This window comes from Streptomyces sp. D2-8 (assembly GCF_023184515.1).
Taxonomy (GTDB): domain Bacteria; phylum Actinomycetota; class Actinomycetes; order Streptomycetales; family Streptomycetaceae; genus Streptomyces.
The window spans coordinates 908,812-964,717 of sequence record NZ_JAAHBP010000003.1 but is presented as its reverse complement, the minus strand read 5'-3'; the positions used below and the strand labels follow the sequence as shown (position 1 = coordinate 964,717).

Below are 55,906 nucleotides of genomic sequence, written 5' to 3'. Positions count from 1 at the left end.
CCGTCCGATACCAACCGGCTCCTCATCGAGTGGCTCGCCGGTCTCCCGGTCCAGGGGGTCGGCAGCCAGCGGCCGAGGTAGGTGCGCAGGCCCGTGAGGTCGGTGCCGCGCGCCAGGTGACCCACGTCAGGAGGGGGTAGCCCGGTCCGGCGACGCGGCGCTGGAGTCCGGCCGGGGTGTCGGGCAGGCGGTCTCCCGCGCGGGGGCGTCCGCGGCGCGTCCTGGACGCCGTGTTCATGCAGGGGTGCCGTCATGGCACCACCGTGGACGCGCCTGCTGCGCGCATGTCGCCGCCGTGCGACGTGCCGGGGCCCTCCGCGACACCTGCGTGGCGGAGGGCTCCCGTTCGGTGGTGCCGGTTCAGACCTCCAGGTCGGCTTCGATGCGGCGCAGCTGGTGGCGGGCCATCGCGAGGTTGGCCCGGCTCCCGTCGAGCACCAGGTAGAGGAAGAGTCCGCTGCCTCCGCGCCCCTTCAGGAGGCGGATGAGGTGGTACTGGGTGTTCAGGGTGATCAGGATGTCCTCGATCTCTTCCTTCAGCCCCAGGTGCTCCATGGTGCGCAGCTTGGACCGGACGACGTCGGTGTTGCCCGCGGCGGCGACTTCCAGGTTGAAGTCCTTGCCGCCGCCGAGGGTGCCGAGGGCCATGCCGCTGGTGTAGTCGACGAGTGCGGCGGCCGTCGCTCCGTCGATGGAGCTCAGGCATTCCTTCAGCGCGGTCTCCGTGTTGGCCATGCGCTCGGTTCCTTTCCTTCGGTCTTCTACTTCGGTGGGTCGGGAGGTTCGGGTGGCTCAGATGCCGGTCTGCGGGCGCGGCTGGTGCGTGGGCCGCTGCGGGGTGCGTACCGGGAGGGTGCCGATGGGGCGGTCCGTGGCCGGGGGCACCGTGGCGAGGTGCTCTTCGGGCGCCGGCCGGTCGGCGTGGCGGCCGGTGCCCGGGCCCACGCGTGTGGCCACCAGGTCGGCGATCCGGGCGCCGCTGCGCCGGCCTTCGAGGTGGAGGCGGCCGACGTTGACGCGGTCCTCGGCGAGGAGGGTGAGTACGGCGGTCGTTCCGGCGGCGTAGGTCGCGACGTAGCCTCCGGAGCCCCGCACCAGCAGTTCGCGGAAGTCGCCGCGGGCGGCGGCGTCGGTCATGCGGTAGGCGACGCCCAGGGCGGCCGCGGTGAGCGCCGCGAGACCCTCCGGCTCGGTGTCCGGCACGTCGTGGGCGAGGACGAGTCCGTCGACGGTGGCCGCGAGGGAGCCCGTCAGCCGGGGTATGCGGGTGCGGAGCCGACGCAGTTCGTTCAGGACGTCGGTCTCGACGGCCATGAGCAGTCTCCTTTCGGCACGCTGTCTTCGCGCGCGGATCACAGTGCCTCCAAGGCGTGCAGGAGCCGTCGCAGCAGTGCGGTGTCGGGCTCGTCCGGTGGAGCGGGACGAGGGGTGGGGCCCGGCTCGGCGGACACGGTGGCGGGGGCGGACGCTGGGGCTGGGGCTGGGGCTGGGGAGGGGACGGAGGCCAGGGGGGCTACAGGAGCCACCAGCCCGGCAGCGGCGAGGCGGCGGAGTTCGACGAGGGTGTGGAAGGTGCGGCAGGCGAGGGCCGTGGCGATCTGGGCGGCGGTGCGGACTCCGTCGACCTGGGCGAGGGTCCGCCCGCGGCGGGCCGGCAGGTCGGCGGCGTCCGGTCCGGACACCCGGGCGAGAGGCGCGCGGTCGACGGCGGGCTCGGGCCATATGCGGTGCAGCAGTTCGCGGCGGCGTCTGGACTCGCGCAGGACGGTGTCCACCGGTACGGGACGGACCGCGCCGAGCCAGTGTGCGGCTCCCGAGCGGAACCGGAGCGCAGGTCCGTCGTGGGCGAGGACGAAGTACGCCGCGTCGAAGAGGGCGCCCAGATGGCACAGTTCCAGCGCGCCGGCGGCGAGGTGTCCGCTGTCCACCAGCTGCCGGCCGACACGGCAGCGGCGGCCGGCCTGGTCGATCGCCTCCCACCAGCCGTCCGGGGCGAGCGCACCGCTGTGGGTGAGCAGGTCGCCGAGGTCGGGCGTGACGGCGGATTCGACGTGGACGACATGTCCCGCCGCGAGGTAGACGATCCCCGACTCGGTGGACAGGGCGCCGGTCGCGCCCTGCTCGGCAAGGGTGCCGAGCAGGGCAGAGGCGGGTTCGTCCGTGAGAAGGGTCCGGGTCGATGTGGTCATCCGAGCACCAGCCGGTCCGCCATCTCGGCCAGCCGGATGCGGGCCAGGGCCAGGTTCCCTTCGCTGCGGTCGAGCCATAAGTGCACGAACACGGTGCTGTCGAAGGTCGTGGTGACGAACCTGAGCAGGTGGTACGAGTCGGCGTTCGTGATGATCAGGTCCTGTACGGGAGGTTCCTTTCCGGACGGCCCGCCGGGGCCGCCGCCGGGCGACCCACCCGTGTCGTCACCGGACGGTCCGCCCGGGTCGCCGCCGGTCAGCGCCAGGGCGCCGCTCTCGGTGGCGAGGCGGGCGAGTTCGGCGGTTTCCGCAGCCGTCGCCTCCACATCACCGCCGGGTGCGTCACCCACCGCACCCAGAGCAAGACCACTGATCCAATCGACCACCGACGCCCCTCGAGCACCTGGCAGCCGCATGGCCTCCAGCAGACTCTCGTCGATTCCGGGCACGCCGAACCCCCTCCCCTGCACGGCCGTTCCCGCGAACGTGAGCACGAGACTACGGAATGTGCTTGGCGCAGGTGAACGCTTTGGCATTTTCCAAAGGAATGTGCAGCGGACCGAGCAGGGGAGCGAAGGGATCGAGCCAAAGCGAACAAACCCGCACTACCTGATGGGGGGAACCGGCCCTCGCCCTGCTTGCCCGGCTCCCGGGCAGGACGACCAGCACCGCGACCACGGCGAGCCATAGGAGGGATCTTGTCCTCGTCTTCGTGAACTCCTCGTCTGAAGCCGCGGTTGCTCACGCGCGGGTCCACTTCTGGTTGCCCTGGCCGTTGCAGGTCCACAGGACCAGCGGGGTTCCGTTGGTGGTGCCGGTCCGGTCGACGTCGAGGCAGAGCCCGGCGTGGACGTTGCGGATCGACCCGTCGGAACCGACGGTCCACTTCTGGTTGGCCTGGCCGTGGCAGGGCCAGGTGATGACCCGGGTGCCGTTGGCGGTGCCCTGGTTGTAGGCGTCGAGGCACTTGTCGCCGAAGACGCGGACCTCGCCGCCGGCCCACGTGGTCCACAGCTGGTTGGCGGCCGTGTGGCAGTCCCAGATCAGTACGGTGGCCCCGGCCGCGGTGGAGGCGTTGTCCACGTCCAGGCAGCGGCCGGACGCGTTGCCGCGCAGACGCGAGGTGGTGGCGGCCAGCGGACTGCCACCGCTCACCTTGTACACGGCGACACCGTGCGCGGGGACGCTCGCCGAGATCTGCCCGGACGTGCTCGCCGTTCCGCCGGTCCACAGGTCCGTGAGAGTGAACGACCCGCCGGACAGGCCGACTTGCGCCGCCGTGGTGGTGACCGTCGCCGTGCCGCCTCCCCGGTTGAAGAGGCCCACCGCGACCGAGCCGTCGGACAGGGGCTTGGCGAACACCTCGGTGCTGCCGTCGTCGCGCACCCGGCGCCCGCCCGCGCCCAGCGGGTCCTGGTTCACCGCCAGCAGACGCGGGTTGCGCAGGATCGCGCTCACGTCGGCGGACATGGTGCGGATGTCGTTGCCGGCCATGAGCGGGGCACTCATCAGCGACCACAGGGCGAAGTGCGAGCGGGACTCGGTCAGTGACAGACCGGGACGGCCGACGACCAGCATGTCGGGGTCGTTCCAGTGGCCCGGACCCGACTGCGCCGCCAGCGGCGCGGTGACGTCCAGGACGTTGCCGACGCCCATCGGATAGCTGTTGGTGTTGCCGTTCTGCCAGATGTCGAGCAGGTCCTCGGTCGTCCGCCACAGGTCGGCGACCTCGCCCCAGTTGTACGTGGCACCCGTGATGGCGTGCAGGCTGTTGGGGTTGATGCTGTAGACGATGGGCCGCCCGGTGGCGCGCAGCGCGTCGCGCATGAGCGTGAACCGCGCGACCTGCTCGTCACGGGTGCCACTGGAGGAGCACCAGTCGTACTTGAGGTAGTCGACGCCCCACGAGGCGAACGTGGCGGCGTCCTGGGCCTCGTGCCCCCTGCTGCCCGTGGATCCCGGGTAGCCGCCGGTGGCCTGCGCGCAGGTGCGCTCGCCCGGCACCTGGTAGATGCCGAACTTCAGGCCCTTGCTGTGGATGTAGTCCCCGAGGGCCTTCATCCCGCTCGGGAACTTGGTCGGATGGGCCCGCAGGTTGCCCGCCGCGTCACGTTGCGGGTCGAACCAGCAGTCGTCGACCACCACGTACCGGTAGCCGGCGTCCCGCATGCCCGAGGACACCATCGCGTCGGCGGCCTGACGAACCTGAGCCTCGGTGATCCCGCACCCGAAGCTGTTCCAGCTGTTCCACCCCAAGGGTGGGGTGAGCGCCGGGCTGCCAGGCGCGGCCGAGGCGGTGGAGTGAGCGGAGGTCGTCACGAACGTGGTGACCGTCAACACGGCCGCCGCGAGGAGGTGGAGCAGTCGTCTTCCTGATCGCGTGGGCACCAGGGCTCCTTTCCCGGAAGGGCGCCATGAGCGGGGCACGGATGGCGCCGTGAATATCAGGTTCATGACATATTGGACGTTCGAAATTTCGAGCGCCATTCGGAAAGTCTGGGCCTCACGGATACTAGGGAGGCGACCGAGCATGTCAACACCATCCGCGCTCCGGACCCCGTCCCGCATCCCGGCGACGCGGGAACGGACCGGCCGATCCACGCAATCCGGACAACCGGCCGCGACGGCCGCCCGCCGAACACTTCCGAATGTTTCGTCATGTGAAGCGAATCATGCGGGCGAATGACGGCGCCCTCCTGGCAGTCCCAAGGAGTCCCTGACAGCCGTCAGTGAGCACGACGTGTGCACCGGTGGACTCGACCGGGGGCGAGACGCTCGCGCACAGCGCTAGCGTTGGGTCCCGTGATCGTATGGCTCAACGGAACACACGGCGCGGGCAAGACGACGACCAGTGCACTCGTGCAACGGCTGATCCCGGATTCACGGGTGTTCGACGCCGAGAAGGTCGGCGAGACGCTCATGGACATCAGGCCGGGGCTGCCCTGGACGGGCAACTTCCAGCACTGGCCGCCGTGGCGGCCGCTCGTGGTCGAGACCGCGCGCCGCGTACTCGACTACACCGGCGGCACCCTGGTGATGCCCATGACCGTCCTGGTCGAGGAGTACTGGCGCGAGATCAGCACGGGCCTGGCCGAACATACCGTTCCGGTGCGGCACTTCGTTCTCCATGCTGACCAGGACACGCTCCGCGAGCGTATCGAGGAGGACGCCGTTCTTGGCCCTTCCTCGTTCCGCCTCGAGTATCTTGAGCCCTACGCCGAGGCGGCTCGCACGTGGCTGCACCGCGAGGCCGAGGTCGTCGACACCACCCGCCTCACCCCAGCCCAGGTCGCTCAGCGGATCGCGGAGGCCGTGAGGAGTTGAGGGCCTCTGGACCCCGACGGCCTCCTGGTACAGGCCGGAGCGGTGAACCCGTCCGGCCCGCGGGCGACTTCATCGAGGCCACCCAGGACTGCGGCGCCTTCGTTCAGAGGGCCTGTTCCGCCCAGATGACCTTGCCGTTGGTCGTCTGCCGGGCGCCCCAGCCCTGGCACATCTGGGCCACGAGGAGCAGGCCGCGACCGCCCTCGTCGTAGGTGCGGGCCCGCCGCATGTGCGGGGCGGTGGTACTGCCGTCCGACACCTCGCAGATGAGGGATCGGTCGTAGATCAGTCTCAGCTCGATGGGTGGTTCGGCATGCCGGATGGCGTTGGTGATGAGCTCGCTGACCACCAGCTCGGTGACGAACACGCACTCGTCGAGGCCCCACTCGGCCAGTTGCCGACACGCGTTCTTGCGTGCCGCGGCGACCGCGGCCGTGTCGGGCGGTACCTCCCAGGAAGCCACGTGGAAGGTGTCCAGGGCGCGGGTGCGGGCCACGAGCAGGGCCACGTCGTCGGCCGGCCGTTCCGGAAGCATGGTGCGCAGCACCGCGTCGCAGGTGCTCTCGAGTGAGGCGTCGGACCGCCGCAGCAGCTGAAGCAGGGTGTCCATGCCTTCGTCGATGTCACGGGACGCGGCCTCGATGAGACCGTCGGTGTACAGGGCGAGAACGCTGCCTTCGGGCAGCTCCAGTTCGATGGCCTCGAAGGGCAGACCGCCCAGCCCCAGGGGAAGTCCCGCGGGGACGTCGAGGAAGCGCACCCCGCCGTCCGGGGTGAGCAGCGCCGGGACGGGATGCCCCGCGCGCGCCAGGGAGCAGCGGCGGGAGACCGGGTCGTAGACGGCGTACAGGCAGGTGGCCCCGATGTCGCCGGTGCTGTCGGCGCCCGCGGCCAGGTGGCTGACCAGGTCGTCCAGGTGGGTGAGCAGCTCATCGGGAGGGAGGTCGACGTCCGCCAGGGTCCGGACGGCGGTCCGCAGCCGTCCCATGGTGGCCGAGGCCTGGATGCCGTGGCCGACGACATCGCCGACCACCAGTGCGACGCGGGCGCCGGACAGCGGGATGACATCGAACCAGTCGCCGCCCACGCCGGCCTCTGCGCTGGCGGGCAGGTAGCGGGAGGCGACATCGAGGGCGGACTGCTCGGGCAGTCGTTGCGGCAGGAGACTGCTCTGCAGGGTGAGGGAGGTGGCGCGCTCCCGGGTGAACCGGCGGGCGTTGTCGATGCAGAGGGCGGCCCTGTCGGTGAGTTCCTGGCCGAGCAGCAGGTCGTCCTGTTCGAAGGGTTCCGGGTTCCGGTGGCGGGAGAAGGTGGCCACGCCCAGGGTGATGCCACGGGCCCGCATGGGCACGGCCAGCACCGAGTGGAATCCGAACCGCCGCATGCGTGCACCCCGCTCGGGGGTCTGGCGCAGCACGTCTTTCATCACCTCGGCGGTGACGTTCTGGATCAGCGGTCGGCCGGCCGTCAGGCATTCGGCCGCCGCCGACTTGTCCGGGTAGACGGCCACGGTCCCGTTAGGGACCACGGCCTCGGGACAGCCTTCGAGAACCGACTGGTGGGCGACGCGGCGCAGCCGTACGGGGCCGCGCGGGGAGCCCGTGGGCGGGTCGGCATCGCCGTCGATGGACGGCAGCAGGTCGACGGTGACGAAGTCGGCGAGCTGAGGGACGGCCACGTCGGCGAGTTCCTGCGCGGTGCGGACCAGATCGAGTGTGCTGCCGACGCGCAGGCTCGCCTCGTTCAGCAGGGCAAGCCGCTGCCGGGCCAGGTGCTGCTCGGTCATGTCGTGCGCGGAGAGCAGCACACCCTGCGTCCGGCCGTCGCCCGCCCATACCGGGGCGAGGGACACGGTCCACATGGTCGGGCGTTCATGGCCGGCGAGCTGCAGCGAGAGCTGGAGGTCCTGCCGCGCACCGGTTTCCAGCGCACGTCGCATGGCCTGCTCGGTGCGGTCGGCCTGCTCGTGGGGCACGATCTCCGAGACCCGCAGTCCGCGCATCGCCTCCTCGGGCAGCCCGATCACCCGTTCCATGTCCGCGTTGGCCCTGACCAGTCGCAAACCGGTGTCGTACAGCGCCGTCGTGCAGGTGGACTGGGTGAAGCTCCTCCTGAGGAACGCGTCGTCGTCGGGACTCACCCCGAGAGGGCTGACCGCCGTGAGCAGCAGCCACTCGCCGCGGCCGCCGTCGTCCCGGCGGAGGTGAGCCAGGAGGTTCACGGTCAGGGGGTGCCCCTCGCGGTGCAGCAGCGTCGCCGGTCCGCTCCACCTGGGGAGGGTGAGCAGAGAGCTCAGATATTCCGGCGGAGGCCCGTCGGCGAGCAGCGCGGCCCCGGACCGGCCGACCACCTCCGAGGCCCGGTAACCGAGCAGCCTGCGGGCTCCTTCGCTCCATCCCGTGACGATGCCGCGCTCGTCCACGACCGCCTTCGCGGTGGCGGCCTCGTCCACGAGGCCTTCCGGCGGTGCACCGCCGCCCTCGCCCGGGACGGACGCAGTTCTCGCCATGGAGCCTCAACCCGCCTCACCCGCTCGGCATACTTACTGCTTCGTTCAGATATGCCCCAAGAATGACAGATACCCCCTTCCCGGGTTGAATGGCCAGGAACGCTGATAGCCGCGTGGGAGGGATCCACCGGCCAGGGGCGGAGGTCGTGACCATGCCTGTTGACGGGGAGCGGACCTGGCCGGACGCGGCCGAGTGGACCGGGAAGATCTACAGCGAGGGCTGGCGGACGGCTGAGGGCGGCACCCGTCAGGTGATCGAGCCGGCCACCGGCGAGCCCCTGGCGGAGGTGGGCGTGGCCTCTCCGGCAGATGTCGCACGGGCGGGTGCCCGGGCCGCCCGGGCAGCGTCGGACTGGGCGGCGGCCACCGCGTCCGACCGGGTCGACGTCCTGATGGGTGCCGGCCGGGCCCTGCGCGAGCACATCGGGGCGGTCCGTGAATGGATCGTCCGGGAGTCGGGGGGCGTCCCGGCCAAGGGTGACTACGAGATCGCGGCCGGCCTCGCTCAACTGGAGCACGCGATCGGGCTCGCGTCGCGGCCCCCGGGCGAGGTTCTCGCACCGCAGGTGCCCGGCGGCACGAGCCTGGCGTGGCGGGTGCCGCTGGGGGTCGTAGGGGTCATCACCCCGTGGAACGCGCCGCTGCTGTTCGCGATGCGGGCACTGGCGCCTGCCCTGGGCCTCGGTAACGCCGCGCTGCTCAAGCCCGATCCCCTGACCCCGGTGTCCGGCGGAGTCCTCGTCGCGCAGCTGTTCCGGGAGGGCGGGCTGCCCGAGGGCGTGCTGCACGTCCTTCCCGGCGACGCGGCGACCGGGCGTGCGGTCGCCGCCGACCGGCATGTCGCGATGGTCTCGTTCACCGGCTCCACCGAGGTGGGGCGGGAGGTGGCCCGGATCGCCGGAGAAGGGCTCAAACGGGTGTCGCTGGAGCTCGGCGGCAAGAACTCGATCATCGTGCTGGAGGACGCGGACGTGGAGGCGGCCGCCGTGGCAGGGGCCATGAGTTCGTTCGGCTACCAGGGCCAGGCCTGTGTCGCGGCCGGCCGCCATGTGGTCCACGCGGACGTCGTGGAGGCGTACACCGAGGCGCTCGTCCGGCAGGCGAAGGCGCTGCCGATCGGTGATCCCCGCGACGAGGGCGTGGTACTCGGTCCTGTCATCAGCGAGCGGCAGGCGGCCCGGATCGAGCGGATCGTGGACGAGAGCGTGGCCTTCGGAGCACGCGTGCTGGCCGGAGGCAGCCGCGAGGGGCTCTTCTATCCGCCCACCGTGCTGGACCGCGTCGACCGGTCCATGCCGGTTTTCCACGAGGAGATCTTCGGTCCTGTCGCTCCGGTCATCCCGTTCCGTGGCGAGGACGAGGCCGTGGAGATCGCCAACGACACGGCGTACGGTCTGGCCGCCGCCGTCCACTCCGGGTCAGCGCCTCGCGCGATCGCCCTCGCGCAGCGGCTGCGTACGGGCATGATCCATATCAACGACGTGTCCGCCAAGGACGCCGCGAACGCGCCCTTCGGCGGCATGGGCGTCTCGGGCAACGCCTCCCGCATCGGCGGCACCGCCAGCCTGGAGCAGTTCACACAGTGGCGCTGGATGACGGCGCCGGGGCCGTTGTGACCCTCCCGGGCGGGGCAGCGGCTGCCTGGCGTTCCACAGCGGACGGGCTGCCCTCGGATGCGAGAGGGGTCGGCCGGCGTGAGTTCCCGGTGGGGTGGTTCTCCGGGAGGCTGCTACGCGAGCCAGAGGGCGCCCCGCCGATGGCGCGCCGGCGGTATGTCCACCGTGTCCGCGGCATCGAGTGCGAGTGCGCCGGCGGTGGTGTTCACGAGTCTCAGGAGAGTCCCTGTCCGGGTTCGCAGCCGCTGCCGCGCCCGGCGTTCCTCCGTTGCGGCCCACTGGGCGACGGAGGGGTCGCGCTGGTGCCGGGCGAACGAGTAGACGTCCACGGTGCGGCGGACCATGCGAGGCCGGGGCCTTCTGGACTCACGTGTCGCGTCGGTGACGCTGCGCGCGCTGTACCTGAGGTCGCGGAGGACCACGGAACACCAGGGCTTTCCCCATGAGCAGTCGGGTGCGCTCGGGCTGTGCGGACGGCGACGATGATGGGCGGTTCGTGTCATGCCGGCTTCTTTCGCAGCCTCGCGTCGTCGGGCTGGTGAGACCTTATCGATCTACCGCCCGAGGGCGGAAGAGAGGACTGTGACATGGCCCCGCCGGACTACTGCTGACCTCGGCCCACGGCGAGACACTGCGCAGCGCCGGAGCCCGTGTGATGTACGGGGCGTCGATGCTGTACGCCCTCACCACGGTGCCGGCGTGGAAGCCGGGCGGCGGCTCGCCCCGGCCTGTCCGGCACGCGTCGGGTTTTCCTCGTCCTCGCCTCGGCCCAGGTCGTACTCGGCATCGCACATGCCCCGTCGCTCCATCTCCCCCTGGGTGTCCTGACGTTCGGCCTGAGCCCGCTGGCGCCGGCCCGACGCCGAGGTCCGGCACGGGGCCCGCCGCGATGCCGCGCGAAGGCGGGGGACGACCTGATGGTCACCACTCCGAAATCCCATCCACCACAGGCGTTTCGAGCCTCCGCGATTCGGCCAACCCCGCGCTCCCGGGATCGGCCCCCAGCAGCGAGCCGCCCCGGTCGACCCCTTGCGCGGCAAGGGCCTCAGCGCGTCCGGAATCGAGCGCGTTCGATTCGGGTGCCACGTCGTTAGGCCGTGCACCGCCGAGCCGTCCAGGCGCGGCACGAACCCGAGGAGGGACCCAGGTGACGGTGACCGACACCTCGACCGCTGACGAGAACACTCCGCCCCCTCCCCCACCCGCAACCCTCACGTTCGGCGGGAAGTACGGCAAGAACCCGCTGGCAGACGCCAGTTTCGGTGCGATGTGCCGCCGCCTGCCGTCGGTCCTCGGGCACACCGCGCGGATGGCGTGGGCCGTCGACAGGGCCGGCGTCGTACTGCTCCTCGTGTGCCAGCTCCTCACCGGCATCGCGGCGGCCGTCGTCCTCGCGTTCACCGCGCAGACCATGACGCACCTCCTCGGCAGCGGCACGGTTTCCGAACGCCTGCACGCTGCGCTGCCCGCCCTGATCGTGGTGACGGCGGCCGCGGCCGTCGGCCGGATCAGCAGCGCCGTGTCCTCCTACGCCGACGGCCGGATCACCCCGCTGCTGACGACCGAAGCCGACATCGCCCTGGTCGCCGCGGTGTGCCGGGTGGAGACCGCCGCCTACGGGGAGGACGGCTTCGCCGACCGCCAGGAAGCCGCCGAAGTCGGTGTCACCCGCACCCGGATGATGGTCCAGGACGCCCAGCGGTTCACGTCCGCGCTGATCCGCATGATCGCCGCGAGCGGCGTCATCACGGCACTGCACCCGCTGATGCTGCCCCTGCTGCTCCTGGCCGTCCTCCCGGCGGGCGCCGGAGCCGTCCTGTCCGCGCGTGTCGACTACGAGACGCACTACCTCAACGTCGGCGACCGCAACGTGCGTTCCATGATGCGCTGGTGGGCCACCTACTCCCGGTTCGGCGACGAGGTCCGCGCCAACGGCATGACCGGCTATCTCGTCTACTGGTACCGGGCCCTGTCCGACCGCATCGACCAGCGCACCCTCACCGCCGCCCCGCGTCTGCTGCGCATCGTGCTCGCCACCAGCGCCCTGGGCGGGGTCTTCCTGCTGTGCACCTGGGCCACCCTCGCCTGGCTGGCCGCCGGCGGCCGGGTCGCCCTGCCCGTCGCCGCCACGGCCGTCGTCGCCGTGCAGACCACCCTCGCGGCGCTCGGCCAGTTCGTCATTCACGGCGCTGCGATGTTCCACACCTCGCTCTATCTGGCCGACATGCGGGCCTTCCTCGACATGGCCGCCGAACGCGCCCCGCGGCGCGGTGAGCTGACCATCCCGGAACGCGTCGACGAGATCCGCCTCGACGAGGTCGTGTACCAGTACCCGGGCAAGGACGAACCGGCCGTCGCGGGGGTGTCGCTCACCCTCCGCCGGGGCGAGATCCTGGCGATCGTCGGCGAGAACGGCTCGGGCAAGTCCACCCTCGCCAAGCTCATCACCGGCATCCTCCTCGCCGACAAGGGACGCGTGCTGTGGGACGGCGTCGACCTCGCTCACGCCGACCCCGACGCCGTGTGGAAACGGACCGCGCTCGTACCGCAGAACTTCGCCTGCTGGCCCCTGCGCACCCGCGAGAACATCACTCTCGGGCAGCCGAAGACCTTCGACGACGGTCCCGTGTGGGACGTGGTCGACGCCGTCGGCATGCGCGAAGCGATCGAGAAGCTGCCCCGGCAACTCGACACCCTCCTCGCCAAGGAGCTGTGGGGTGGCGCCGAACTCTCCGGCGGGCAGTGGCAGCGCCTGGTGTGCGGACGCGCCCTGTACCGCCGGACGCCGCTTCTGATCCTGGACGAGCCGACGTCCCAGATGGACGCCCGCGGCGAGCACGCCATCTTCCTCGAGATCAAGAGGATCGCCGTCGAACGCATGACGATCGTCGTCACCCACCAACTGGAGAACACCCGCCTCGCCGACCGCGTCCTCGTCATGGACAAGGGCCGGGTCGTCGAGCAGGGGACGTACGAGGATCTCGTCGGCGCCGGCGGCCTGTTCGCCGAACTCGTCGCCCTGGCCAAGGACCGCTGACCCGCACCGGGCAGGGCCCGTGGCCGCGCGCCGCGGGCCCGCCCCGGAAGCGGCGCCATGGTCGTCTCGCTGTGGCGCATCCCGGTGGGCGACCTGCCGTCCTGGCCCCTGCCGCCCGGGGTCCGCCCCTGGGCCGTGCGGCGCCGCGCCACCCTGGTCACCTTCTGGGTCGACTACCGGCCCGGCGGCGTCCTCGCCTACCGCGCGTTCCTCATCGCCCCGGCCGTACGCCACGGACACCGTGCCGCCGCGAGCACCGTGGCCTCCTGGGTCGACGACGGCCAGGCTCTGGCCGGGGGCCGCGCTCTGTGGGGCATCCCGAATAGAGCAGGGCACGATCACGTTCCGCGCGGACAGCCGGAGCACCCGGGCCGAGTCGACCGGCGCCGGCACTCCGCCTGTCCCCGTCGCCTGCCAGGACGTGCTGCGGCTGCCCTTCCGGCTGCCGGCCCGCGCCCCTCTGATCCAGCAGTTGTCCGACGGTACGGAGTGCCGCGTCCCCATGCGGATCAGCGGGCGACCGACCCTGGGCCGCGGCCGCCTGACGACGGAGCCTCGGCTCAGCCGTATAGCTTCGCCGAGGGCCGCCCGGAACCACAGGCCGGCGCGGGCGGACTTGTTCCGTCGCACGCGCGGCCTCGCGGGAGCCGCTCAGCAGCAGCGGCTGTGGGTACGGGATTCCTGGTGCCGGGTGCGCAGCACCTGGTATTCGCGGCGGGTCGGCACCGGGGCGAGCGGGTGGTGGCGTCGGTGCCGCTCACAGTGACGGTCGTACGCGGCCTCCCCGGTCAGCTCGCGCAGGTACCAGCGCACGGCCCGCGCCCAGCGCCGGATCCTCACGAGCGGGCTCCGGCCAGGGGCTCGACGGAGCTGCCGGGGACGTCGATGCGGGACTCGACGTACGGGGCCTCGGTGGTCGGCAGCGGCGTCGCGGACCGTATCGCGCGCACGCAGACCACCGCCGCGTTGCCGATCACCACGGCGACCAGGAGCAGGAAGAGGGCGATGAGGACGCCGTCGACGGTGGAGTTGGTGACCACGGTGCGCATGTCGGCGGTCGTCTTGGCGGGGGCGAGGATCCGGCCGGCATCCAGGGCGTCGGCGTAGTGGGCCCGTTGGGCGAAGAAGCCGATCTTCGGATCGGCGGAGAAGAGCTTCTGCCAGCCGGCGGTGAAGGTGATCGCGGTGACCCAGGCCAGCGGTACGCCGGTGACCCAGGCCCAGCGCAGCCGGCCGGACTTGACCAGGACGGTGGTGCAGACGGCGAGGGCGATGGCGGCGAGCAGCTGGTTGGCGATGCCGAAGAGCGGGAAGAGCTGGTTGATTCCGCCGAGCGGGTCGGTGGCGCCGGTGTGGAGGAAGTAGCCCCAGGCGGCGACGACCAGGCCGCTGCACAGCCAGATGCCGGGCTTCCAGTTGACCCGGCCGAGCGGCTTGATGACGTTGCCGAGCATGTCCTGGAGCATGAAGCGGCCGACCCTGGTGCCGGCGTCCACCGTGGTCAGGATGAACAGCGCCTCGAACATGATCGCGAAGTGGTACCAGAAGGCCTTCATGGCCGCCCCGCCGAAGACTGTGGAGAAGATCTCCGCCATGCCGACCGCGAGGGTGGGGGCGCCGCCGGAGCGGGCGATCAGGGTCTGTTCCTCGACCGCCTTCGCGGCCTGGGTGAGCTGGTCGGGGGTGATGGAGAAGCCGAGACCGGCCACCGCGTGGGAGGCGGACTCGGCCGTCGCGCCGAGCAGACCCGCCGGCGCGTTCATCGCGTAGTACAGGCCCGGCTCCAGCGTCGCCGCGGCGATCAGCGCCATGATCGCGACGAACGACTCCATCAGCATGGCGCCGTAGCCGATCAGCCGGACCTGGGACTCCTTCTGGATCAGCTTCGGGGTCGTTCCGGAGGAGACCAGGGCGTGGAAGCCGGACAGGGCGCCGCAGGCGATCGTGATGAAGAGGAAGGGGAACAGCGACCCCGCGAAGACCGGGCCCGCTCCCGAGGTCGCGAAATCGCTCACCGCGTCCGCCCTGAGCACCGGCGCGGCCACGATCACCCCGACCGCGAGGAGCGCGATCGTGCCGATCTTCATGAAGGTGGAGAGGTAGTCGCGCGGCGCCAGCAGCATCCACACCGGCAGCACCGAGGCGACGAAGCCGTAGCCGATCAGGCAGAAGACGAGGGTGGTGGGGCTGAGGGTGAACGTGCCGGCCAGGGAGGAGTTCTGCACCCAGCCGCCGCCGACGATCGCCAGGAGCAGCAGCGCCACGCCGATGAGGCTGGTCTCGACGACCCTGCCGGGGCGGACGCGGTGCATCCAGAAGCCCATGAAGAGGGCGATGGGGATGGTCATCGCGACGGAGAACGTGCCCCACGGGGAGTGGGCCAGAGCGTTCACGACCACCAGGGCGAGCACGCCGAGCAGGATGATCATGATGGCGAACACCGCGACCAGGGCGGCCGCCCCGCCCGCCCGGCCGATCTCGTCGCGGGCCATCTGGCCCAGCGACTTGCCGTCCCGGCGCATCGACAGGAACAGCACCACCATGTCCTGCACCGCCCCGGCGAAGATCACCCCCGCCACGATCCACAGCGTGCCCGGCAGATAGCCCATCTGCGCGGCGAGCACCGGTCCCACCAGGGGTCCGGCGCCGGCGATCGCGGCGAAGTGGTGGCCGAGCAGCACCCGGCGGTCGGTCGGCTGGAAGTCGACGCCGTCCTCCAGGCGCTCGGCGGGCGTGGCCCGGCGGTCGTCCGGCCGGAGCACCCGGCGGGCGATGAACCGGGCGTAGAAGCGGTAGGCGATGGCGTACGAGCCGAGTGCGGCGATCACCAGCCAGACCGCGGAGATCCGCTCGCCCCGGGCCAGGGCGAGCACGCCCCAGGCAACGGCACCGAGCAGGGAGACAGCGGTCCACAGCAGGGCGGATCGAGGTGACAAACGCGACTTTCTGGGCGTTGGCAGGCCGGTTTCGGACAGGGCGGACGTAGGCATGGCGGCTCCTCGGCAGGGCGGTGCGGGGCACCTCGTGACACGAGGTGCCTGGGGGCCAGCGAACGGCGGCTCTCCCCCTCGCTGTCGGTCTGTGCAAGAGTTGCCCACCCCCCGGATCCGGTTGACAGCGAATGTCCAGAGGATTTCCCGCCGGTTCCGTGTCCTCCGATCGGGGCCGCCGCGCAACTCCCCCGTGAGGGTTCAGGCACACCAAGGACGGTGACCCATGGCCGACGGCACCATGACCGTGACGTTCCTCGCCGTGATCGGCGGAGCGTCGCTGCTGGCGGTCACCGCACGGCGCCTGCACCCCAGTGACCGGCTGCCGTCCCTCGAAGGCTGGGCACTGGCCGACCGCAGTCTCGGCCCGGTGTGGACCTGGTTCCTGCTGGGCGGCACGATCTTCACCGCGTACACCTTCACCGCCGTGCCGGGTCTGGCGTACGGCAACGGCGCGGCGGCCTTCTTCGCCGTCCCCTACACGGTGATCGTCTGCCCCCTCGCCTTCCTGCTGCTCAGCCGTCTGTGGACCGTGGCCCGCGCCCACGGCTATGTCACCGTCGCCGACTTCGTCCGCGGGCGGTACGGGTCGCCGCCGCTCGCGCTGGTCGTCGCGCTGACCGGGATCCTCGCGACCATGCCCTACCTGGCGCTCCAGTTGCTCGGCATACGCGCCGTTCTGACGGCCGGCGGGGTGTATCCGCGCGGTGTGGCCGGGGACCTGGTGATGGTGGCGCTGTTCGCGGGTCTGGCCGTGGCCACGTACCGGCACGGGCTGCGGGCGCCCACGGTCATCTCGGCGCTCAAGGCGGTGGCCGTCTTCGTGTCGCTCACCGCGGTCACCTGGCTGGTCCTGGAGCGGCTCGGCGGGCCGGGCGCCGTCTTCGACGGAGCGGCCCGGCGGCTCGGCGGCTCGGCGCTGGCACTGACCCCGGCCCAGCAGCCCGCCTACGCCACCCTCGCGCTCGGCTCCGCGCTCGCCCTGCTGATGTACCCGCACGTCCTGACGGCGGGGTTCGCCGCCGACGGGCCGCGCACCCTGCGCAAGGTCTCGGTGGCGCTGCCCGCCTGGACGGGACTGCTCGCGCTCTTCGGCGTCCTCGGCTTCGCGGCGCTCGCGGCCGGGGTGCGGGCGCCCGAGGGCGGGGCCGAGGCGGCCGTGCCGATGCTGGTCGACCGGTTGATGCCGGCGCCGCTGGCCGGGCTGGTGTTCGGGGCGATCACCGTCGGGGCGCTGGTCCCGGCGGCGGTGATGTCGATCGCGGCCGCCACCAGCTTCGTCCGCAACGTGTACGTCGAGTACGTCCACCCGACGGCCACGCCCAAACGGCAGGTCCGCATCGCCAAGGCCGTCTCGCTCATCGCGAAGGCCGGGGCGGTCGCGTTCGTCTTCGGGCTGCGCGACCAGGACGCGATCAACCTCCAGTTGCTCGGCGGGGTCTGGATCCTGCAGATCTTCCCGGCCGTCGCCGTAGGCCTGTTCACCGGGCGGCTGCATCCGCGGGCGCTGCTCGCCGGGTGGGGCGTGGGCATGGTGGCCGGGACCCTCCTGGTCGTGCGCGAGGGGTTCTCGTCCATCGTGGGCCTGGGTTTCGGGCCGCTCCAGGTCTACGCCGGCCTGGCCGCGCTCGTGCTCAACCTGGTCGTCGCGGTGGCCGGCACCGCCGTACTCGAACGTCTCGGCGTCCCGCGCGGCGCCGACCTGACCCACCTGCCGTCCCGCCTGACCGTCAGGCGGCGTCCGGAGACGGGAGCGAATCAGCAGTGAGACACAGACACCCGATACCGGTGCCGGAGCCCGACGTCGAGGCGCCGGCGCCCGCTCCGGCCGACCCGGCGGAGCTGGAGCGCGAGGCCGGACTCGCGGGGCTCTTCGAGCTGCACTACGCCTCGATGCTGCGCCTGGCCGTGCTGCTGGGCGCGGACGACCCGGAGAACGTGGTGGCCGAGGCGTACTACCAGATCTACCGGAAGTGGCGGCGCCTCAGGGACACCGAGGCGGCGGAGGCGTATCTGCGTTCCACGGTGTGCAATCTGACCCGGATGCGGATCCGCCATCTGCAGGTCGCCCGCAAGCACGTGGAGAACCCGCCCGAGGAGACGGTCGTATCCGCCGAGAGCGCGGCGCTGCTCCGCGACGACCAGCGCGTCCTGATCGACGCGCTGCAGCAACTGCCGGCCCGGCAGCGCGAGGCGCTCGTGCTGCGGCACTGGCTCGGACTGAAGGAGGGTGAGATCGCCGCCGCGATGGGCATCTCCTCCGGTTCGGTGAAGACGCACACCGCACGCGGCCTCGCCGCACTGACCCAGGCGATGGAGGCCCGGCGATGAACCACACCGACCCGGACCGCACGGAGCGGGAGCTGACCGAGGCCCTGGCCGCCCTCGCCGACGGGGTGCGGGCCGCGCCGGACGCCTACCGCACGGCACGCGGCGAGTGGCTGCGCCGCGAGCGCCGTCGCCGGCTCGTCCTCGCCGTGCTCATCACCGTCGTGTTCGCCCTGGCCACGCTGATCGGTCTGTGGGTGCTGAACGAGGCGCCGTCGCATCCGGGGGTGATCTTCTCGGGCCTCCCGGGCCCTCAGGTCAGCACGCGGTACGTCACGTGGGTGACCTGACTCGCTGCCCGTGACGTCACCTGCTCCAGCTTGAGCGGCGGAACGCCCTCGAACAGCCGCGTGCCGGCGCCGAGCGTGAACGGCACGATGTGCAGCCGCACCTCGTCGATCAGGCCGGCCGTGAGGTACTGGTTGATGGTGGTCGCGCCGCCGAGGACGGTGACGTCGCCGTCGCCGGCCGCCGTGCGTGCCCGGGCCAGGGCCGGCGCGATGCCGTCGGTGACGAAGTAGTACGTGGTGCCGCCGTCCATCGGCTGCGGTTCGCGAGCGTGGTGGGTGAGCACGAACACCGGCGCGTGGAACGGCGGATCGCCACCCCACCAGCCATTCCACTGCCGGTCCCACGCGCCCCGCACCGGGCCGAACATGTTGCGCCCCATGATGAACGCCCCGGCTGTGTTCAGCCGGTCGATCTCGGCCCGGTTCTCGTCGGGTGTGTCGAACATCCAGGCGTGCAGTCCGGCGCCCGAGCCGTCGCCGCCGTCGTCTCCGAACGGGCGCTCCTCCGTCTGGTCGGCCCCGGCCGAGTACCCGTCGGCCGAGATCGTGATGTCGCAGACCACCCTGCCCGCCGGCTTGGTCATGGACCTCTCCTCCGTGTGGCGTTCGGAATCAGAAACTACGCGCACGAACTCCCGCCTGCGAGAGCTCCGCCGGGCGCCACGCGGATGCGAAAGTGTGATCGCCCGTACGACTCCTTGGAAGGGGACCTTCGGCATGGCCGTCATCCACCACACCACCCTCAAGCCGACCAAGCTGGAACTGCTCACTTCCTGGCTGCCCTCCCGCCCGTGGTACCGCGGCGGCACGGGCGGACCGCGGTTGGCGAAGGCGGGCGGCTTCCGGCTCGACGATCCGCAGGGCGAGGTGGGGATCGAGTTCATGGTGGTCACCGACGCCTCCGGCCCCCGGCCGGCCGCGTACCTGGTGCCTCTCACCTACCGCGGTGCCCCGCTCGAAGGGGCGGAGCAGGCCCTCGTCGGCACGATGGAGCACGGTGTGCTGGGGCGGCGCTGGGCGTACGACGGCTGCCACGACGCCGTGCTGGTAGCCCAGTTGGCGGCCTTGGTCGAAGGGCGGGCGCGGGCCCAGGACCAGAACATCAGCGATGTCCCTGATCAGGAGGTCATCGTCTCCCGCACCGGTGAAGGCGCCCTCGCCGCGGAGTTCACCGCCACCGACGACCGGGAGGGCACCGCGCTGACCACGCCGCGGGGCACCACCCTCCGCCTGCACCGGGCCCTGGAGCCCGTCCTGGACGGGCCGTTCCTCCCTCCGCGGGGAGCGATCGGCCACGTCGCCGGCTCCTGGGAGACACCGGACGGTACCCGCGTCCAGGGGGCTTTCGCCGTAGTGCACGGCGGCGGCCGGGCCTGACGTCCTCCGGGATCAGCGAGTCCGTGAGCGGAACGTCCTGCGGTACGTGTCCGGGGGCACGCCGACCGTGCGGTTGAAGTGGCGGCGCAGCGTCGTGGCGGTCCCCATGCCGGTGGCCGCCGCGATGGTGTCGACGCCGTCGTCGGTCTTCTCGAGCAGTTCCTGGGCGTGCCGGATGCGCTGGGTCAGCAACCACCGCAGAGGGGTCGTACCGGTCACGGCTCTGAAGTGCCGGCCCAGGTGACGAGAGCTCATTCCGGCCCGGCGGGCCAGGTCCTCCACGGTCAGCGGCTGGTCGAGCCGCTCGATGATCCAGGGGAACAGGGCGGCGAGCGGGTGGTCGTCCCGGTCGGGCACCGGGGCGGTGACGAACTGGGCCTGTCCGCCTGCCCGGTGCGGGGGTACGACCAGGCGGCGGGCGACGGCGTTGGCGACCGACGAGCCCAGGTCGAGGCGGACGAGGTGCAGGCACAGGTCCAGCGCGGCGGCCTTGCCGGCGGAGGTGAGCACGCTGCCGTTGTCCACGTAGAGCACGTCCGGGTCGACCTCCACCAGGGGGTGACGGGAGGCCAGTTCCGCCGTATGCGCCCAGTGCGTGGTGGCGCGCAGCCCGTCGAGAAGCCCCGCCGCGGCCAGTACGAACGCGCCCGTGCACAGGGAGACCACCCGCGCGCCCGCCTCGTGGGCCTCGCGCACCGCGTCGACCAGGCCTGCGGGCGGGTCCTCGTCGACGTCGGCCCAGCCGGGGACGATCACGGTGCCGGCGTGCCGGAGCCGGTCGAGCCCGGCGTCGGGTTCCAGCCGGAACCGGCCGATGCGCACGGCGGCCGGGCCGCAGACGGTGAGGTCGTACCAGGGTCCCGTCACCCCGGCCGGGGCGGCTGCGAACACTTCGTGTGCCAGGGACAGTTCGAAGTGCAGCATCCCGTCGGTGGCGGCCAGCGCGACAGTGGTCATGTCCGTAATTGTATGGGGCATGTCGTTCCGGACACTCACGGTCGGGTGCTCATCGCCGTCAGGATGGCCGCAGTTGATCGTTCGAGCACAGGGGAGAGCTCATGGGACCGGGTCAGACGGTGACGGTGTTCGGCGCGTACGGGCACACCGGGCGGTTCATGGTGGCGGAGCTGCTGGGGCGCGGGTTCGTCCCGGTCCTCTCGGGACGCGACGAGGTGAAGCTGAAGGCGCTGGCGGCGTCGTATCCCGGGCTGGAGGTCCGGCCGGCGTCGGTCGACGATCCGGACGCGCTCGACCGCGCACTGGCCGGGGCGGCGGCGGCGGTCAACTGCGCCGGGCCGTTCGCCACGACGGCCGCTCCGGTGATCGAGGCGGCTCTGCGCGCCGGTGTCCCGTATGTCGATGTGGCGGCCGAGATCGAGGCGAACGCGGACACGTTCGCCCACTTCGCGGACCGCGCCCGCGCCGCGGGAGCGGTGATCGTCCCGGCGATGGCCTTCTTCGGGGGCCTCGGTGACCTGCTGGCCACCGCGGCGATGGGCGACTGGACCGGGGCCGACGAGGCGCACGTCGCGTACGCGCTGAGCGGTTGGCAGCCCACGGACGGGACACGGGCCGCGGGCGCGGTCTCCCGGCAGCGGCGGGGCGGTGCGCGTGTCGTGTACCGGAACGGGCGGCTGGACTACCGCCGGGACGAGGCGACGACCCTCCAGTGGCCCTTCCCCGAGCCGCTGGGCTCCCGGGCGGTCATCGGGGAGTTCACGATGGCCGACGTCGTCACCATCCCCAGCCACCTGCCCGTCCCCGACGTCCGCACCTACATGACGGCCGAGGCCGCCCGGGACGTGTCGGCCCCCGGCACGCCGGCGCCGGCCGCCGTCGATGAGCACGGGCGGTCCGCCCAGACCTTCCTCGTCGACGTCGTCATGCGTTCCGGCGGCGCCGAACGGCGCGCCGTGGCGAGGGGGCAGGACATCTACGCCGTCACGGCGCCGCTCGCGGTGGAGGCGGTCCACCGCATCCTCACCGGGCAGACCAGGGCGGTCGGTGTCGTCTCCGCCGGCGAGATCTTCGACGCGGCCGACTTCCTCCGCGCGCTGTCCTCGCACGTCTCGGTGGAACTGCCTCAGTAGGGGCCGGGAGCGGTCATCAGCGTCCGCGTCCAGCCGGTGGTGCGCCGCATGACCGGCGTCGATGTACGCAGGCGCCGGAGGGATCCGTGCCGGCCGTCATGGTCAGCAGGTGACGCACGGACGTCTGCCGGGACTCCTCGGGGACCATCGCGCAAGGCAACTCGCCGATCGTTCGCACGCAAGCGCCTTACGGGACCGGCGCCACCGTCCGGGGCTCGCGGTGACTGCGGACCCGACGCGTCACGGGGTACGGAAACCGCGGAACGTCACGTGCTTGCGAGTCTCGAAGCCGAGCCGTTCGTAGAGCGCGAGCGCGCCGCTGTTCTCCTCGGCCACGTGCAGGAAGGGGCGTTCGCCGCGCGCCACGACGCGTGCGATGAGCGCGTGCAGCAAGCGGACGGCGTGGCCTCGGCCGCGTGCCTCGGGGGCGGTGCAGACGGCGCTGATCTCGGTCCATCCGGGAGGCCTCAGCCGCTCCCCCACCATCGCCACCAGCGTGCCGCTTTCGCGGATGCCGAGATACGCGCCGAGTTCGTGCGTGCGGGGCCAGAACGGCCCCGGGCGGGTCCGCTCGATGAGGTCGAGCATCTCGGGCACGCTCTCCGCGCCGAGGTCGACAACGCCGGAGTCGAATGCGGCACCGGACGGATCCGGGCCGCCGTGGCCGGCCCAGATCATCTGCCGGCCTTCCAGGACGAAGACCGGCTCCCAGTCCGGCGGCGGCACGGCCGGGCAGCTGAACATGTCGGCGAACTCGCCCGGCCCCAGCAGCTTGGCCAGGTCGGCCCATGCCTCCCCGCCCGGCTCGGCGGGCACCGCGGAGAAGGTCGCGACCCCGGGCACGTAGGTGACCGCGTCACCGAGCCGGCGGGCGAGATGCGCGTGGTGCCCACGGAGCGACTCGCCCACCGGGTCGTCGAGTACGTCGGCTTCGCGGAGCCCCGTCATCATGCTGCGCCTTCCTGCCCTGGGCCTTCTCCGGTACCGACAGCCATGCTAGTCAGACCCCCAGGGCGGGATGCCGGCGCTACCTGAGGTGGGCGGCGAGCGGGAGGTTCTGCTTGCGCACGTCCCCGGCGACGAGTCCGGCGATCCGCTGCGCGCCGTACGTCTCGAAGTGGGTGCGGTCGTTGCAGAAGAAGGCGCCCACGGGGCCCGAGCCGAAGTCGCCGTTGTGCGGGCAGAAGCGCAGGCCGTTGTAGAGCGACACGCTCAGCGACTGCAGGTCGACGACCGGCGCCCTGGTGGCGGTCCCGACGGCGAAGGTCTCGTTCACGAAGCCGCGGTTCTTCGTCGCCGTGCTTCCGGAACAGGTGATGGCGGCCACCGGAGTGAGGAGCACCGGGTGTGCTCCCCGGGCCAGGGCGGCCTGCACCATCGTGGCCATCAACTGCCGGTAGCGCGCGGGGCCGACGTGCCGGGGGCAGGTCGAGGAGGAGTCGTTGATGCCGAACTGGATGAACAGGTAGTCGCCCGCCTTCATCCCCGTACTCGCGTTCAGCATCGCCTGCCAGCGTGAGGAGTACGTGCTGGAGGTGAGGCGGCACTCGCCGTCCGAGCCCTTGGTTCCGCTGACGTTCCCTTCGTACAGCCAGGTCTGGATGCTGCGGCCTCCCACGGCCTGGTTCCTGACGGTCACATCGGCGTTGAACAGGGCGTCGAACTGGCTGCCCCAGCCGACCGGGCAGCGGGCGGAGCCCGGGTTGGCCATGGTGGAGTCGCCGGCCAGCCACACGGTGACCGGTGCGGCCGCCGCTCGCGCGGCCGGGGCCTTGGCGCCGGAGGCGCCGGCGCAGTTCGCCGCGGTGCCGGCAGCCGCTGGGGCGGCGCTGTCAGCCGCTGAGCCGGTGCCGACGCCGAGACTCGACAACGCGATCACCAGCGCGGTCGTCACGAGTGTCCGGAGGTTCTTCATCGTGTGTCCCCCTTGGGTCGGTCAGCGCAGGTGGGCGGCCAGGGGCAGGTTCTGCTCCCGGATGCTCTGGAGCAGCAGGCCGCCCATCTGGGTCGCGCCGTACTGCGAGAAGTGGGTGTTGTCCGTGACGCCGTCGACGGAGGAGCGGAGGAAGAGCTGTGCGGAGGCGGACGGTCCGAGGGACTCGACCAGTGCCTTGCTCCGGGCGGTCAGGTCGATCACCGGGACCCGCTGTGCCGCACCGACGGCGCGCATCTCCACGGGCAGGTTCACGCCGACGCCGTTGACGTGGAGTGCCGTGGAGTTGAGCCGGTTGCCGTTGAACTGCCGGCGGACCGGTGGCGTCACCAGGACCGGAACACCGCCCTTGGCGCGGATCCGCGAGATCATGGTGGTGAGGTTGTTCCGGTAGGCGGACGCGCTGGTCTGCTTGTCGTTGTGGCCGAACTGGATGAAGACGGGGTCGTTCGCCCTGAGCTTCGGCAGCAGCGCGGGCAGGAGCGCCGAGTTGTTGAGGAAGCTTCCGGAACTCTCCCCGGAATCGCCGTAGTTGGCGATGGCCGCGCCGGGACGTACCGCGGTCGTGATCATCTGCCCCCAGCCGGTGTACGGGGCGGTCGGCTGGTCGCACACGGTCGAGTCGCCGGCCAGGTAGGCGACCAGCGGCTGCGCCGCCGGCTTCACCGAGACGGCGGAGACCTGGGGGGCGGCGCCCGTGAAACCGAGGTCCAGACCGGGGTTCCCGGTGCCGCCCTGGCCGGTCGGCTGCCCCTCCGGTTGACGCACGTTGACGGTGAACGAGTACGTGGCGACGGCTCCGGCCGCCGTCCTCGTCGCCGGGAGCATCAAGCGCCGGGCCTCCGCCCACAGTTCGGTCTGTCCGGCGGAGGCACCGCCGATGGAGACCGTCACGTCGTAGTTGCCCGGCGCGACAGCGTAGCGACAGGTGATCGGCGAGGTGCCGGAGCAGCCGGCCGGCAGCGCCTGCGGTGCGGCGGCGGCGCTGTGGGTCATGCCCGGGCCGGCCAGAGCCGCCAGGGTCAGCAGGCCCGCCACTCCCAGCTGGGCGCCGCGCCTACCGCGGCACCTTGATGCCATGCTCATTACAATCATGGGTCCGTCCTTCATCACGGGGATGTACGGGGTGGAGGTGTACGCGTCGAGGGGGAGGCTCACGGCTCAGCCCTGCGTGAAGCCGTCCATGATGACGGTGGGGCGCTTGCTGGAGGAGTCCCAGGCGCCCGTGGTGTAGCCGGTGAACGGGGACATGCACTCCGGCTCCCAGTAGAAGATGCCCTGCCCGCCGTTGACCTTCAGCGCCTTGGTGTAGGCGACCAGGGAAGCCCGGGTGGAGGAGGCTCTGTCCACCCGGCCGCCGAACTCGCTCCGCAGGAACGGTTTTCCGTACTGCGTGGAGATCTTCTTCATGTTCCCCACGATCCCGGCCGCGAGGTCGGCGCTGCCATAGGAGGAGAACACCGACATGTCCCACTTGCCGCCGTTCGCGGCGAAGCGGCTGAAGAACGTCGTCATCACGTCGTACTTCTGCGGCTGGGCCACGTGGATGCACACCGTCGAGTTCGGCGAGACCGTCTTGACCTGGGTGTAGGCCGCGTTGAGCAGACCGGTCATCCGCCCCGGGTGGGAGACGCTGCCGACGGGGCGGCAGATCCCGCTGTTGATCTCGTTGCCGATCTGCACCCAGGTGGGGAGTACGTCATTGCTCTTCATGACGGTCATCGTCTGGTTCACGTAGCCGCTCATCGCGGTGAGCATCTGGCTGTAGCCCATGTTCCGCCAGGCGGCGGGCGGGTTCTGCACACCGACGGGGTTCCAGATGGCACCGGCGGTCGCGGTGGTGGCCTTGAGCAGTGTCCGGCGGGCGATCCGAGTCGAAGCGGGAGCAGGGGTCGGGGACATGGTCGCTCCTCCCTGCCCACCGGCCGCGCGTGAGCGGGCGCGGCCGGCGGACAGCGGCTTGTGGGGGGTGAGTTTCGGGGACCGGGGTGATCCGCCGGACTGATGGGAGCGTTCACAACCTGTCCGATGGACACGAGACGCTCCGTCCTCGAAGGGGGAGGGTTACAGGTTCGGGGATCCACGAACCACCGTGCTCAGCACCTGAGTTCACGGCCGGTCGACCAGTTCGACTGCCTTCGACCACAGTTGCCCCGTGAGGCGCATCACGCAGTGTTCAAGGCTCTCGACCTCACTGTCAATCCATAGGTACGGAGAAACCTACGGATCCGAACAGGGGCGAACAGCAGACTGGACAGAATCCTTGACGAGGCATCAGCTCGTTCTTACGCTCCCTCCTCATGGGAGCGTTCCCATACCCCCACGCCCCGGAGGTCACCGTGACCGACTCGCACCGGCGTCCCCGCACCGCGCCACGACCGTGGCGATCACCCCACCGTCCAGGCAGCCGGTTCGTCGGCTGTGTCTCCGCCGCCGCACTGGCCGTCTCCGCACTCGTCGCACTGCCACAGACCGCGCACGCGGCGACCGCCCGGCAGGTCGAGAAGCTCGACCGCGGACTGACCAGCGTGCACACCGGCAGCGGAAACCTGGTGTCATGGCGGTGGCTGGCGACCGATCCGAACGACGTGTCGTTCAACGTCTACCGCGGCGGCACCAGACTCAACTCCTCGCCCGTCACCGCCTCGACGAACTACCTCGACGCGGGCGGCGCGGCCTCGGCCGACTACACGGTGCACGCGGTGGTCAACGGCACCGAACAGGCGGCGTCGGCGCCCGCCGTCCAGTTCCGCACGGGCTACAAGGACGTGCCGATCTCCCCGCCCGCGGGCGGCACCGCCCCGGGCAACTCGGCCTACACCTACGACGCCAACGACGCCTCGGTCGGCGACCTCGACGGAGACGGCGCCCTGGACCTCGTCCTGAAGTGGCAGCCCACCAACGCCAAGGACAACTCCCAGTCCGGCTACACCGGCAACACCATCGTCGACGGCATCAAGCTCGACGGCACCCGGCTGTGGCGTATCGACCTGGGCCGCAACATCCGCTCCGGCGCCCACTACACGCAGTTCCAGGTCTACGACTACGACGGCGACGGCAAGGCCGAGGTCGCCATGAAGACCGCCGACGGCACCCGCGACGGCACCGGCGCGGTCATCGGCAGCTCCTCCGCCGACCACCGCAACTCCAGCGGCTACGTCCTGTCCGGTCCCGAGTACCTGACGATGTTCAACGGCCAGACCGGTAAGGCGATGCAGAGCGTCGACTACGTCCCGGGCCGCGGCAACGTCTCCTCCTGGGGCGACAACTACGGCAACCGCGTCGACCGCTTCCTCGCCGGCACCGCCTACCTCGACGGCGCCCGCCCCTCCCTGATCATGGCGCGTGGCTACTACACCCGCACGGTGATCGCCGCCTGGGACTGGCGGAACGGCACCTTCACCCGCCGCTGGACCTTCGACACCAACTCCTCCACCAACAGCGGCAAGGGCTACGACGGCCAGGGCAACCACAGCCTGTCCGTCGCCGACGTCGACGCCGACGGCAAGGACGAGATCGTCTACGGCGCGATGACCGTCGACGACAACGGCAACGGCCTGTGGACCACCAGGCTGGGCCACGGCGACGCCGGCCACGTCGGCGACCTCAACCCGTCCCGTCCGGGCCTGGAGTACTTCAAGGTCTCGGAGGACTCCAGCAAGCCCGGCTCCTGGATGGCCGACGCCCGCACGGGTGCGAGGCTGTGGCAGACGGCGTCGGGCTCCGACAACGGACGTGGCGTCGCCGCCGACGTCTATGCCGGCAGCGCGGGCGCGGAGGCGTGGTCCGCCGCCGACACCACCCTGCGCTCGGCCACCGGCGCCTCCCTGGGCCGGGAGCCCTCCAGCATCAACTTCCTGTCCTGGTGGGACGGCGACCCCGTCCGCGAGCTCCTCGACGGCACCCGCATCGACAAGTACGGCACCTCCGGCGACACCCGCCTGCTCACCGGCTCCGGCGTCGCCTCCAACAACGGCACCAAGTCCACGCCGGTCCTGTCCGGCGACATCCTCGGCGACTGGCGCGAGGAGGTCGTCTGGCGCACCGGCGACAACCGGGCGCTGAGGATCTACTCGACCCCGCACCAGACCAACACCAAGATCACCACGCTGCTCCACGACACCCAGTACCGCACGGCCCTGGCCTGGCAGAACACCGCCTACAACCAGCCCCCGCACCCGAGCTTCTTCATCGGCAACGCCATGCCGACGGCACCCCGGCCGACGGTCTACACACCCTGACCCGCCCTGAGCCGCGGACACTTGCCTCTACTGCGATCGCAGTAGAGGCAAGTGTCCGCGAACGGCCAACGACGAGAGACCTGCGGAGTGCGGGCGTGGCGGTACGCCGGGATTCCGGCCCGTGCTCCTCTGGAAAGGCTCGTCGATGTCCCCTCTCGCCCGCTGGTGCCACCGGCACCGGCTCGCTGTCGTCCTGGCCTGGGTGGGCCTGCTGATCGCCCTGGGCGGGGCGGTCGGCGCGGCCGGCAGCAGCTTCGGCAACAGCCCGCTGTCACAGGACACCGACTCGGCCAGGGCGACGGCGCTGCTGCAGAAGGGCGCGAACAGCGCGGCCGGCAAGAGCGGCCGGGTCGTCTGGCAGGTGGGCGACGGCAAGGTCACCGACGGTGCGGCCGAGCGGGCGATGACCGGAGCCCTGGAGCGCATCGCCGACGCGCCGGGCGTCACCTCGGTGACCGACCCCTACACGCCCGCCGGCCGGGCCCAGGTCAGCGAGGACGGCAGGACGGCCTACGCCACGGTCGCGTTCGACGACGGTGCCGACGACGCCCGGATCGACCACGTGAAGGACCTCGCGACGGCTCCGGAGTCGGGGAGTCTGCACATCGCGCTCAACGGGCAGGCGTTCACCGTCAATCCCGAGCCGAACGCGGTCGCCGACGCCATGGGCATCGTCCTGGCCTTCATCGTGCTGCTGTTCGTCTTCCGGGCGGTCTGGGTGGCGGCGCTGCCCATCATCACGGCCATCGCCGGCGTCGGCACCTCCGCGGTCGCGGTGATGCTGCTCAGCCATGCCGTCACGCTCTCCGACACGACACTGACCCTCGGTTCGCTGATCGGTCTGGGCGTGGGCATCGACTACGCGCTGTTCATCGTCAACCGGCACCGCGCCAACCTGATGGCGGGCATGAGCGTGGCCGAGTCGACGGCCAAGGCCCTCAACACCTCCGGCCGGACCGTGGTGTTCGCCGGGCTGACCGTCGTCGTCGCGCTGCTGGGCATGCTCACCTTGAACGTCGGCATCATCAACGGCATGGCGATCGGCGCGGCGATCACCGTCGTGCTGACGGTGCTGGCCGCCATCACCCTGCTGCCGGCACTGCTCGGCATGATCGGGACGAGGATCCTCGGCCGCGCCGGGCGTCGCGCCCCGGCCGGACACGGAGCGGCGACGGCGGACGGCACGGGGATGTGGGGCCGTTGGGCCGAGCGAGTCCAGGCGCGGCCCAAGGCGCTGGGTCTGATCGGTCTCGTGGTGCTCGCGGCGCTCGCCCTGCCGACGCTCTCCCTGCGTCTGGGCGCGTCCGACGACGGCAACCTGCCCACGTCCTCGACGAACCGTCAGGCCTACGACAGGATCGCGGACGGGTTCGGACCGGGCTTCAACGGCCCGCTACCAGCAGCCCGAGTTGGATATCGTCGGCTACTTTCCCGCGGTGGAGCCCGCCACCCTCACCGCCGTCGACGCGGCATCGGCGCGCATCCTGGCCGACGGGATGACGGGCCCCGATCCGGTGTTCCTGAGCACCCTCAAGGCCGGCCGCGACGCCTTCACGACACGCCACCCGAAGGTCACCGCCGACGCCGACGGCGCACGCATCCTGCGCAGCGTCCTGATGAAGCCGGAGTCCGAGGACCACGTGCACCGCCTCCACGACCAGGTCGTGCGTCTCGCCCGGTCGTGACCGCTGCCGCCGGGACGCACGTCCGGTCAGTCGTCGGCTCGGTGCGCATGCGCCTCCGCGAGGAGGAGGTAGCTGCTGGCGGTCCAGGTGTAGGCACGGTCGCGCAGGCCCGTTCCGGTGAGGGCGTCGAAGTTCTCGGCGAAGCCGTGGGTTTCGCACAGGGCGCGGAAGCGGGTGCTGATGTCGTCCGCCAGGCGGTGGTGGCCGGCGCGGCGCAGGCCGTCCTCGATGAGGACGGTGGCGGGGGCCCAGATGGGGCCGCGCCAGTAGCCGTCGTCGAGGTAGTGGGGCGAGGTGGGCAGTTCGGTGGCGAGACCGTACGGGGTCAGGTGGGCCTTGATGTGGTCGGCCAGGGCGCCGCCGACGTGGCCGGGCAGATGCTCGCCGAGCACGATGGGCATCAGGTCGAGGAGACTGGCGCTGCTCCAGGTGTCACCCGTGCCGACTCCCCGGGCGACGAACCGGTCGTCCCTCCAGAGCTGGTCCAGCAACGCCGCCTGGGTCTCCTCGGCGGCTCGGGTCCATCGGCCGGCCTCGTCCGGTCGGTCCAAGTCCGTCGCGAGATCGGCGAGTTCGCGGAGCTGGAGGATGAGGAAGGCGGACAGGTCGGCCGTCTCGACCACCCGCTCGGGGTCGAAGGTGGTGGCGTTGTCCCAGCCGCTGTCGTTGCCGTGCTGGTAGTGGGGGAAGGCGGCGCCGGGGGTGCGCCGGGCGGTGAGCCAGAAGTTCGTCCAGCGTTCCAGCCGTCGGTACGCCTCGGCCAGCTCGGCCCGGCCGGGAGGCGTCGGCAGGCGGCGGCGCAGATGGCCGAAGGCCCAGCCGTGGATGGGCGGTTTGACGAAGTTGTAGAGGACCTCGGAGTGGGTCACCGAGTCCGGCAGAGCGCCGCCGCCGTCCTGATGGTCGAAGGGCAGGGCGAACTGGTCCCGGGCCAGTTCCGGGCATCCGGGCGCCAGGGCAAGGGCGTTGAAGCAGTGGTCCCAGCTCCACACCTTGTCCATCCAGTGCTTGGACATCAGCACCGCGGGCCGGGTGACCAGACCGGTGGGGTTCACGGTGGCCGACCAGACGACGTAGGCGGCCAGTTCGGCGGCCGGGGTGGCGGACGAGCGCCAGGGCGCAACAGCGTCCACGAACTCCCCGAAGGAGCGTTGCGCGGATGCCACGATCGCGTCGAAGGCCGCCGCGGACGTGTACGGCGGGCGAGCGGCGTCGAGTTCCTCGATCGCGATCTCCCAGGTCCCACCCGCCTCCGCGACCGTGGTGAGAGCGCGCTCGGCACTGCCCAGCGACTGGGCACCGGCGGTGCCGGCGGTGCCGGACAGCACCGTGACGCGGTACCGGCGTCCCGTCTCGTAGGACGTGAACACGTGGGCGCCGGCGGCGGCGTCGTGGAAGAGGTACGTGCCGCTGAACGGCGTCAGGACCTGCGCGGCCGCCCGTACGGCGATCCCGAGGCCGCTCCCCCGCAGACGCACGGTGTCCGGCGACTCGTAGGCGAGGTCGACGCGCCCGGCCGCGCCGGTCCAGCTGAGCAGGCCCGGTCTCGCCTCCACGCGGGTCTCGGCCCGGTCGCCCGTCACCGGGTCCAGGGGCATCAGGCGCAGGACGGCGTGCATGCCGTTCTGGTGGGAGACGAGATGGAGATCCTCGGCGTGCGTCTTCTCCGCCACCACGGGCGAGATGCCGAACCAGGATCCGTGGGTGCTGAAGGGGATGTCCTGGACGGAGAAGGCCGGGCCGGAGCGGTCGGCGGTCATGAAGTGTCACTCGTTTCTCGAGCAGGGGGAGGGTTCAGTCCTTGACCGCGCCGGCCGTCACGCCGGCGGCGACGTAGCGCTGGGCCAGGACGAGGATGACCGCGGCGGGCAGCGAGGCCACGACGGCGGTGGCCATGATGGCGTTCCACTCCTGGTTGTTGTTGCCGATGTAGTGGTAGATGCCGAGGGTGATCGGCTCGTGGGCCCCGCCGTTGACGAGGGTGCTGGCGAAGACGAAGTCGGACCAGGACCACAGGAACGCGAAGAGCGAGACGGTGACGACGGCGTTGCGACTCATCGGCAGGACGATCGACCAGAAGGTGCGCAAGGGGCCGGCTCCGTCCGTCCTGGCGGCCTGGAGCAGTTCGCCGGGGATGCCGGACATGAAGGCGGTGAAGATGAGCACCGCGAACGGGACGGCCAGGGTGGAGTCGGCGACGATCAGGCCGGGGACGGACTGGAGCAGGCCGAGCTGGAGGTAGATGGCGTAGAAACCCATCGCCATGATGATGCCGGGGATCATCTGCGCGGCGAGGAGGAGGAAGCTCAGCACTCCCCCGCCGCGCGGGCGCAGTTTGGCCAGGGCGTAGCCGGCGGGGGCGGACAGGGCCACGGTGAGGACGACGGTGCCCAGGCCGATGAGCAGGCTGGTGCCGAGGTAGGGCAACTGCTCGTCGAGGACGGTGCGGTAGCCGGCCAGGGTGCCGTGGACGGGGAACAGGTCGGGCGGGGACTTGCGCATGTCCTGGTCGGGGGTGAGGGACACGTTCAGCATCCAGTAGACCGGGAAGAGCATGATCGCGGTCAGCAGGACGCCGACGGTCGTCTTTCCCCAGGTGCGTCGCCTCATGAGAACGCCTGCTTTCGCTGGACCCTCATGTAGACCAGACCGAACACCAGGGCGGCCACCACCAGCAGGTTGCCGACGGCCGCGCCCGGGCCGAAGGCGGGCAGCAGGTTGCCGAAGCCGAGCTGGTAGGACCAGGTGGCGAAGGTCGTGGACGAGTCCGCAGGGCCGCCCTTGGTCATGATCCAGATGATGTCGAAGACCTTGAGTGTGTAGACCAGCCCGAGGAGCAGGGTGATCGCGGAGACCGGGCGCAGCAGCGGGAAGGTGATGCTCCAGAAGCGGCGCCAGGCCCCCGCTCCGTCGAGGGCGGCCGCCTCGTACAGGCCGGAGGGAATGGACTGCAGGCCGCTGTAGAGCACGACCAGGTTGAACGGGACGCCGATCCAGATGTTCGCGATGATCACCGAGGTGAGCGACCAGGACGGTGACGTCAGCCAGTTGACGGGCTCGAGACCGACGGCGTGCAGCGCCGCGTTGACGATGCCGGAGTCGCTGTTGAGCATCCACGACCAGGTCGACGCCGACACGATCAGCGGCAGCAGCCAGGGGACGAGGAACAGGGCCCGCAGGGTCGCCGAGAGCCGGAAGTGCTGGTTGAAGAAGACCGCGAGGGCCAGGCCGATGGCGTACTGGAAGGCCAGGCACACGGCGGTGAACAGCACGGTGTGGAGCAGGGCCGGGGCGAAGACCGGATCGTCGAAGACCTTCTGGTAGTTCTGCAGGCCCGTGAACGGCGCGTCGCCCTGGACGAAGGAGCGCACGGTGTAGTTGCGCAGGCTCAGGTCGAGGTTGCGGTAGAGCGGATAGGCGTAGAAGAGGGCGAGGTAGAGGGCCACCGGGGTGAGGAAGGCCCAGGCGGCCCACTGCGGGGAGGCGGGCCGGCCGCGTTTCGTGGTGCGAGGCGGGGGCGGGGCGGCGTGGGCCGCCCCGTTCCGGACCCGCGCGGACCGGTGGTCCGGCGGATGGACCGTCTGCTTCATCGGTCCCACGTCACTTGACCGCGGCCTGCGCGGAGGTCAGCGCGTCCTCGGGCGACTTGGACCCGCTGAGCGCGGACTGCACGGCCTTCCACAACTGCTCGGAGATCTTGGGGTACTGGGTGCCCAGGTCGTCGCTGGTGCGGCCCTTGGCCGTCTTGACCGCGTCGACCCACGGCTGGAGTGCGGGGTCGGCAGCCACCTGCTTCTTCCGGACCTCGTCGGTGGGGGCGACGTAGGAGAGGGTGGTGTCGGTGTCGTACAGGTTCGTCGTGCTGGTCAGGCAGGTGGTGAGCTTGCGCGTGGTGGCGTAGCGGGCGGTGTCGCTCTGGACGGGGGCGGTGACGAACTCGCCGCCCGTCGGGGCCGCGGCGTTGCCACCGTCGGAGGACGGTATGGGCAGGACGCCGAAGTCGAAGCCGGCCTTCTTGGCGGCCGCGAGCTGCCAGGTGCCGTTCTCGGCGAAGGCGTAGTCGCCGCTCGCGAACTCCTGCCAGCTGGTGGTCTGGGTGTTGTTGAGCACGGAGTTGGGGGCGTAGCCCTTCTCCAGCCAGCCCTTCCACAGGGACAGCGCGGAGACGGCCGCGGGCGAGTCGAGATCGGTCAGTGCGGCGCCGGAGCCCCAGAACCACGGCAGGAACTGGAAGCTGCCCTCCTCGGTGCCGATCGCCGAGAAGGTGATGCCCTTCTTGTCCGCCTTCCGGACCTTGTCCAGTGCTGCGGTCAGCGACGTCCAGTCCTTGACCGAGGCGATGTCGACGCCGGCCTCCTTCAGGACCTTCTTGTTGTAGTAGAGCGCGAGGGTGTTGGCGCCGATCGGGGTGCCGTAGGTCTTGCCGCCCGACTGGCCGGCCGCGAGGAGGTTGGGGTCCACCGCGGAGGTGTCGAGCTTGTTGTCCTCGGTCGTGGTGAGCACGCCCGCCTCGGCGAGGGTCGACACCACGGGGTTGTCGACGATGAGGACGTCCGGGGAGTTGCCCTGCTGGGCGGCGAGCAGCGTCTTGTTGGCGAGGTCGCTGGTGTCGAAGCCGGTCCGCTTGACCTTCACGCCGGCCTTGCTGCCGCAGGCGTCCAGCAGCTTCACCCATGCCGAGCCCTTGGCGAACTGCGGGTAGGGGTCCCAGAGGGTGTAGGTGCCGCTGTCCGCGCCCTTGGTGTCGCTGCTGCCCGAGCCGGAGGAGCAGGCGGTGCCGGCGGCGGCGAGGACGGTCGACAGGGCCACTGCGGCGAGGCGCCGTCTGGAGGAGCTGTGCATCGCGGGTTCCTTCGTTCTTGGCACAGGGGTGCCGTGGCAGGGGCGATGTGGGGGAAGCGGGCACGCCGGAGGGAGGCGGTGCGGAGCAGGGCGTGCTCGAAGATGGAGGAAGAAGGAGGAAGAGAAGGGCGGGGGCGGGGGGTCAGGGCTGTGGGGGGCCGAAGGCGGGCCCGGTGCTGGCCCGTAGCGAGATGGGGGGTGTCAGCAGGTGGTGCCGAGCGGGGGCGCCGGGCTGGTCGAGCCGCTCCATCAGCAGTTCGACGGCGCGCCGGCCCATCTCCTCCGCCGGTACGTCCGCCGCGGTGAGCTGCGGGGTCACCGTTTCCGCCCACCGGCCGGCCACCACCCCGGTGACGGAGAAGTCGCGCGGCACATGGCGGCCGGCCTGGGCCAGCCCCCGGTACAGGCCGCCCAGCGCGGCCTCGTTCAGCGTGACCAGAGCGGTGGTCGCCGGGTCGTCGCGCAGGATCCGCTCCAGGCAGGCCTGGCCCGAGGCCGCGTCGTCCCCGCAGCAGTACGTCCGGACGGTCAGCCCGCGCTCGGCCGCGGCCTTGGTGAAGCCGTCCAGGCCGCGGTGCGCCGACTCGTACCCGGCGCGCAGCAGTTGCTCGGGCCGGTTGACGAAGGCGACCTTGCGGTGGCCCAGGTCCGCGAGGTGGTGGACACACGCCGCCGCCAGAGCCGTGTGGTCCAGGCCCACAAACCAGCCGCTCTCCGGATGGGCGGTGCGGCCGATGGCGACGGCCGGGAAGTCCAGTGCGGCCAGGTGATCGGCCCGGTCGTCCTCCAGCCTGATCTCCATCAGGATGGCGCCGTCGACCCGCCGCTCCCCCAGCAGCCGCTGGAACGAGCGGTCGCTGTCCACGCCGCTCGGCGACAGCAGCACGTCGTAGTCGTAGGCCGCGGCGGCCTCCACGACGCTGCCGATGAAGTCCAGCTGCATCCCGGTGTAGTGGTTCCCGGCCGGCGGGAAGACGAGGCCGATCGTGCTGGTCCGCCCGTTGGCCAGGGCGCGGGCGCTGGCACTGGGCTGGTAGCCCAGTTCGTCGACGACCTGCTGGATCTTCCGGCGGGTGTCCTCCGAGACCGGGCGCTTGCCGCTCAGCGCGTAGGACACGGTGCTCCGCGAGACACCGGCACGCTTGGCGATCTCACCGATGTTCACGGCAACTCCTAGCTCGTCGTCGAACCGGTTCGCATGGCAGGAACGTAGGAACTGCCCGGACTCCTGTCAACACCCTGACCGCACTTCCCTGGCAGGGCGGCCGTCTCGTGGAGATCCTCGTGTCACAGGGATTGCTGGCCGCAGGTCCCGGTGCTAGCTTCGCGAACCGGTTCGACACATCGGCCCCCTTCCGGCTGCGGTGAGGCAGACCCCCATGCCCCATGCGCGCAGCCGCCGTACCCGCCATCCGACACGTGTTCCGGCCCCTGCGCGCGCCACGGAGCGAACCGGTTCGACGGACGCGCAGACCCACACCCGCTGCTCGACGCAGCGACGACACGACGACTGAGGACGCCATCCATGCCATCCGCTGACAGATTCACGCGGCGCCGGGCCCCGGCCGCCGTGGCACTGACCCTCGGGGCGGGCCTGCTGGCCGCACCGGGCGCCCCCGCGCAGGCCGCCGAGGCGCCCCAGCCCGCCGCCCACTACTCCTTCGACCAGGACGACCTCGCCTCCGGGAAGATCACGGACAGCTCGGGCAACGGCCTGACGGCGACCCTGGTGAACGGCTCCACCGCCCGGTCGGTCGACGGCACGGCCGGAGGCAAGGCGCTGTCCCTGCCCGGTGGTGCCCCCGCCTCCGACGGCGCGTACGTCCGGCTGCCCCGCCAAGTACTCGCCGGCACGACCGACTTGACCGTCTCCGCCCGTGTGAAGTGGAGCGGTGACACATCCCCCTGGCAGCGGATCTTCGACCTGGGCACGGACACCACCAAGTACCTCTTCAGCACCCCCCACAACGGCAGCGGGCTGTTCCAGACCTCCGTGACCACCGGCGGCGGGGGCGCGGAGACCCAGGTCCGCGGCTACGCCGGCCTGCCCGCGAACGAGTGGCGGACGGTCACCGTCACCCTCGACACCGCCGCCGGCCGGCTCACCACCTACCTCGACGGCGTGGCGGTCTCCTCCGCCGCGACCGGCATCAAGGCGGGTGACCTGCTGGACGGTTCGGCCGGCGCCGCCGGGTACATAGGCAAGTCCCTGTACCCGGACCCGCTGCTCAAGGGCTCGATCGACGACTTCACCGTGTGGCACGCGGCGCTGAGCCCCGCGCAGGTGGCCGGTACGGTCGGTACCGTGCCGACCCTCCGGGAACTCTCACGGACGTCCTTCGACGTCCGTACCACCACCGGGACCGCCCCGTCCCTGCCCGCCGCCGTCCGCGCCTCCTTCTCCGACGGCTACGACCGGGACACACCCGTCACCTGGGACGACGTCCCCTCCGAGAAGTACGCCGCGCCGGGCACCTTCACCGTCGCCGGAACCGCGGCCGGGCGCGCGGTGAAGGCCACGGTCACCGTGGTCCGCGAGGGGCAGCTCACCGTCGACCTCGGCTCGGACACCGGCGCCTTCCACGGCGGCGCCTCCGGCACCCTCTACGGCGTGTACGGGCCGGACGTCCCGACCAACAACCTCATGGAGGGCATGGGCCTGCGCACGGTCTCCACCAAGGCCCAGGACGGTCCGCAGCACCCCGGTGCCGACGCCCTGGAGGTGGTGAAGCCGCTGGCGGACTCCACCGACGGCGACGTGTACATCTACATGACCGACATCCACCGCGGCTTCCCGTACCAGTGGCCGGGCGACACCCCCGAGGAGAAGCTGAAGCTCTACAAGGAGAAGATCGCCGAGCAGGTCGACCAGGTCCTCGAGTTGCCGAAGCAGTACCAGGACAACATCGTCTTCGTGCCGTTCAACGAGCCCGAGGGCAACATGTTCGGCACCGGCGAGTGGAGCTACAACAAGGTCAGCTGGCTCAACGACCCCGACGACTTCCTCGCCGCCTGGGACGACGCGTACAAGCTCATCAAGGGCAGGATGCCGAGCGCCCGTATCGCCGGGCCCAACACCAGCGTCCTCTACGACCAGGTGAAGGGCTTCCTCAGCCACACCCTGGCCGCCGGCACTCTCCCGGACGTCGTCACCTGGCACGAGCTCAGCCACCCGGAGGCGGTGCGCCAGAGCGTCGCCAAGTACCGGGCCTGGGAGAAGGACCTGTTCAAGGGCACCGACCGCGAAGGCACGCAACTGCCCATCAACATCAACGAGTACGCCTTCAACTACCACACCTCCGTGCCCGGCCAGATGATCCAGTGGGTGTCCGCGATCGAGGAGTCCAAGGTCGACGCCGACATCGCGTACTGGAACATCGACGGCAACCTGTCCGACTCGGCGGTGCAGTCGGGCCGCGGCAACGGCCAGTGGTGGCTGCTGAATTCGTACGCCTCGATGAGCGGGCACACGGTGAAGGTGACCCCGCCGTTCCCCGGCGAGAACTACACCATGCAGGGCGTCGCCACCCTCGACGAGAAGAAGAAGCAGTCCCGGCTGGTCTTCGGCGGCTCCACCGGCAAGGGCCACATCACCTTCGCGGACGTCCCGGAGAAGGTCTTCGGCAAGCGCGTGCACGCCTGGGTACGGGAGATCGAGTGGAGCGGGCAGGTCGGCGACTCGTCCGGCCCGAAGCTCCTCGCGGAGACGAACCTGAAGGTCGGTGACGACGGCACGGTCGCCCTCGACTTCGGCGACGGCGCCCTGCCGAAGCTGAAGGAGTCCTCGGCCTACGAGGTCGTCCTCAGCCCAGCCGGGGAAGCGAAGGGCACGCAGGCCCCGCCCGTGCGCTGGCAGTCCTCGTACGAGGCGGAGGACGCCGCGCACACCGGCTCCGGCTGGTCGAAGAACGGCCCGGAGGGCTCGCCGCGTGACGTGTCGAAGTTCTACACCTCGGGCGGCCACGACGTCGGCGGCCTGCGCACCGGCTCGGACGTCACGCTCGACTTCACCGTGGACGTGCCCGAGGACGGCACCTACGACCTGAGCGTCTTCGCCAACTCCCTCAACACCTTCGACAAGGTCAAGGAGCAGGGCCCCACCAACGTCTTCCTGCGCGTGGACGGCAAGGCCGCCGGCGAGCAGGAGCTGCACCTGCCGCTCGGCTACAAGTGGGTCGTCTGGGACCACACCGACACCAAGGTGCAGCTGACCAAGGGCAAGCACACCCTGACGCTCGCCGCGAAGAGCGCGGACGGCGAGCGCGTCACCAAGGGCGACGCCATCGTCGACCGCCTCACGCTCTCCCTCCCCCGCGCCTCGGCGGACACGCAGGTGTACGAAGGCGAACTGGCCTGGCAGGCCGGCGGGGCGCGCCCGGTCTACGACCTTTCGAAGCCGGCGGCGACCGGCTCGGGCGCGGTCCGCATCGCGAAGGACCAGAGCGCCACGTTCTGGGTCTACTCGCCGGCCGACCGCGAGGCCACCCTCACGGTCGACACCCTCGGCGGAACCGGCGCCCGGCTCTCCCTCAACGGCCACGACGTCCTGCGCCTGGGCAAGGGCCGCAGCGGTGCGGCGGTCTCGCTCTCCGGCGGCGTCAACAAGGTGACCGTGACCGGAGGCCCGGCCACGACCCTCGTCGACCGCCTCACGGTCGCACCGACCGAGGGCACGCTGCCGGCGCGCACGTACGAGGCGGGAGACGCCCGGCTCGCGGGCTCGGCCGCGCTCGCCCCGCTCTCCCTCGCCACCGACGGCACGGCGATCACGGGCATCGGCGGGGCCCCCGGCAACGGCAACACCGCGACGTTCACCGTCACGGCCGACCGGGCCGGCCTGTTCGCGCTGCGCGTCCGCTACTCCAACCCGGAGCAGTCCGAAGCCACCCACTACAACCCCGACCCGCTCGCCCGCCACGCCGACATCAGCGTCAACGGCGGCACCGCGCGGCGCGTCGGCTTCCCGCACAGCTTCCACCAGAACAACTTCTGGGAGCTGACCGTCCCGGTTCGGCTGAAGAAGGGGGAGAACACGATCGGCTTCCGCTCCGAGGAACTGCCGAACTTCGACGGCACCACGTACGCCTCGGACACCTTCCCCGGCGTGCTGCTCCGCTCCCGCTACGCGCCGCTGATCGACCGGATCACGGTCGCGCCCTACGCGCGCGAGGTGCGATGAACCGCTGACGCGCGGCGCCCGGGCCCGTCACTCTCGACGGGCCCGGGCGCCGCGCCGCCGTCGGAGCCGGTTCGTGACCTGTTCGACCAGGCGCTCCTCGGCTTGAGGGCGACACGCGCAATGCTCGACGCGCGCCGGCTGCCTCGGCCCGCTCGTGCCGCCAGAGGGTCTCCCTGCGGTTGCCGCGCCTCGTGCGCCGGGTTACCACGTGATTACCGCGCGTCAGAGCGGGACCGCAGCGACCCCAGGGAGAAATCACATGGCAGTGGAGATCAAGCCTCTGGTGAGACCCTCGAGGCTCAGACGTCGCGCAGGTCTGGCGGGAGAGTGCCTGGCGGAGTTCCTGGGGACGTTCGTCCTCATCGCCTTCGGATGCGGTGTGGTGGCGATGGCGGTGGCGGCGCTGCCCGGCTCGGGGCGCACCGAGGGGCCCACCGTCTTCTTCCTCGGCGCCGGGGACTGGCTCCTGATCACCTGGGGCTGGGCCATGGCCGTCATGTTCGCCATCTATGTGGCCGGTGGCGTCAGCGGAGCGCACATCAACCCGGCGGTGACCCTGGCCTTCGCCGTCCGCCGCAAGTTCCCCTGGGTCAAGGTCGTGCCCTACTGGGTGTCGCAGGTGCTCGGCGCCCTGGCCGGGGCCGCGCTGGTCTACGCCGTGTACCACGACGCCATCAACGCCTTCGACGACGCGATGGAGGGGCCCAAGACCAACGGGAAGACCCTCGCCTCGTTCTCGATCTTCGCCACGTTCCCGGCGCCGTACTTCAACGGCGGCGTCTGGGGCCCACTGGTCGACCAGATCGTCGGCACCGCCTTCCTGGTCATGCTGGTGGTAGCGATCATCGACCTGCGCAACACGGCCGTGAAGGCGAACCTCGGCCCGCTGGTGATCGGCTTCGTCGTGGCGGCCATCGGCATGTCCTACGGGGCGAACGCGGGCTACGCCATCAACCCGGCCCGCGACCTCGGCCCGCGCCTGTTCACCTGGATGGCGGGATGGGACGGACTGGCGTTTCCGGGCAGCCTGGCCGGGGCGTTCAGCGGCTACTGGTGGATCCCGATCGTGGGCCCGCTCGTCGGCGGTGTGATCGGCGTACTGGTGTACGACCTGTTCATCGGCGACGTGCTCCACGCCCGTGCGCTCCAGGGCCAGGAGCCGGAGCCCGGGCGGACGCGCCCCACCACGTCCGACGAGGAGTGACCGGGTATCAGCCACGGCCGGGACGACGGCCGATGCTAGTGCCGCGGCAGGCAACGTTCGCCCCGTCGCGACGCCCGGCACGCTCCCCCAAGCTCTTCGAGCAGGGGGGACCCCCACTCGCCGCACCGGCCGAAAGCCCAAGTACATCCAGTACGAGGGCTTCCGGCCGGCACGCCGAGAGCACGCACCGGACGCCGCCCCTTGACGGGCAAACGTCGCCTGCCGCGGCACTAGATTCCTCCGGGCGTCCGCCCGGAGCGGTGCGGATCGCCTGCCGAACAGGTGAACCGGCCCAGGGCAGGCCCGTACCGGATGGTGGCACGATCCATGACTGACCCGGAGGAGATCCCCGGCGCGGCCGACGCCCCCGTTCCCCGGGTCCTGGGCAACACCGAGTCGATCATCGCGGCCGGCCCGGCGTCGACCGGCGCCCTGTGGCGACTGACCGAGCCCGGCCGGCAACTGGACGCCAACCTCATCCGTAGTTAAGGACGGTGCGGCGGACGAAGTTGCCCGCGGACTGTTCGAGTACGGCGTAGGTGCGGGACAGACGTCTCTTGGTTCCCCGGCCACGACGCCCAAGGATAGATCGGCGCTGTTCGGCACCTACGCCACGCACCACGGACGTGTTGGTGCCCGTGGGCGCCGGGCGACACCTAACGCCAGCTGGGCCTTCGAGGTCTCGGGTGAGACAGGGGTGCTCCCGGCGCTCTCGGACGTCAATACCCCGATGCTGGTCACTCGTTGGTGTTGGTGGTGCGAGCCCGCTGCACGGTGACCTCTTGCGAAGCCCGAGCGTTCTGAGCTCCCGGATAGACCGAGGCCCGTGGGGTGAGCTGGTGCCACGAACGGCTACTGAGGTGGCGGACCGGCCCTTGCGCCGAGTCCTGGGATTAGGTCGCCGCGTGGTTCCGCATGAGCTCGTGACCTGCGCAAACTGCACTGTGGGGAGAGAAGTCTTGATCTACTGCGGCATCGACTGGGCCGAGCGGACACACGACGTCGCCCTGGTCGACGACAGCGGCCAGTTACTGGCCAAGCGGCACATCACCGACGACGCCGCAGGCTACAAGATCCTTCTGGATCTACTGGTCGAGTACGGCGACAGCGAGGAAGACCCGATCCCGGTCGCGATCGAGACCTCCCGCGGCCTGCTCGTGGCGGTGTTGCGGACCGGCAAGCGGCAAGTATTCGCGATCAATCCGATGGCCGCAGCACGCTACCGCGACCGGCACTCGGTCTCCCGCAAGAAGTCCGACCCCGGCGACGCCCTGGTCCTCGCGAACATCCTGCGCACTGACATGCATGCCCACCGGCCGCTGCCCAACGACAGCGACCTCGGCCGGGCCATCGCCGTCCTCGCCCGCGCTCAGCAAGACTCACTCTGGAACCGACAGCAGCTGTCCAACCAACTCCGGTCGCTGCTACGCGAGTACTACCCGTCTGCCCTCGCGGCCTTCGAGCCCTGGCGCAACGGCCTATGTCGCCCGGAGGCACGGGAGCTTCTCAAGGCTGCCCCTACGCCGACTCGGGCCGCGCGGCTGACCCGCACACAGCTGGAGGCCGCGCTCAAGCGGGCCGGCCGCAAGCGCGGCATCACTGCCGAGGCCGAGCGGCTCCGCGACGTCTTCCGCGCCGACTACGCGCACCAGCCGTCGCTGGTCGAGGACGCCATGGGCCAGCAAATGCTCGCCCTCCTGGTCCAGCTGGAGGCCGCCTGCACCGCGGCCGACAGTCTCGCCGAGGCGGTGGAAGAGGCTCTACCTCAGCACCCGGACGCTGAAATCATCCTCAGCTTCCCCGGCCTCGGCGTCCAACTCGGCGCCCGGGTGCTCGCCGAGATCGGAGACGACAAGACCCGCTTCGCGGACGCCCGCGGCCTGAAGGCATACGCCGGCGCCTCGCCCATCACCCGAGCCTCCGGCAAGAAGTCGAGCATCACCCGCAGATGGGTCAAGAACGACCGCCTTAACCACGCGGGTTACCTCTGGGCCTTCGCCTCCATCACCGCCTCGCCCGGCGCCAAAGCCCACTACCGGCGTCGCCGCGACGACCACGGAGACTGGCACGCAGCCGCTCAACGGAACCTCTTCAACCGCATGCTCGGCCAGCTCTACCACTGTCTTCAGCACGGACAACACTTCGATGAGGCCGTCGCCTTCCCTATGCCAAGCGAGGCCCTCGCCGCGTGACACCTCTCAGCCACCAATAGCGCGCGACCAACGCTCTTGGATGACTGCCTGCTTCCGCTCCAGTTCTGCATCCCACGCCCGGTTGGTGAAGGTCCCCGGAACTGTGAGCGGACGCCTATTCACTCTCACGACCCGCAGGTCCCACCAGATCCCGCTCCGCAACACTCGCGACCGCCTCTCAATGTCGGCGACTTCGCTCCACGGAATGGATCGCTTCCTGAGGAAGGTGTGGAACTCCAGCCCCGTCGCGGTGATGAGTACCCGGCCATAGATGGAGCTGATCGCGCTGAAGACCACAGCCACCCAGAGGACCCCGAAGACCCCGACCAGCCACCATCCGACAGATCCCTGCGCGCTCAGGCTCATCGCCACCATCACGCCAGCAAGAGCAAACGTCACGATGCCGTTCCGCCACCAGTACCGCCGGCGGTCCTCAGGGCTGAAGCCGATCCACACATCAGGCATGCGCACGATGTTAGCGAGATGCAATCGAACAACGACCAGCTCGTCTTGACGCGCTACATGCCTGAGGTGTCTCATCCGCGTCCCGCCCCAGGGGTCCGTCGACGCCCACGCCGAACCCGACCTCGACGTCCTCCTGCTCGTCGTCGCCGGCGACGGCACGCTCGGCTCCGCGGCCGGGCCGTGCCCGGTGGAGTCCGGCAGCCTCGTCTGGCTGCCGCACGGCAGCGTCCGCAGCGTGACCGCGGGCGAGAACGGCCTGTCGTACGTGACGGTTCACCGCCGCCGCCCCGGCATGCAGATCCGGAGCCGGCCCCGAACCTGACAGCCGTATCGGGGAGGAGACGCGCGGTCAGGTGACCAGCCGTGTCGCCTTCATCTCGCCGACCCGGACTGGGCGGGACCGAGACCGCTCAGCTCGCGGGTCCGGATGTGGGGTTCCTCGACACGTACGCGCAGGGCGAGCAGACGCCGGAACCGGGAGCTGCCCGCACGGCAGGAGAGTCCGCCTGGGATGCCGTTCGACCGTTACGTCATGTCCGAGCCGTGCAGGAGGAGTTGGGCCACGGCCATGCCCGCCACGATGACAGCCGCCCGGAACGGCCACCGGCTGCGGACATCGCGGGGCAGGGCCGTGCCCGCGACCGACACGGCGGCGGCCGCGCCCGCCAGGGCCCAGCCCGACCGCCCCACGCCTCCGGGCGGGCCGGTGACCAGCACGCACACGGCGGCCAGCATCAGGGACGGGGCCAGCCGGCGGCAGGCTCCGCGGCCCAGCCGCTGCGGCAGTCCGCGCACGCCGGTCGCGAGATCGTCCTGGATGTCCGGAAGCACGTTGACCAGGTGCGCCCCCACCCCCAGCAGGGCTCCGGCCGCCACCGCCCACCAGGCCGGCCAGGACGGCGACGGCAGGCCGAGGGTGACGAACGCCGGCAGCGCGCCGAAGGCGGCGGCGTAGGGCAGCGGGGACAGCAGCGTGTGCTTGAACAGCAGGTTGTAGCTCCACCCGGTGGCCACCATGCCGAGGTGCGCCGCTCCGGCGGCGAGGCCGCTCAGCAGTGACAGCGGCACGCACAGGGCCAGGGCCGCCCCGGCGGCGACGGCCACCGCCCGGGGCGGGAGTTCGCCGGTGGCCACCGGCTTGTCCCGACGCCCGCAGATCGTGTCGCGCCGGGCGTCGGCCGCGTCGTTGCACCAGCCCACCGAGAGCTGGCCCGCCAGCACCGCAGCCGCCACGGCCGCCGAACCCGCCGCGCCCCGTCCGGCCGCGACGGCCAGCACGGTCGCGAGCACCGTCACGGCGAGCGCCGGTTCCAGGTGACAGGAGCGCAACAGCGCCGGGACGCGGCGTGTCGCGCGAGGACGGACTTCCGGCGGGTGTAGAGACACACAGGCAAGATAAATGGACAAATGGGGCGAGAGAGGCACTATCGATATGCGTGTCCCTGTGACGGCCGAAGACGTCCACGCCCCACCCGGCACCCGGCGTGAGAAGGCTCCGCCTCTTGCGGGCACCACGATCACGGCCGTCCACACCGCGCTGCCCGCGCACCGCTACGCACAGGACGAACTCACCGAGCCGATCGGCGATCTGTGCCTGGCTCCGGGGGCCGACCGCGCCCTGCTGCGCCGCCTGCACGCGTCCGCCGGGGTCCGCGCCCGTCACCTCGCTCTGCCGATCGAACGGTACGCCGCCCTGCGCGACTTCGGGCAGGCCAACGACGCCTGGATGGCGGCCGGACTCGAGCTGAGCGAAGAGGCCCTGACCGGCGCGCTGAAGGAAGCGGGACTCGAACCGGCCGACGTCGATCTCCTGGTGTGCACCTCCGTCACCGGTATCGCCGCCCCCTCGCTCGATGCCCGGCTGGCCGGACGCCTGGGCCTGCGACCCGACGTCAAGAGGGTTCCGGTGTTCGGCCTGGGGTGTGTCGCGGGCGCGGCCGGTCTCGCCCGGCTGCACGACTATCTGCGCGGGCACCCCGGCGGGACGGCCGTACTGCTCACCGTCGAACTGTGCTCGCTGACCCTCCAGCGCCGGGACGACTCCCAGGCCAACCTCGTGGCCGGTGCCCTGTTCGGGGACGGCGCCGCGGCGATCGTCGCCCGCGCCGGCGCATCCGCCGGGCCGGACACCATCGGCCCCACGGTGGTCGCCACGCGCAGCCATCTGTATCCGGACACCGAACAGCTCCTCGGATGGAACATCGGCACCACGGGGTTCCGCGTCGTGATCGGTGCCGGCATCCCCGGCATCGTGCGGAGCCACTTCGGCCGGCACCTGCGCGGCTTCCTGGCCGACCACGGCCTCACCGTCGGGGACATCGGCACCTGGGTGTGCCATCCCGGAGGGCCCAAGGTGCTCTCCGCCGTCGCCGACACCCTCGACCTGCCGGACAACGCCCTGGCCACCGCGTGGAACTCGCTGGCGGCCGTGGGGAACATGTCCTCCGTCTCCGTCCTGCACATCCTGCAGACCATCCGGGAATCCGACCGGCCCGAGCCCGGCACCTGGGGCCTGCTCGTGGCGATGGGGCCCGGGTTCTGCTCCGAACTCGTCCTGCTGCGCTGGTGACCTCATGACGTGGTACGCACTGCTCCTCCTGGCCATCGCCGCCGAACGCCTCACCGAACTGGTCGTGGCCCGGCGCAACGCGTCCTGGACCCTGGCCCGCGCCGGTGTCGAGCACGGCCGCGGCCACTACCCGGCCATGGTCACCCTGCACACCGGCCTGCTCGTGTGCTGCTTCCTCGAACCCGCCCTGGCCGACCGGCCTTTCGTGCCCGCCCTCGGCTGGCCCATGGTCGTCCTGGTGGTGCTGGCCCAGGCGTTGCGCTGGTGGTGCGTCATGACGCTCGGGCCGTACTGGAACACCCGGGTCATCGTCGTCCCCGGGGCGCGTCTGGTCGGCAGCGGGCCCTACCGGTTCCTTCGCCATCCCAACTACGTGGCCGTGGTGGTGGAGATCGCCGCCCTGCCGCTGGTGCACGGTGCGTGGCTGAGCGCGCTGGTGTTCACCGCGGCCAACGCCTGGCTGCTCGCCGTCCGCATCCGCTGCGAGAACGCGGCCCTCACCCGGGCCGTGCCCGCATGAGCGGCACCCTCGACATGGTGATCGCCGGGGGCGGGCCCGCCGGTCTGGCGACCGCTCTGCACGCCGCCCGCGCCGGCTTCGACGTCGTCGTCGCGGAGCCCCGCCCCGCCCCCGTCGACAAGGCATGCGGCGAGGGCCTGATGCCCGGTGCCGTCCGCGCCCTCGCCGCCCTCGGGCTGGAGATCCCCGGGCATCCGATCACCGGCATCCGCTACGTCCAGGGATCCCGCCGGGTCCAGGCGGATTTCCGCCGGGGTCCGGGCCTCGGCACGCGCCGCACCGGCCTGCACGACGCCCTGCACCGGGCCGTCGCCGACGCCGGGGTGCCCGTGCTGCCCCTGCGTGTGGAAGCCGTACGGCAGGACGACACGGGCGTGAGCGTGCCGGGCACGGGGCTGCGCGCCCGGTGGCTCGTGGCCGCGGACGGGCTGCACTCACCGGTGCGCCGCTCGCTCGGCCTGGAGGTCAAGACCCGCGGCGAACCCAGGTACGGACTGCGCCGGCACTACGCGGTGCCTCCGTGGGCGTCCTACGTCGAGGTGCACTGGGGCGCCCACGGGGAGGTGTACGTCACCCCGCTGAGCCCCTCACTCGTCGGCGTCGCACTCCTGACGTCCCGGCGGGGCTCGTTCGACACCCAGCTGGCGTCCTTCCCCGAGTTGGCCGCCCGCCTGCCCCCGGCAGCGGCCGTGACCGCGGTGCGGGGCGCGGGACCGCTGCGCCAGCGGGTGCGCACCCGCTTCCAGGGGCGGGTGCTGCTCGTCGGTGACGCCGCCGGATACATCGACGCGCTCACCGGCGAGGGGATCTCCCTCGCCCTCACCGGCGCCCAGTCCCTCGTCACGAATGTGCGGCGCGGGACACCGGACCGCTACGAGGCCGACTGGAACCGTGCCACCCGCCGCCACCGGCTGCTGACGGATCTCCTGGTGAGAATCCGCCAGCGGCCTGCGCTCGCGCCCCTCATCATGCCCACCGCGGCTCGCCTGCCTCGGGTCTTCGCGGCCGCGGTGAACGCACTGGCGTAGGTCCGAGGCCGGTGGCGGCGGGGGCTTGAGGTCTCAGGGCGCGGGAGACCGAGTGAGGCGCTCCGCCAGCGTGGCCGCGAGCTTCTCCGCCCGCGACAACGACCCGCTGCTGCGCGGCCCGCTCGAAGCCGCGGAGCCGCTCCAGCAGTGCCGCGCGGTCCTCGGGAGACGACTCCTCGCCCGAGTCGAGACGGTCGGTGGCCTCCAGGAGGGCGCCCATCTCGTCGAGGGTGAAGCCGAGGGGCTTCATGCGGCGGATGACCATCAGCCGAGCGACATCGGCTTCCGTGCAGAGGCGAAAGCCGCCCTGGGAGCGGGCCGAGGGGGTGACGAGGCCGGTCTCCTGGGACGAGGTGCTGGTGTACTGCCAGATCCCGGGCCAGTCGGTCGGCGGCAACCCGTACTGGGTGATGGTCCAGCCGCGAGGCTGGGACAAGTACGGGATCATGTCCAGCTATTACATCGAGAACAACACCAACTGGATCGACGGGGTACCCGGGAAGAACGGCTGTGTGATCTAGTACGTGTCTCTTCGCGGGACGCGGATCCTGCGGAAGGAGGGCAGTCTCATGCGAGGAGCGGCGAGCCGGATCCTGGTGACCGGTTCCGCGGACGGGCTGGGGCGGGCCGCGGCGCAGACGTTGCTCGCCGCGGGGCACGACGTGGTGGTGCACGCCCGGAACCAGGAGCGGGCGGCGGTTCTCGGCGAGTTGGCCGACCGTGGGGCTGACATCGTGGTGGGCGACTTCGCCGAGCGTGACGCCGTGCGGCGGGTCGCCGACGAGCTGAACGCGTCACGGCCGCTCGACGCCGTCATCCACAATGCCGGGGTGTGGAGCGGACCGGCGGTCATGCCGGTCAACATCGTCGCGCCCTATCTGCTGACCGCCCTGCTGCGCGGGCCGCGCCGACTGGTGTACGTGAGCAGCAACTCGCATCTCGGCGGGCACCCGTCGTCGCTGGACGGGGTCGACTGGCAGGGCGGGAGCGCGGGGTCGTACGCCGACAGCAAGCTCTTCGTGACGGCGCTGGCGGCCGTGGTGGCCCGGCTGCGCCCCGGAGTGCTGAGCAACGCCGTGGATCCCGGCTGGGTGCCGACCAGGATGGGCGGGCCGAGCGCGCCGGACGACCTCGAACTCGGGCACCAGACGCAGGAGTGGCTGGCGGCGAGCGACGATCCGGAGGCCCTGACCACGGGCGGGTACTGGTACCACGGCCGGCGGTTGCAGCCTCATCGCGCCGTCCACGACGAGGCGTTCCAGGACCGTCTCGTGCGGGCCCTGGCCGAGGAGACGGGCACCGCGCTCTGAGCGGTGGGCATGCCCCCGGGAGCCTGACCGGGCCGGAGTCTTCGCACCTCACATGGGTGGGACCGGGCGGGGCACCCGTATCTCCGTTCACCTGCGAAACGGGGAGTCGAGTGATGAGCGCCGAAGACGCGGACAAGCTGCTGGACGGGCTGACCGTGGACACCAGTCGCCGAGAGCAGCCGATCGTGCTGGACGGAGACGGGCGTCCCATCCGGACATGGCGGGAGAACTATCCGTACGACCGCAAGGTGGGCCGCAAGGAGTACGAGCGGACCAAGCGCATCCTGCAGATCGAGCTGCTCAAGCTCCAGCGGTGGGTCAAGGACACCGGCGCCCGCCTGGTCGTGGTGTGCGAGGGGCGTGACGCGGCGGGCAAGGGCGGCACGATCCAGCGGCTCACCGAGCGGCTCAACCCGCGCGGCGCACGCGTGGTCGCCCTGGACAAGCCCACCGAGCGCGAGGTGGGCCAGTGGTACTTCCAGCGGTACATCGCGCATCTGCCGACGGCCGGGGAGATCGTCTTCCTCGACCGCTCCTGGTACAACCGGGCGGGTGTGGAGCGCGTGATGGGTTACTGCTCCAAGGACGAGTACGAGCTGTTCCTCGACCAGTGCCCGGACTTCGAGCGGATGCTGGTGGACGACGGGGTCCTGCTGGTGAAGTTCTGGTTCTCCGTGTCGCGCTCCGAGCAGCGCACGCGCTTCGCGATCCGGCAGGTCGACCCGGTTCGCCAGTGGAAACTCTCCCCCACCGACCTGGCCTCACTGGACCTCTGGGACGACTACACCGAGGCGAAGGTGGACATGTTCCGCGCCACCGACACCGCGCACGCCCCCTGGACGGTCGTCAAGAGCAACGACAAGCGGCGTGCCCGGCTGGAGACCATGCGCAGTCTGCTGTCGCGCATCGACTACGCCAGCAAGGACCGCGAGGCGGTCGGCACACCCGACCCCCACATCGTCGGCGCCGCCGACACCCTGCTGGAGCCGGGTGAGGAGGACACCACCCTGTCGCCCACTCCGCTGTCACCCGGCGCCGAGGGGCCCGGCAAGCACCCCGAGACCGACTGACGCGGACTCGGGCCTCCTCCCGCGGGCGGGAGGAGGCCCGAGTCCGCGTCATCGCTGGGCGGAAGCGCGCGTTTCCGTGCGGTGGTCGTAGTACGCCCAGACGGTCACGGCCACCACGGCGGTGAGCCCGACCGTCAGGACCCGCACGGCGCCGCCGGTCAGGTAGGCGACGAGACCGGTGAGCCCCGCTCCGCACAGCATGATCAGGCGGCTGACGAAGCGGTTCTCTGGCGGCTGGGGATCCTCCCGGTCCTTGAGGTCGTGCAGGGCGTCATGTGCCGGATGGACGGAACCGCGCCGGGCGCGGGTGCGGTACGCCAGGCCGTAGCTGATCAGTGCGTACAGCGCGAGAGCGCCCAGGACCCAGAGCCAGACGTACGGGTCGTCACTCGATCCTCGTGCCAGGTACACGACACTTCTCCTTCAGAAGCCGGCCTCATCAGTGAGCGGAACTCAACTGCCGCTGCCGCCCTGCCGGTCGATGCCGCCATCGGGGTCGGCATCCGCGTCGGCATCGGGGTCGGGGTCGGGGTCGGGGTCGGCGGGACGGAAGCATGCCGTCACCGTCTTGCCGTGCTGCTGGCACCTCATCCCCCACTCATCGGCGAGCTTGCGCACGATCGCCACTCCGCGGCCGGAGACCTCGCCCGGCTCCGGATCGCGCTGGCGCGGCAGCGTCGGGTCCTCGTCGTGGACGCTGACATGAAGGCAGTCGCCGTCCCACGTGAGGACCAGGTGCGCGTCGCTGTGGGCGTGGATGTGCGCATTGGTGATCAGCTCGGACACCGCCAGCACGATGGCGTCCACCGTGTCCGGCTCGGCGGCGGCCCAGGCCAGCGACTCAAGGCGCCTGCGTGTCCAGTCCCTCCCCGCGCGCACGCCTTCGGACATACGGAACGAGTGCGCCCAGCCCATCGCCTTTACCGCCACTGCCCCCGGTCCCCTCTCCTGCGTCCGCACACGAGCCCGTGCGGGAACCGGGTACCCGGTCCATGCCTCGACAGGCATGAGGGGACTGCCGGTACGGCACCGTGAGGCCCGGGCACCACGTCTCGCGAAGCGAGCAGGACCCGCCCCGATGCGGATGGTGGGCGGGCCCTGCTCGTGCGCACCATTGTCGGGACCACGTCGCAGGCGGGGCCACGCGTGAGATCCGTCGATGTGCGCGCGGCGCGCACACCCCGCGCGCATGGCTCACATCCCGCGCACCCCGCCCCACCCCAGGGCGCTGCCGGGTGCCACCTCACACTGCCGCGTGCCGCAGCGCGCTGCCCGGTCGTCATACGCCGCCGCCCTCGCGTCACATGGCACAGCCCGGCACGGGTAGTCGATGCGCATGACCCACGGCGAGACCGAACAAGAGAACGACCGGACCCGGCGGCCGGAGAACGCGCAGGCGCAGCGGGCCACCGCCCGTTCCCTCGACGGCGGACGGCCGGAGCGCGCCCCGTCCCGGCGGGTAGGGCACACCGAGGAGTCGGGTGTGACCGCCGTCGTCGCGGGGCGGGAGCCGCGGCCCGACCGGGGAGGTGAAGGCTCGTAGGTATGTACGTCACCGGCGCCGGGAGCCGGGTGCGGCCCCGGGTAGCACCCGCCGGCCTGCGGCGACGATACTGGCAGGCGCACGTACCCTCGCTCACAGATGGACCCATGCAGACCTCCCTCACCGTCCGCCCCATGACACCCGCCACGGTGTGGCTGGCGCGCGGCCGCCACGCCCCGGGTTCCGCGGAAGACGTTCTCCGGCGCTCGCTACAGCAGCGCAAGGACAGCCAGGCCATCGACGACTTTCTGGAGTTGCCCGACGACGAAACCGCACCGGCGGAGCGGGTCTTCGAGGCCCGCTGGCGGGCCGGCGACGACGTGACCGTCCGCGCCCGGCTGAGCGTGCGGCCCGACGGGGACGACGGGCCCGGGCAGGAGTGGCTGCTGGTCGCCGAGGCCGACCAGCCGTGGAACCCCGCATGGCCCTCCCCCGCCGGCCTGTTCTGGCCGCAGGAGCCGGACACCGCCTGGGACCAGGATGCCGCCACGCGTCTGACCCTGGGGGAGATCAACCCGCTGCCCCAGGGCGACAAGGAGACCCGCCGCCTGCTGAGGAACACCGTGCGCGGCGGATGGCACATCCACGTGGTCGTCCACGAGGCGATGTCCACCGACGACCGGGGACGTACGCCCGTGGCACGGTGGCTGCCGCCGGGCCTGCGCCACCGTGTGGTGGAACATCACGCCGCCCCGCAGCAGCTGCGCGGCCTGAACTGGGCCCTGCGCGACTCCGGTGTCCAGGTGCCGCGCGGTGGAGCGGTCGTGCTACCGGGCGTCCCCGCGCCGGAGGGCTACGACGCCCAGGACTTCTCGGTCCGCGCGGTCTTCCTCGACGGCTCGAAGCCGACCGACCTCGTCGACGCGGTGACGCGCTTCGCCGCCCTCCCGAGACCCCTGCCCGACGGTGCCGAGGACGCCCTCACCGCGCTGCGGGAGGACTGGCACCTGCTGACGCTCCACGAGGAGCTGGACCGCCAGCGCGGGCTCGTGGCCATGTACGCGGAGGCGCTGGAGGCCATGACGAAGTCCCGTGACCTGTACCGGGAGGCGGCCGAAAGCGCCCACGAGGCCCTGGCCGCATACCAGGAGTCCGCCGGGGCCGCTCCCGCCGGACCGCAGCCGTCCGGTCCACCGGCCGCGTCCCCGCTCCAGCAGCTCACACGGACGTTCGAACGCTTCAAGGTCAAGCGTCCCGCGACTTCGGCCGGTGACCAGAAGAGCGACCAGAAGAGCGACGGGAAGAGCGACGGGAAGAGCGGCGACAAGAGCACCGCCGCCCAGCGCGTCACATCGGAGCAGTGACACCCTCCTCGTGAGGCGCACGTGTCAGTCGTGCCCTCCTGGATACGCGGTCCGTACGGCATCACGGCCCGCCCGGGAAGGTCCTCCACGACATGGGCAACCATCTGCACCACTCGCGGACCACGCTCCGCGTCAACGGCAAACCCCACACGCTCACCGTCGACCACCGGCGGGTCCTGCTGGACCTCCTGCGGGAGGATCTCGAGTTCACGGGCGCCAAGAAGGGCTGCGACCACGGCCAGTGCGGCGCCTGCACGGTCCTGGTGGACGGGCGGCGCGTCAACAGCTGTCTGCTGTTCGCGGTCGCCCTGGAGGGCTGCGAGGTCACCACCGTCGAGGGCCTGTCCGGCGACGGGGAGGAACCGCATCCCCTGCAGCGGGCCTTCCTGGAACGCGACGCCTTCCAGTGCGGCTACTGCACCCCGGGCCAGATCTGTTCCGCGGCCGGTGTGCTCGCCGAGGCGGCGGCCGGTCACCCCTCGCACGTCACCGACCCGGCGGCGCCCTCGGGGGAACCGGTGCCGCTGGACCGCGAGGAGATCCGGGAACGGCTGAGCGGCAACCTCTGCCGGTGCGGTGCGTATCCGCGGATCGCCGAGGCCGTGGAGGACGTGATCCCGTGAAGGAATTCGCCTACGTCCGGGCCGGCAGCGTCGAGGAGGCGACCTCCGCGTACGCCTCCCACGCCGGCGCCCGCTACCTCGGTGGCGGCACCAACCTCGTCGACCTGATGAAGCTCGGCGTCGAGGCGCCCACCGCCCTCATCGACGTCACCCGGCTGCCCCTGGACACCGTCGAGGAGCTGCCCGACGGTGCGCTGCGCGTCGGGGCGATGGTCCGCAACAGCGACCTCGCCGCCCACCCCCTCGTCCGCGACCGGTACCCGGCGTTGTCGCAGGCGGTGCTCGCGGGTGCCTCCGGGCAGTTGCGCAACGCGGCGACGACCGGCGGGAACCTGCTCCAGCGCACCCGGTGCCCGTACTTCCAGGACCTGGCGAAGCCGTGCAACAAGCGCGAGCCGGGCAGCGGCTGCGGCGCACGCGACGGTGTCCACCGTGATCACGCGGTGCTCGGGCACTCCGCGCACTGCATCGCCACCCATCCGTCGGACATGGCGGTGGCACTCGCCGCTCTCGACGGGAGTGTCGAGCTGGACGGGCCCGAGGGAGCCCGGAGTGTCGCGGCGGCCGACTTCCACCGGCTGCCCGGGGACCGCCCCGAGCAGGACACCGAGATCCGCCCCGGCGAGCTGGTCACCGGCGTGGTGCTGCCGGCCGCCACGGCCGGGCTGCCGTCGGCGTACCGCAAGGCCCGCGACCGGGCCTCGTACGCCTTCGCACTCGCCTCCGTCGCGGTCGTGCTGCGCCTTCAGGACGGTGTGATCGGCCACGCGGGGCTCGCCTTCGGGGCACTGGCGCACCGGCCCTGGCGGGCCCGGCGGGCGGAGGAGGCGCTGCTGGGCGCGGCTCCGACCCGAGCGGCGTTCGAACACGCCGTCGAACTGGAGCTGTCCGCCGCGCAGCCCTTGCGGGACAACGCCTACAAGGTGCCGCTCGCCCGCAATCTCGCCGTGGACGTGCTGTCCCGGCTCACGGACACCGCGCTCACCGGGAGGGCCTCGTGAACGGCAGTGTGGGTGCCCCCGCCGAGCGCCGGGAGGGGCGGGAGAAGGTCAGCGGCACCGCCCGCTACGCCGCCGAGTTCCACTCCCCCGGCCGGGCCCAGGCCTGGCCCGTGCCGGCGAGTGTGGCCCGGGGCCGGGTGACCGGCGTCGACACGGCGGCCGCCCTGGCCGTGCCCGGTGTCCTCACCGTCCTCACCCACGAGAACGCGCCGCGTCTCGCGGAACCGGACGATCCCACGCTCGCCGTGCTGCAGAATCCCCGGGTTCCGCACCGCGGCTGGTTCGTGGCCCTGGTGGTGGCCGAGACCCTGGAAGCGGCACGCGCCGGTGCGGCCGCCGTCCGCGTCGCCTACGACGCCGAGGAGCACGACGTGGTCCTCACTGTTGCGCATCCGGGTGTGTACGTGCCCGAGGAGGCCAACAGCGGTCAGCCGGCCGTCCGTGAACAGGGCGATGCCGACGGGGCGTTCGGCTCCTCGGCCGCCCGGGTGGACGTCTCGTACCGGGTGCCGCCGCTGCACAACCACCCCATGGAGCCGCACTCCAGCACCGCCCGGTGGGAGGACGGCCGGCTCACCGTGCACACCTCCAGCCAGGGCACCGGTGTCGTGCGGGCCACGCTCGCCGCGCTGTTCGGCCTGCCGGAGGAGCGGATCGTCGTCACCGCCGAGCACGTCGGCGGCGGCTTCGGGTCCAAGGGCACGCCCCGGCCGGACGTGGTGCTCGCCGCCATGGCGGCACGTCAGACCGGGCGGCCGGTGACGGTGGCCCTGCCGCGCCGCCATCTGCCGGCCGTCGTCGGGCATCGCGCCCCGACCCTGCACCGGCTGCGGCTCGGCGCCGACGCGGACGGCCGTCTCGCGTCCGTCGCGCACGAGGTCACCACGCACACCTCCCGCATCAAGGAGTTCGTGGAGCAGGCGGCGGTGCCCACCCGGGTGATGTACGCCGCGCCCCACCGTCGTACGGTGCATCGGGTCGCCGCGCTCGACGTTCCGTCGCCGTCCTGGATGCGGGCCCCGGGCGAGGCTCCCGGCATGTACGCGCTGGAGTCCGCCATGGACGAGCTCGCCACCGAACTGGGCATGGACCCGATCGAGCTGCGCGTCCGCAACGAGCCCGATGTCGAGCCCGACAGCGGCAAGCCGTTCAGCAGCAGGCATCTGGTCGAGTGTCTGCGCGAAGGCGCCCGGCGCTTCGGGTGGGCCGGGCGCGATCCCCGCCCGGGTTCCCGCCGGGAAGGGCCCCTGCTGCTGGGGACGGGGGTGGCGGCGGCGACGTATCCCGTGCTGGTGGGGCCCTCCACGGCGACGGCTCGCGCACTGCCCGACGGGACGTTCCTGGTGCGGACCAACGCCACCGACATCGGGACGGGCGCCCGGACCGTACTCGCGCAGGTCGGCGCCGACGCCCTCGGGGTGCCGCTGGAGCGGGTGCGGATCGAGGT

The 55,906-nt window shown here is 71.4% G+C and carries 50 protein-coding genes and 5 pseudogenes (2 of these 55 running past the window's edge); 30 read left to right on the top strand and 25 right to left on the bottom strand.

The features are described 5' to 3' along the window. Positions 1-81 carry the 3' portion of an alpha/beta fold hydrolase gene (locus tag G3I77_RS10770; protein WP_248502527.1) on the top strand. The gene continues 921 nt to the left of window position 1, outside the view, so 81 of the gene's 1,002 nt are visible here — the last part of the coding sequence; the start codon falls outside the window, past its left edge; it ends in the stop codon at positions 79-81. Positions 82-360: 279 nt separating this feature from the next. On the opposite strand, the gene G3I77_RS10765 is transcribed toward G3I77_RS10770, so the two are convergent. The 5 genes from G3I77_RS10765 to G3I77_RS10745 form a co-directional block, all read right to left on the bottom strand. Further along, the gene (locus G3I77_RS10765) at positions 361-735 is read right to left on the bottom strand and encodes a hypothetical protein (RefSeq protein WP_142156397.1); all 375 of its coding nucleotides are present in this window, start codon (positions 733-735) and stop codon (positions 361-363) included. A 57-nt stretch (positions 736-792) separates the two neighbouring features. After that, entirely contained in the window at positions 793-1,314 is a 522-nt protein-coding gene (locus tag G3I77_RS10760; RefSeq protein WP_248502525.1) for a roadblock/LC7 domain-containing protein, read from the bottom strand. A 38-nt stretch (positions 1,315-1,352) separates the two neighbouring features. Further along, on the bottom strand, positions 1,353-2,189 hold the full coding sequence (locus tag G3I77_RS10755) for a hypothetical protein (protein WP_248502523.1): 837 nt from the start codon (positions 2,187-2,189) through the stop codon (positions 1,353-1,355). After that, positions 2,186-2,638, bottom strand: coding sequence for a hypothetical protein (locus G3I77_RS10750; protein WP_248502521.1), 453 nt, complete (start codon positions 2,636-2,638; stop codon positions 2,186-2,188). The genes G3I77_RS10755 and G3I77_RS10750 overlap by 4 nt, the downstream gene beginning before the upstream one ends. A gap of 292 nt (positions 2,639-2,930) precedes the next feature. Then, a complete protein-coding gene (locus G3I77_RS10745) occupies positions 2,931-4,577 on the bottom strand; it encodes an RICIN domain-containing protein (RefSeq protein ID WP_248502519.1) in 1,647 nt (548 codons plus the stop codon). A gap of 414 nt (positions 4,578-4,991) precedes the next feature. On the opposite strand from G3I77_RS10745, the gene G3I77_RS10740 reads away from it, so the two are divergent. After that, positions 4,992-5,513: an AAA family ATPase gene (locus G3I77_RS10740; protein ID WP_248502517.1), complete on the top strand. Its 522-nt coding sequence runs from the start codon at positions 4,992-4,994 to the stop codon at positions 5,511-5,513. Positions 5,514-5,616: 103 nt separating this feature from the next. Here G3I77_RS10740 and G3I77_RS10735 read toward each other — a convergent pair whose 3' ends face one another. After that, the gene (locus tag G3I77_RS10735; protein ID WP_248502515.1) at positions 5,617-8,022 is read right to left on the bottom strand and encodes a SpoIIE family protein phosphatase; all 2,406 of its coding nucleotides are present in this window, start codon (positions 8,020-8,022) and stop codon (positions 5,617-5,619) included. 152 nt (positions 8,023-8,174) lie between these two features. Between G3I77_RS10735 and G3I77_RS10730 the strand changes: the two genes are divergently transcribed. Next, a complete protein-coding gene (locus tag G3I77_RS10730; RefSeq protein ID WP_248502657.1) occupies positions 8,175-9,638 on the top strand; it encodes an aldehyde dehydrogenase family protein in 1,464 nt (487 codons plus the stop codon). A 113-nt stretch (positions 9,639-9,751) separates the two neighbouring features. On the opposite strand, the gene G3I77_RS10725 is transcribed toward G3I77_RS10730, so the two are convergent. Further along, complete coding sequence (locus G3I77_RS10725) at positions 9,752-9,982, bottom strand: hypothetical protein (protein WP_248502513.1); 231 nt, start codon at positions 9,980-9,982, stop codon at positions 9,752-9,754. A 251-nt stretch (positions 9,983-10,233) separates the two neighbouring features. Between G3I77_RS10725 and G3I77_RS10720 the strand changes: the two are divergent. The 3 genes and pseudogenes from G3I77_RS10720 to G3I77_RS41155 form a co-directional block, all read left to right on the top strand. Next, positions 10,234-10,501 (top strand): annotated as a pseudogene (locus G3I77_RS10720) (hypothetical protein); the annotation flags it as partial. Between the two features lie 284 nt (positions 10,502-10,785). Continuing rightward, positions 10,786-12,675, top strand: coding sequence for an ATP-binding cassette domain-containing protein (locus G3I77_RS10715; protein WP_248502511.1), 1,890 nt, complete (start codon positions 10,786-10,788; stop codon positions 12,673-12,675). A 57-nt stretch (positions 12,676-12,732) separates the two neighbouring features. Continuing rightward, positions 12,733-13,053, top strand: a pseudogene (locus G3I77_RS41155) (acetoacetate decarboxylase family protein); the annotation flags it as partial. A gap of 273 nt (positions 13,054-13,326) precedes the next feature. On the opposite strand, the gene G3I77_RS10710 reads toward G3I77_RS41155, so the two are convergent. Together G3I77_RS10710 and G3I77_RS10705 are read right to left on the bottom strand one after the other, a co-directional pair. Further along, the gene (locus G3I77_RS10710; protein ID WP_248502509.1) at positions 13,327-13,515 is read right to left on the bottom strand and encodes a CstA-like transporter-associated (seleno)protein; all 189 of its coding nucleotides are present in this window, start codon (positions 13,513-13,515) and stop codon (positions 13,327-13,329) included. Next, complete coding sequence (locus tag G3I77_RS10705) at positions 13,512-15,665, bottom strand: carbon starvation CstA family protein (protein WP_248502507.1); 2,154 nt, start codon at positions 15,663-15,665, stop codon at positions 13,512-13,514. The genes G3I77_RS10710 and G3I77_RS10705 overlap by 4 nt, the downstream gene beginning before the upstream one ends. A 226-nt stretch (positions 15,666-15,891) precedes the next feature. On the opposite strand from G3I77_RS10705, the gene G3I77_RS10700 reads away from it, so the two are divergent. The 3 genes from G3I77_RS10700 to G3I77_RS10690 are packed head-to-tail and all read left to right on the top strand — an operon-like array spanning position 15,892 to position 18,283. Continuing rightward, positions 15,892-17,433, top strand: coding sequence for a sodium:solute symporter (locus G3I77_RS10700; RefSeq protein WP_248502505.1), 1,542 nt, complete (start codon positions 15,892-15,894; stop codon positions 17,431-17,433). Between the two features lie 20 nt (positions 17,434-17,453). Next, entirely contained in the window at positions 17,454-17,996 is a 543-nt protein-coding gene (locus G3I77_RS10695; protein ID WP_248502501.1) for a SigE family RNA polymerase sigma factor, read from the top strand. After that, positions 17,993-18,283 carry a hypothetical protein gene (locus tag G3I77_RS10690; RefSeq protein ID WP_248502499.1) on the top strand — a complete coding sequence of 97 codons (291 nt, stop codon included), beginning with the start codon at positions 17,993-17,995 and terminating at the stop codon, positions 18,281-18,283. The genes G3I77_RS10695 and G3I77_RS10690 overlap by 4 nt, the downstream gene beginning before the upstream one ends. On the opposite strand, the gene G3I77_RS10685 is transcribed toward G3I77_RS10690, so the two are convergent. Further along, positions 18,247-18,867 (bottom strand): dihydrofolate reductase family protein, encoded by a 621-nt coding sequence (locus G3I77_RS10685; RefSeq protein WP_248502497.1) that lies wholly within the window; start codon positions 18,865-18,867, stop codon positions 18,247-18,249. The two genes, G3I77_RS10690 and G3I77_RS10685, sit on opposite strands and share 37 nt — an antisense overlap. Positions 18,868-19,000: 133 nt before the next feature. Here G3I77_RS10685 and G3I77_RS10680 point away from each other — a divergent pair, with 133 nt between their 5' ends. After that, positions 19,001-19,660, top strand: coding sequence for a 1,4-alpha-glucan branching protein (locus G3I77_RS10680; protein WP_248502495.1), 660 nt, complete (start codon positions 19,001-19,003; stop codon positions 19,658-19,660). A gap of 12 nt (positions 19,661-19,672) precedes the next feature. Here the strand turns inward: G3I77_RS10680 and G3I77_RS10675 are convergent, their stop codons facing one another. Beyond that, the gene (locus tag G3I77_RS10675; protein ID WP_248502494.1) at positions 19,673-20,617 is read right to left on the bottom strand and encodes a helix-turn-helix domain-containing protein; all 945 of its coding nucleotides are present in this window, start codon (positions 20,615-20,617) and stop codon (positions 19,673-19,675) included. 101 nt (positions 20,618-20,718) lie between these two features. Between G3I77_RS10675 and G3I77_RS10670 the strand changes: the two genes are divergently transcribed. Then, complete coding sequence (locus G3I77_RS10670) at positions 20,719-21,750, top strand: trans-acting enoyl reductase family protein (protein ID WP_248502493.1); 1,032 nt, start codon at positions 20,719-20,721, stop codon at positions 21,748-21,750. Positions 21,751-21,990: 240 nt separating this feature from the next. Here the strand turns inward: G3I77_RS10670 and G3I77_RS10665 are convergent, their stop codons facing one another. The 4 genes from G3I77_RS10665 to G3I77_RS10650 all read right to left on the bottom strand — a co-directional run bounded on the left by G3I77_RS10665 (position 21,991) and on the right by G3I77_RS10650 (position 25,585). Further along, a complete protein-coding gene (locus G3I77_RS10665) occupies positions 21,991-22,701 on the bottom strand; it encodes a GNAT family N-acetyltransferase (protein WP_374385377.1) in 711 nt (236 codons plus the stop codon). 76 nt (positions 22,702-22,777) lie between these two features. Further along, entirely contained in the window at positions 22,778-23,665 is an 888-nt protein-coding gene (locus G3I77_RS10660; protein ID WP_248502492.1) for a GDSL-type esterase/lipase family protein, read from the bottom strand. A 21-nt stretch (positions 23,666-23,686) separates the two neighbouring features. Beyond that, positions 23,687-24,763, bottom strand: a complete 1,077-nt coding sequence (locus G3I77_RS10655; protein WP_248502491.1) for a rhamnogalacturonan acetylesterase — start codon at positions 24,761-24,763, stop codon at positions 23,687-23,689. 81 nt (positions 24,764-24,844) lie between these two features. Beyond that, positions 24,845-25,585: a glycosyl hydrolase 53 family protein gene (locus G3I77_RS10650; RefSeq protein WP_248502490.1), complete on the bottom strand. Its 741-nt coding sequence runs from the start codon at positions 25,583-25,585 to the stop codon at positions 24,845-24,847. Between the two features lie 398 nt (positions 25,586-25,983). On the opposite strand from G3I77_RS10650, the gene G3I77_RS10645 reads away from it, so the two are divergent. The 3 genes and pseudogenes from G3I77_RS10645 (at position 25,984) to G3I77_RS10635 (ending at position 29,609) form a co-directional block, all read left to right on the top strand. Beyond that, on the top strand, positions 25,984-27,924 hold the full coding sequence (locus tag G3I77_RS10645; protein WP_248502489.1) for a rhamnogalacturonan lyase: 1,941 nt from the start codon (positions 25,984-25,986) through the stop codon (positions 27,922-27,924). A 145-nt stretch (positions 27,925-28,069) separates the two neighbouring features. Next, positions 28,070-29,098, top strand: a pseudogene (locus G3I77_RS10640) (MMPL family transporter); the annotation flags it as partial. A gap of 262 nt (positions 29,099-29,360) precedes the next feature. Next, on the top strand, positions 29,361-29,609 hold the full coding sequence (locus G3I77_RS10635) for a hypothetical protein (protein ID WP_248502487.1): 249 nt from the start codon (positions 29,361-29,363) through the stop codon (positions 29,607-29,609). A 26-nt stretch (positions 29,610-29,635) separates the two neighbouring features. Here G3I77_RS10635 and G3I77_RS10630 read toward each other — a convergent pair whose 3' ends face one another. From G3I77_RS10630 to G3I77_RS10610, 5 genes are all read right to left on the bottom strand, one after another. Continuing rightward, on the bottom strand, positions 29,636-31,369 hold the full coding sequence (locus G3I77_RS10630) for an amylo-alpha-1,6-glucosidase (protein WP_248502485.1): 1,734 nt from the start codon (positions 31,367-31,369) through the stop codon (positions 29,636-29,638). A gap of 34 nt (positions 31,370-31,403) precedes the next feature. After that, a complete protein-coding gene (locus G3I77_RS10625; RefSeq protein WP_248502481.1) occupies positions 31,404-32,219 on the bottom strand; it encodes a carbohydrate ABC transporter permease in 816 nt (271 codons plus the stop codon). Continuing rightward, complete coding sequence (locus tag G3I77_RS10620) at positions 32,216-33,199, bottom strand: carbohydrate ABC transporter permease (protein WP_248502479.1); 984 nt, start codon at positions 33,197-33,199, stop codon at positions 32,216-32,218. Before G3I77_RS10620 ends, G3I77_RS10625 begins: the two co-directional genes overlap by 4 nt. 10 nt (positions 33,200-33,209) lie before the next feature. Further along, the gene (locus G3I77_RS10615; protein ID WP_248502476.1) at positions 33,210-34,451 is read right to left on the bottom strand and encodes a sugar ABC transporter substrate-binding protein; all 1,242 of its coding nucleotides are present in this window, start codon (positions 34,449-34,451) and stop codon (positions 33,210-33,212) included. 142 nt (positions 34,452-34,593) lie between these two features. Then, the gene (locus G3I77_RS10610) at positions 34,594-35,616 is read right to left on the bottom strand and encodes a LacI family DNA-binding transcriptional regulator (protein ID WP_248502474.1); all 1,023 of its coding nucleotides are present in this window, start codon (positions 35,614-35,616) and stop codon (positions 34,594-34,596) included. Positions 35,617-35,976: 360 nt separating this feature from the next. On the opposite strand from G3I77_RS10610, the gene G3I77_RS10605 reads away from it, so the two are divergent. The 4 genes from G3I77_RS10605 to G3I77_RS10590 all read left to right on the top strand — a co-directional run bounded on the left by G3I77_RS10605 (position 35,977) and on the right by G3I77_RS10590 (position 43,026). Continuing rightward, positions 35,977-39,630, top strand: coding sequence for a LamG-like jellyroll fold domain-containing protein (locus G3I77_RS10605; protein ID WP_248502472.1), 3,654 nt, complete (start codon positions 35,977-35,979; stop codon positions 39,628-39,630). A gap of 259 nt (positions 39,631-39,889) precedes the next feature. Next, positions 39,890-40,834 (top strand): MIP/aquaporin family protein, encoded by a 945-nt coding sequence (locus G3I77_RS10600; RefSeq protein WP_248502470.1) that lies wholly within the window; start codon positions 39,890-39,892, stop codon positions 40,832-40,834. A gap of 327 nt (positions 40,835-41,161) precedes the next feature. After that, the gene (locus G3I77_RS10595; RefSeq protein WP_248502468.1) at positions 41,162-41,323 is read left to right on the top strand and encodes a hypothetical protein; all 162 of its coding nucleotides are present in this window, start codon (positions 41,162-41,164) and stop codon (positions 41,321-41,323) included. Between the two features lie 470 nt (positions 41,324-41,793). After that, a complete protein-coding gene (locus G3I77_RS10590; protein WP_282572679.1) occupies positions 41,794-43,026 on the top strand; it encodes an IS110 family transposase in 1,233 nt (410 codons plus the stop codon). 6 nt (positions 43,027-43,032) lie between these two features. Here the strand turns inward: G3I77_RS10590 and G3I77_RS10585 are convergent, their stop codons facing one another. Beyond that, positions 43,033-43,491 (bottom strand): DUF4407 domain-containing protein, encoded by a 459-nt coding sequence (locus G3I77_RS10585; protein ID WP_248502463.1) that lies wholly within the window; start codon positions 43,489-43,491, stop codon positions 43,033-43,035. 70 nt (positions 43,492-43,561) lie between these two features. Between G3I77_RS10585 and G3I77_RS10580 the strand changes: the two are divergent. Then, positions 43,562-43,813, top strand: a pseudogene (locus G3I77_RS10580) (hypothetical protein); the annotation flags it as partial. 203 nt (positions 43,814-44,016) lie between these two features. Here G3I77_RS10580 and G3I77_RS10575 read toward each other — a convergent pair. Further along, complete coding sequence (locus G3I77_RS10575; RefSeq protein ID WP_248502461.1) at positions 44,017-44,877, bottom strand: UbiA family prenyltransferase; 861 nt, start codon at positions 44,875-44,877, stop codon at positions 44,017-44,019. A gap of 46 nt (positions 44,878-44,923) precedes the next feature. On the opposite strand from G3I77_RS10575, the gene G3I77_RS10570 reads away from it, so the two are divergent. The 3 genes from G3I77_RS10570 to G3I77_RS10560 are packed head-to-tail and all read left to right on the top strand — an operon-like array spanning position 44,924 to position 47,608. After that, the gene (locus G3I77_RS10570) at positions 44,924-46,060 is read left to right on the top strand and encodes a type III polyketide synthase (protein WP_374385376.1); all 1,137 of its coding nucleotides are present in this window, start codon (positions 44,924-44,926) and stop codon (positions 46,058-46,060) included. A gap of 4 nt (positions 46,061-46,064) precedes the next feature. Then, a complete protein-coding gene (locus G3I77_RS10565) occupies positions 46,065-46,580 on the top strand; it encodes an isoprenylcysteine carboxyl methyltransferase family protein (protein WP_248502459.1) in 516 nt (171 codons plus the stop codon). Next, positions 46,577-47,608 carry an NAD(P)/FAD-dependent oxidoreductase gene (locus G3I77_RS10560; protein WP_248502457.1) on the top strand — a complete coding sequence of 344 codons (1,032 nt, stop codon included), beginning with the start codon at positions 46,577-46,579 and terminating at the stop codon, positions 47,606-47,608. The genes G3I77_RS10565 and G3I77_RS10560 overlap by 4 nt, the downstream gene beginning before the upstream one ends. Positions 47,609-47,641: 33 nt before the next feature. Here G3I77_RS10560 and G3I77_RS10555 read toward each other — a convergent pair. Next, a pseudogene (locus G3I77_RS10555) lies at positions 47,642-47,981 on the bottom strand (MerR family transcriptional regulator). Here G3I77_RS10555 and G3I77_RS40870 point away from each other — a divergent pair. From G3I77_RS40870 to ppk2, 3 genes are all read left to right on the top strand, one after another. Continuing rightward, a complete protein-coding gene (locus G3I77_RS40870) occupies positions 47,866-48,129 on the top strand; it encodes a hypothetical protein (RefSeq protein ID WP_248502675.1) in 264 nt (87 codons plus the stop codon). The pseudogene G3I77_RS10555 and the gene G3I77_RS40870 overlap by 116 nt on opposite strands. Positions 48,130-48,177: 48 nt before the next feature. Then, positions 48,178-48,918 carry an SDR family NAD(P)-dependent oxidoreductase gene (locus G3I77_RS10545; RefSeq protein ID WP_248502455.1) on the top strand — a complete coding sequence of 247 codons (741 nt, stop codon included), beginning with the start codon at positions 48,178-48,180 and terminating at the stop codon, positions 48,916-48,918. 113 nt (positions 48,919-49,031) lie between these two features. Continuing rightward, positions 49,032-49,988 (top strand): polyphosphate kinase 2, encoded by a 957-nt coding sequence (gene ppk2 / locus G3I77_RS10540; protein WP_248502453.1) that lies wholly within the window; start codon positions 49,032-49,034, stop codon positions 49,986-49,988. A 48-nt stretch (positions 49,989-50,036) separates the two neighbouring features. Here ppk2 and G3I77_RS10535 read toward each other — a convergent pair whose 3' ends face one another. Beyond that, the gene (locus G3I77_RS10535) at positions 50,037-50,399 is read right to left on the bottom strand and encodes a hypothetical protein (protein WP_248502451.1); all 363 of its coding nucleotides are present in this window, start codon (positions 50,397-50,399) and stop codon (positions 50,037-50,039) included. 42 nt (positions 50,400-50,441) lie between these two features. Next, entirely contained in the window at positions 50,442-50,918 is a 477-nt protein-coding gene (locus G3I77_RS10530) for an ATP-binding protein (RefSeq protein WP_248502449.1), read from the bottom strand. Positions 50,919-51,324: 406 nt separating this feature from the next. Here G3I77_RS10530 and G3I77_RS10525 point away from each other — a divergent pair, with 406 nt between their 5' ends. The 5 genes from G3I77_RS10525 to G3I77_RS10505 form a co-directional block, all read left to right on the top strand. Continuing rightward, positions 51,325-51,531, top strand: coding sequence for a hypothetical protein (locus G3I77_RS10525; protein WP_248502446.1), 207 nt, complete (start codon positions 51,325-51,327; stop codon positions 51,529-51,531). 107 nt (positions 51,532-51,638) lie between these two features. Continuing rightward, complete coding sequence (locus G3I77_RS10520; RefSeq protein ID WP_248502444.1) at positions 51,639-52,835, top strand: hypothetical protein; 1,197 nt, start codon at positions 51,639-51,641, stop codon at positions 52,833-52,835. A 92-nt stretch (positions 52,836-52,927) separates the two neighbouring features. Beyond that, on the top strand, positions 52,928-53,458 hold the full coding sequence (locus G3I77_RS10515) for a (2Fe-2S)-binding protein (RefSeq protein ID WP_248502442.1): 531 nt from the start codon (positions 52,928-52,930) through the stop codon (positions 53,456-53,458). Beyond that, positions 53,455-54,459, top strand: a complete 1,005-nt coding sequence (locus G3I77_RS10510) for a xanthine dehydrogenase family protein subunit M (protein WP_248502439.1) — start codon at positions 53,455-53,457, stop codon at positions 54,457-54,459. Before G3I77_RS10515 ends, G3I77_RS10510 begins: the two co-directional genes overlap by 4 nt. Continuing rightward, a protein-coding gene (locus tag G3I77_RS10505) for a xanthine dehydrogenase family protein molybdopterin-binding subunit (protein WP_248502436.1) crosses the window boundary here: on the top strand, positions 54,456-55,906 show its 5' portion. It continues 649 nt past the right edge of the window; the window shows 1,451 of its 2,100 coding nt (coding positions 1-1,451); it begins with the start codon at positions 54,456-54,458; its stop codon lies off the right edge, out of view. The genes G3I77_RS10510 and G3I77_RS10505 overlap by 4 nt, the downstream gene beginning before the upstream one ends.

Excerpts from the sequence above, each read along its gene's own strand:
- G3I77_RS10600 (WP_248502470.1), top strand. The coding sequence starts at position 39,890 with ATGGCAGTGGAGATCAAGCCTCTGGTGAGACCCTCGAGGCTCAGACGT.
- G3I77_RS10765 (WP_142156397.1), bottom strand. The coding sequence starts at position 735 with ATGGCCAACACGGAGACCGCGCTGAAGGAATGCCTGAGCTCCATCGAC.
- G3I77_RS10655 (WP_248502491.1), bottom strand. The coding sequence starts at position 24,763 with ATGGCATCAAGGTGCCGCGGTAGGCGCGGCGCCCAGCTGGGAGTGGCG.
- G3I77_RS10675 (WP_248502494.1), bottom strand. The coding sequence starts at position 20,617 with ATGACCACTGTCGCGCTGGCCGCCACCGACGGGATGCTGCACTTCGAA.
- G3I77_RS10585 (WP_248502463.1), bottom strand. The coding sequence starts at position 43,491 with ATGCCTGATGTGTGGATCGGCTTCAGCCCTGAGGACCGCCGGCGGTAC.
- G3I77_RS10620 (WP_248502479.1), bottom strand. The coding sequence starts at position 33,199 with ATGAAGCAGACGGTCCATCCGCCGGACCACCGGTCCGCGCGGGTCCGG.
- G3I77_RS10660 (WP_248502492.1), bottom strand. The coding sequence starts at position 23,665 with ATGAAGAACCTCCGGACACTCGTGACGACCGCGCTGGTGATCGCGTTG.
- G3I77_RS10515 (WP_248502442.1), top strand. The coding sequence starts at position 52,928 with ATGGGCAACCATCTGCACCACTCGCGGACCACGCTCCGCGTCAACGGC.
- G3I77_RS10520 (WP_248502444.1), top strand. The coding sequence starts at position 51,639 with ATGCAGACCTCCCTCACCGTCCGCCCCATGACACCCGCCACGGTGTGG.
- G3I77_RS40870 (WP_248502675.1), top strand. The coding sequence starts at position 47,866 with ATGACCATCAGCCGAGCGACATCGGCTTCCGTGCAGAGGCGAAAGCCG.
- G3I77_RS10700 (WP_248502505.1), top strand. The coding sequence starts at position 15,892 with ATGGCCGACGGCACCATGACCGTGACGTTCCTCGCCGTGATCGGCGGA.
- G3I77_RS10650 (WP_248502490.1), bottom strand. The coding sequence starts at position 25,585 with ATGTCCCCGACCCCTGCTCCCGCTTCGACTCGGATCGCCCGCCGGACA.
- G3I77_RS10525 (WP_248502446.1), top strand. The coding sequence starts at position 51,325 with ATGACCCACGGCGAGACCGAACAAGAGAACGACCGGACCCGGCGGCCG.
- G3I77_RS10705 (WP_248502507.1), bottom strand. The coding sequence starts at position 15,665 with ATGCCTACGTCCGCCCTGTCCGAAACCGGCCTGCCAACGCCCAGAAAG.
- G3I77_RS10685 (WP_248502497.1), bottom strand. The coding sequence starts at position 18,867 with ATGACCAAGCCGGCGGGCAGGGTGGTCTGCGACATCACGATCTCGGCC.
- G3I77_RS10545 (WP_248502455.1), top strand. The coding sequence starts at position 48,178 with ATGCGAGGAGCGGCGAGCCGGATCCTGGTGACCGGTTCCGCGGACGGG.
- G3I77_RS10570 (WP_374385376.1), top strand. The coding sequence starts at position 44,924 with ATGCGTGTCCCTGTGACGGCCGAAGACGTCCACGCCCCACCCGGCACC.
- ppk2 (WP_248502453.1), top strand. The coding sequence starts at position 49,032 with ATGAGCGCCGAAGACGCGGACAAGCTGCTGGACGGGCTGACCGTGGAC.
- G3I77_RS10665 (WP_374385377.1), bottom strand. The coding sequence starts at position 22,701 with ATGATGACGGGGCTCCGCGAAGCCGACGTACTCGACGACCCGGTGGGC.
- G3I77_RS10560 (WP_248502457.1), top strand. The coding sequence starts at position 46,577 with ATGAGCGGCACCCTCGACATGGTGATCGCCGGGGGCGGGCCCGCCGGT.
- G3I77_RS10630 (WP_248502485.1), bottom strand. The coding sequence starts at position 31,369 with ATGACCGCCGACCGCTCCGGCCCGGCCTTCTCCGTCCAGGACATCCCC.
- G3I77_RS10595 (WP_248502468.1), top strand. The coding sequence starts at position 41,162 with ATGACTGACCCGGAGGAGATCCCCGGCGCGGCCGACGCCCCCGTTCCC.
- G3I77_RS10565 (WP_248502459.1), top strand. The coding sequence starts at position 46,065 with ATGACGTGGTACGCACTGCTCCTCCTGGCCATCGCCGCCGAACGCCTC.
- G3I77_RS10680 (WP_248502495.1), top strand. The coding sequence starts at position 19,001 with ATGGCCGTCATCCACCACACCACCCTCAAGCCGACCAAGCTGGAACTG.
- G3I77_RS10755 (WP_248502523.1), bottom strand. The coding sequence starts at position 2,189 with ATGACCACATCGACCCGGACCCTTCTCACGGACGAACCCGCCTCTGCC.
- G3I77_RS10730 (WP_248502657.1), top strand. The coding sequence starts at position 8,175 with ATGCCTGTTGACGGGGAGCGGACCTGGCCGGACGCGGCCGAGTGGACC.
- G3I77_RS10760 (WP_248502525.1), bottom strand. The coding sequence starts at position 1,314 with ATGGCCGTCGAGACCGACGTCCTGAACGAACTGCGTCGGCTCCGCACC.
- G3I77_RS10725 (WP_248502513.1), bottom strand. The coding sequence starts at position 9,982 with ATGGTCCGCCGCACCGTGGACGTCTACTCGTTCGCCCGGCACCAGCGC.
- G3I77_RS10690 (WP_248502499.1), top strand. The coding sequence starts at position 17,993 with ATGAACCACACCGACCCGGACCGCACGGAGCGGGAGCTGACCGAGGCC.
- G3I77_RS10605 (WP_248502472.1), top strand. The coding sequence starts at position 35,977 with ATGCCATCCGCTGACAGATTCACGCGGCGCCGGGCCCCGGCCGCCGTG.
- G3I77_RS10670 (WP_248502493.1), top strand. The coding sequence starts at position 20,719 with ATGGGACCGGGTCAGACGGTGACGGTGTTCGGCGCGTACGGGCACACC.
- G3I77_RS10625 (WP_248502481.1), bottom strand. The coding sequence starts at position 32,219 with ATGAGGCGACGCACCTGGGGAAAGACGACCGTCGGCGTCCTGCTGACC.
- G3I77_RS10645 (WP_248502489.1), top strand. The coding sequence starts at position 25,984 with ATGGGAGCGTTCCCATACCCCCACGCCCCGGAGGTCACCGTGACCGAC.
- G3I77_RS10615 (WP_248502476.1), bottom strand. The coding sequence starts at position 34,451 with ATGCACAGCTCCTCCAGACGGCGCCTCGCCGCAGTGGCCCTGTCGACC.
- G3I77_RS10735 (WP_248502515.1), bottom strand. The coding sequence starts at position 8,022 with ATGGCGAGAACTGCGTCCGTCCCGGGCGAGGGCGGCGGTGCACCGCCG.